General features: G+C 31.5%; 54 protein-coding genes and 1 pseudogene (1 of these 55 cut by a window edge). 29 read left to right on the top strand and 26 right to left on the bottom strand.

The features are described 5' to 3' along the window. Positions 1 to 196 precede the first annotated feature (196 nt). The 4 genes from IUY40_RS02050 (at position 197) to IUY40_RS02035 (ending at position 2,898) form a co-directional block, all read left to right on the top strand. Positions 197 to 1,147 (top strand): D-2-hydroxyacid dehydrogenase, encoded by a 951-nt coding sequence (locus IUY40_RS02050; protein WP_195735223.1) that lies wholly within the window; start codon positions 197 to 199, stop codon positions 1,145 to 1,147. Positions 1,148 to 1,248: 101 nt separating this feature from the next. Beyond that, positions 1,249 to 1,809 (top strand): hypothetical protein, encoded by a 561-nt coding sequence (locus tag IUY40_RS02045; RefSeq protein ID WP_195735222.1) that lies wholly within the window; start codon positions 1,249 to 1,251, stop codon positions 1,807 to 1,809. A 322-nt stretch (positions 1,810 to 2,131) separates the two neighbouring features. Further along, positions 2,132 to 2,563: a DUF6146 family protein gene (locus tag IUY40_RS02040; RefSeq protein WP_195735221.1), complete on the top strand. Its 432-nt coding sequence runs from the start codon at positions 2,132 to 2,134 to the stop codon at positions 2,561 to 2,563. A gap of 32 nt (positions 2,564 to 2,595) precedes the next feature. Beyond that, a complete protein-coding gene (locus IUY40_RS02035) occupies positions 2,596 to 2,898 on the top strand; it encodes a DUF6787 family protein (RefSeq protein ID WP_195735220.1) in 303 nt (100 codons plus the stop codon). Here the strand turns inward: IUY40_RS02035 and IUY40_RS02030 are convergent. Further along, the gene (locus tag IUY40_RS02030; RefSeq protein WP_195735219.1) at positions 2,888 to 3,202 is read right to left on the bottom strand and encodes a hypothetical protein; all 315 of its coding nucleotides are present in this window, start codon (positions 3,200 to 3,202) and stop codon (positions 2,888 to 2,890) included. The genes IUY40_RS02035 and IUY40_RS02030 overlap by 11 nt on opposite strands. 278 nt (positions 3,203 to 3,480) lie before the next feature. Here IUY40_RS02030 and IUY40_RS02025 point away from each other — a divergent pair, with 278 nt between their 5' ends. Both IUY40_RS02025 and IUY40_RS02020 read left to right on the top strand, forming a co-directional pair. Continuing rightward, complete coding sequence (locus IUY40_RS02025; protein WP_195735218.1) at positions 3,481 to 4,143, top strand: ABC transporter ATP-binding protein; 663 nt, start codon at positions 3,481 to 3,483, stop codon at positions 4,141 to 4,143. A gap of 83 nt (positions 4,144 to 4,226) precedes the next feature. Then, positions 4,227 to 4,991, top strand: a pseudogene (locus tag IUY40_RS02020) (TIGR02757 family protein). 70 nt (positions 4,992 to 5,061) lie between these two features. On the opposite strand, the gene IUY40_RS02015 reads toward IUY40_RS02020, so the two are convergent. Together IUY40_RS02015 and IUY40_RS02010 are read right to left on the bottom strand one after the other, a co-directional pair. Beyond that, positions 5,062 to 6,531: a serine hydrolase domain-containing protein gene (locus tag IUY40_RS02015; protein ID WP_195735217.1), complete on the bottom strand. Its 1,470-nt coding sequence runs from the start codon at positions 6,529 to 6,531 to the stop codon at positions 5,062 to 5,064. A gap of 134 nt (positions 6,532 to 6,665) precedes the next feature. Next, a complete protein-coding gene (locus tag IUY40_RS02010; RefSeq protein WP_195735216.1) occupies positions 6,666 to 7,805 on the bottom strand; it encodes a helix-turn-helix domain-containing protein in 1,140 nt (379 codons plus the stop codon). Positions 7,806 to 8,651: 846 nt separating this feature from the next. Here IUY40_RS02010 and IUY40_RS02005 point away from each other — a divergent pair. Continuing rightward, positions 8,652 to 10,004 carry a DEAD/DEAH box helicase gene (locus IUY40_RS02005; protein ID WP_195735215.1) on the top strand — a complete coding sequence of 451 codons (1,353 nt, stop codon included), beginning with the start codon at positions 8,652 to 8,654 and terminating at the stop codon, positions 10,002 to 10,004. 160 nt (positions 10,005 to 10,164) lie between these two features. Here IUY40_RS02005 and IUY40_RS02000 read toward each other — a convergent pair whose 3' ends face one another. Next, a complete protein-coding gene (locus tag IUY40_RS02000; protein WP_195735214.1) occupies positions 10,165 to 11,268 on the bottom strand; it encodes a lactonase family protein in 1,104 nt (367 codons plus the stop codon). Between the two features lie 183 nt (positions 11,269 to 11,451). On the opposite strand from IUY40_RS02000, the gene IUY40_RS01995 reads away from it, so the two are divergent. The 9 genes from IUY40_RS01995 (at position 11,452) to IUY40_RS01955 (ending at position 19,918) form a co-directional block, all read left to right on the top strand. Next, positions 11,452 to 13,380, top strand: coding sequence for a BatA and WFA domain-containing protein (locus IUY40_RS01995; RefSeq protein ID WP_195735213.1), 1,929 nt, complete (start codon positions 11,452 to 11,454; stop codon positions 13,378 to 13,380). Between the two features lie 86 nt (positions 13,381 to 13,466). Further along, positions 13,467 to 14,723 carry a dihydroorotase gene (locus tag IUY40_RS01990; RefSeq protein WP_195735212.1) on the top strand — a complete coding sequence of 419 codons (1,257 nt, stop codon included), beginning with the start codon at positions 13,467 to 13,469 and terminating at the stop codon, positions 14,721 to 14,723. Positions 14,724 to 14,738: 15 nt separating this feature from the next. Beyond that, on the top strand, positions 14,739 to 15,065 hold the full coding sequence (locus IUY40_RS01985) for a hypothetical protein (protein WP_195735211.1): 327 nt from the start codon (positions 14,739 to 14,741) through the stop codon (positions 15,063 to 15,065). Between the two features lie 75 nt (positions 15,066 to 15,140). After that, positions 15,141 to 15,785 (top strand): alpha/beta fold hydrolase, encoded by a 645-nt coding sequence (locus tag IUY40_RS01980; RefSeq protein WP_195735210.1) that lies wholly within the window; start codon positions 15,141 to 15,143, stop codon positions 15,783 to 15,785. A gap of 27 nt (positions 15,786 to 15,812) precedes the next feature. Continuing rightward, entirely contained in the window at positions 15,813 to 16,427 is a 615-nt protein-coding gene (locus IUY40_RS01975) for a hypothetical protein (protein WP_195735209.1), read from the top strand. 508 nt (positions 16,428 to 16,935) lie between these two features. Next, positions 16,936 to 17,325 carry a DUF5071 domain-containing protein gene (locus IUY40_RS01970; protein WP_195735208.1) on the top strand — a complete coding sequence of 130 codons (390 nt, stop codon included), beginning with the start codon at positions 16,936 to 16,938 and terminating at the stop codon, positions 17,323 to 17,325. Positions 17,326 to 17,439: 114 nt separating this feature from the next. Continuing rightward, a complete protein-coding gene (locus tag IUY40_RS01965) occupies positions 17,440 to 18,681 on the top strand; it encodes an alpha/beta hydrolase-fold protein (RefSeq protein ID WP_195735207.1) in 1,242 nt (413 codons plus the stop codon). A 64-nt stretch (positions 18,682 to 18,745) separates the two neighbouring features. Next, entirely contained in the window at positions 18,746 to 19,336 is a 591-nt protein-coding gene (locus tag IUY40_RS01960; protein WP_195735206.1) for a hypothetical protein, read from the top strand. 12 nt (positions 19,337 to 19,348) lie between these two features. Continuing rightward, positions 19,349 to 19,918 (top strand): cysteine hydrolase family protein, encoded by a 570-nt coding sequence (locus IUY40_RS01955; RefSeq protein WP_195735205.1) that lies wholly within the window; start codon positions 19,349 to 19,351, stop codon positions 19,916 to 19,918. 221 nt (positions 19,919 to 20,139) lie between these two features. Here the strand turns inward: IUY40_RS01955 and IUY40_RS01950 are convergent, their stop codons facing one another. The 3 genes from IUY40_RS01950 to IUY40_RS01940 are packed head-to-tail and all read right to left on the bottom strand — an operon-like array spanning position 20,140 to position 21,900. Then, complete coding sequence (locus tag IUY40_RS01950; RefSeq protein ID WP_195735204.1) at positions 20,140 to 20,574, bottom strand: hypothetical protein; 435 nt, start codon at positions 20,572 to 20,574, stop codon at positions 20,140 to 20,142. Between the two features lie 47 nt (positions 20,575 to 20,621). After that, the gene (locus tag IUY40_RS01945) at positions 20,622 to 21,122 is read right to left on the bottom strand and encodes a hypothetical protein (protein WP_195735203.1); all 501 of its coding nucleotides are present in this window, start codon (positions 21,120 to 21,122) and stop codon (positions 20,622 to 20,624) included. A 13-nt stretch (positions 21,123 to 21,135) separates the two neighbouring features. After that, complete coding sequence (locus IUY40_RS01940; RefSeq protein ID WP_195735202.1) at positions 21,136 to 21,900, bottom strand: MBL fold metallo-hydrolase; 765 nt, start codon at positions 21,898 to 21,900, stop codon at positions 21,136 to 21,138. 95 nt (positions 21,901 to 21,995) lie between these two features. On the opposite strand from IUY40_RS01940, the gene IUY40_RS01935 reads away from it, so the two are divergent. Beyond that, positions 21,996 to 23,456: a TonB-dependent receptor gene (locus IUY40_RS01935; protein ID WP_195735201.1), complete on the top strand. Its 1,461-nt coding sequence runs from the start codon at positions 21,996 to 21,998 to the stop codon at positions 23,454 to 23,456. Between the two features lie 248 nt (positions 23,457 to 23,704). Here the strand turns inward: IUY40_RS01935 and bcp are convergent, their stop codons facing one another. Next, complete coding sequence (gene bcp / locus IUY40_RS01930; protein WP_195735200.1) at positions 23,705 to 24,157, bottom strand: thioredoxin-dependent thiol peroxidase; 453 nt, start codon at positions 24,155 to 24,157, stop codon at positions 23,705 to 23,707. A gap of 104 nt (positions 24,158 to 24,261) precedes the next feature. Between bcp and nth the strand changes: the two genes are divergently transcribed. Next, complete coding sequence (gene nth / locus IUY40_RS01925; RefSeq protein WP_195735199.1) at positions 24,262 to 24,939, top strand: endonuclease III; 678 nt, start codon at positions 24,262 to 24,264, stop codon at positions 24,937 to 24,939. Positions 24,940 to 25,029: 90 nt separating this feature from the next. Here nth and IUY40_RS01920 read toward each other — a convergent pair whose 3' ends face one another. Next, entirely contained in the window at positions 25,030 to 25,173 is a 144-nt protein-coding gene (locus IUY40_RS01920; protein ID WP_195735198.1) for a hypothetical protein, read from the bottom strand. A 51-nt stretch (positions 25,174 to 25,224) separates the two neighbouring features. Next, positions 25,225 to 25,809: a sigma-70 family RNA polymerase sigma factor gene (locus tag IUY40_RS01915; RefSeq protein WP_195735197.1), complete on the bottom strand. Its 585-nt coding sequence runs from the start codon at positions 25,807 to 25,809 to the stop codon at positions 25,225 to 25,227. Positions 25,810 to 26,273: 464 nt separating this feature from the next. On the opposite strand from IUY40_RS01915, the gene uvrA reads away from it, so the two are divergent. Further along, positions 26,274 to 29,066, top strand: a complete 2,793-nt coding sequence (gene uvrA / locus IUY40_RS01910; RefSeq protein WP_195735196.1) for an excinuclease ABC subunit UvrA — start codon at positions 26,274 to 26,276, stop codon at positions 29,064 to 29,066. Between the two features lie 7 nt (positions 29,067 to 29,073). Here the strand turns inward: uvrA and IUY40_RS01905 are convergent, their stop codons facing one another. The 7 genes from IUY40_RS01905 to IUY40_RS01880 form a co-directional block, all read right to left on the bottom strand. Next, positions 29,074 to 29,373 (bottom strand): hypothetical protein, encoded by a 300-nt coding sequence (locus IUY40_RS01905; protein ID WP_195735195.1) that lies wholly within the window; start codon positions 29,371 to 29,373, stop codon positions 29,074 to 29,076. Positions 29,374 to 29,589: 216 nt separating this feature from the next. Beyond that, a complete protein-coding gene (locus IUY40_RS19590) occupies positions 29,590 to 29,721 on the bottom strand; it encodes a hypothetical protein (protein WP_255520462.1) in 132 nt (43 codons plus the stop codon). A 156-nt stretch (positions 29,722 to 29,877) separates the two neighbouring features. Further along, positions 29,878 to 31,350: an oligosaccharide flippase family protein gene (locus IUY40_RS01900; RefSeq protein ID WP_195735194.1), complete on the bottom strand. Its 1,473-nt coding sequence runs from the start codon at positions 31,348 to 31,350 to the stop codon at positions 29,878 to 29,880. A 42-nt stretch (positions 31,351 to 31,392) separates the two neighbouring features. After that, complete coding sequence (locus tag IUY40_RS01895; RefSeq protein ID WP_195735193.1) at positions 31,393 to 32,676, bottom strand: glycosyltransferase family 4 protein; 1,284 nt, start codon at positions 32,674 to 32,676, stop codon at positions 31,393 to 31,395. Positions 32,677 to 32,740: 64 nt separating this feature from the next. Beyond that, positions 32,741 to 33,208: a nucleotidyltransferase gene (locus tag IUY40_RS01890; RefSeq protein WP_195735192.1), complete on the bottom strand. Its 468-nt coding sequence runs from the start codon at positions 33,206 to 33,208 to the stop codon at positions 32,741 to 32,743. Positions 33,209 to 33,672: 464 nt separating this feature from the next. Continuing rightward, positions 33,673 to 36,114, bottom strand: a complete 2,442-nt coding sequence (locus IUY40_RS01885) for a YfhO family protein (protein WP_195735191.1) — start codon at positions 36,112 to 36,114, stop codon at positions 33,673 to 33,675. A gap of 50 nt (positions 36,115 to 36,164) precedes the next feature. After that, complete coding sequence (locus IUY40_RS01880) at positions 36,165 to 36,458, bottom strand: DUF4834 family protein (RefSeq protein WP_195735190.1); 294 nt, start codon at positions 36,456 to 36,458, stop codon at positions 36,165 to 36,167. Positions 36,459 to 36,581: 123 nt separating this feature from the next. Here IUY40_RS01880 and IUY40_RS01875 point away from each other — a divergent pair, with 123 nt between their 5' ends. Together IUY40_RS01875 and IUY40_RS01870 are read left to right on the top strand one after the other, a co-directional pair. Beyond that, a complete protein-coding gene (locus IUY40_RS01875) occupies positions 36,582 to 37,568 on the top strand; it encodes a transporter (RefSeq protein WP_195735189.1) in 987 nt (328 codons plus the stop codon). Between the two features lie 62 nt (positions 37,569 to 37,630). Beyond that, positions 37,631 to 38,749, top strand: a complete 1,119-nt coding sequence (locus tag IUY40_RS01870; RefSeq protein ID WP_195735188.1) for a GTP cyclohydrolase — start codon at positions 37,631 to 37,633, stop codon at positions 38,747 to 38,749. A gap of 65 nt (positions 38,750 to 38,814) precedes the next feature. On the opposite strand, the gene IUY40_RS01865 is transcribed toward IUY40_RS01870, so the two are convergent. Together IUY40_RS01865 and IUY40_RS01860 are read right to left on the bottom strand one after the other, a co-directional pair. Next, entirely contained in the window at positions 38,815 to 39,282 is a 468-nt protein-coding gene (locus IUY40_RS01865; RefSeq protein ID WP_195735187.1) for a hypothetical protein, read from the bottom strand. Between the two features lie 132 nt (positions 39,283 to 39,414). Continuing rightward, entirely contained in the window at positions 39,415 to 40,677 is a 1,263-nt protein-coding gene (locus IUY40_RS01860; protein WP_195735186.1) for an aminotransferase class I/II-fold pyridoxal phosphate-dependent enzyme, read from the bottom strand. Between the two features lie 285 nt (positions 40,678 to 40,962). On the opposite strand from IUY40_RS01860, the gene nirK reads away from it, so the two are divergent. The 3 genes from nirK to IUY40_RS01845 are packed head-to-tail and all read left to right on the top strand — an operon-like array spanning position 40,963 to position 43,814. Further along, entirely contained in the window at positions 40,963 to 42,411 is a 1,449-nt protein-coding gene (gene nirK, locus IUY40_RS01855; RefSeq protein WP_195735185.1) for a copper-containing nitrite reductase, read from the top strand. Between the two features lie 13 nt (positions 42,412 to 42,424). Further along, positions 42,425 to 43,195: a formylglycine-generating enzyme family protein gene (locus IUY40_RS01850; RefSeq protein ID WP_195735184.1), complete on the top strand. Its 771-nt coding sequence runs from the start codon at positions 42,425 to 42,427 to the stop codon at positions 43,193 to 43,195. A gap of 16 nt (positions 43,196 to 43,211) precedes the next feature. Then, the gene (locus IUY40_RS01845) at positions 43,212 to 43,814 is read left to right on the top strand and encodes an SCO family protein (RefSeq protein WP_195735183.1); all 603 of its coding nucleotides are present in this window, start codon (positions 43,212 to 43,214) and stop codon (positions 43,812 to 43,814) included. 222 nt (positions 43,815 to 44,036) lie between these two features. Here the strand turns inward: IUY40_RS01845 and IUY40_RS01840 are convergent, their stop codons facing one another. From IUY40_RS01840 to IUY40_RS01820, 5 genes are all read right to left on the bottom strand, one after another. Further along, positions 44,037 to 45,245 (bottom strand): hypothetical protein, encoded by a 1,209-nt coding sequence (locus IUY40_RS01840; RefSeq protein ID WP_195735182.1) that lies wholly within the window; start codon positions 45,243 to 45,245, stop codon positions 44,037 to 44,039. 136 nt (positions 45,246 to 45,381) lie between these two features. Continuing rightward, positions 45,382 to 46,104 carry an iron-sulfur cluster repair di-iron protein gene (gene ric / locus IUY40_RS01835; RefSeq protein WP_195735181.1) on the bottom strand — a complete coding sequence of 241 codons (723 nt, stop codon included), beginning with the start codon at positions 46,102 to 46,104 and terminating at the stop codon, positions 45,382 to 45,384. An 18-nt stretch (positions 46,105 to 46,122) separates the two neighbouring features. After that, entirely contained in the window at positions 46,123 to 48,357 is a 2,235-nt protein-coding gene (locus IUY40_RS01830) for a nitric-oxide reductase large subunit (protein WP_195735180.1), read from the bottom strand. Positions 48,358 to 48,445: 88 nt separating this feature from the next. Continuing rightward, positions 48,446 to 48,967: an azurin gene (gene azu / locus IUY40_RS01825; protein WP_195735179.1), complete on the bottom strand. Its 522-nt coding sequence runs from the start codon at positions 48,965 to 48,967 to the stop codon at positions 48,446 to 48,448. Between the two features lie 25 nt (positions 48,968 to 48,992). Continuing rightward, positions 48,993 to 49,442 (bottom strand): Rrf2 family transcriptional regulator, encoded by a 450-nt coding sequence (locus tag IUY40_RS01820; protein WP_195735178.1) that lies wholly within the window; start codon positions 49,440 to 49,442, stop codon positions 48,993 to 48,995. A gap of 207 nt (positions 49,443 to 49,649) precedes the next feature. Between IUY40_RS01820 and IUY40_RS01815 the strand changes: the two genes are divergently transcribed. Continuing rightward, the gene (locus IUY40_RS01815) at positions 49,650 to 50,453 is read left to right on the top strand and encodes an NYN domain-containing protein (RefSeq protein ID WP_195735177.1); all 804 of its coding nucleotides are present in this window, start codon (positions 49,650 to 49,652) and stop codon (positions 50,451 to 50,453) included. 52 nt (positions 50,454 to 50,505) lie between these two features. Further along, positions 50,506 to 52,017, top strand: coding sequence for an FMN-binding glutamate synthase family protein (locus IUY40_RS01810; protein WP_195735176.1), 1,512 nt, complete (start codon positions 50,506 to 50,508; stop codon positions 52,015 to 52,017). Between the two features lie 60 nt (positions 52,018 to 52,077). Here the strand turns inward: IUY40_RS01810 and IUY40_RS01805 are convergent, their stop codons facing one another. Then, entirely contained in the window at positions 52,078 to 52,485 is a 408-nt protein-coding gene (locus IUY40_RS01805) for a hypothetical protein (protein ID WP_195735175.1), read from the bottom strand. Between the two features lie 277 nt (positions 52,486 to 52,762). On the opposite strand from IUY40_RS01805, the gene IUY40_RS01800 reads away from it, so the two are divergent. From IUY40_RS01800 to IUY40_RS01790, 3 genes are all read left to right on the top strand, one after another. Next, positions 52,763 to 53,338: a non-canonical purine NTP diphosphatase gene (locus tag IUY40_RS01800; protein WP_195735174.1), complete on the top strand. Its 576-nt coding sequence runs from the start codon at positions 52,763 to 52,765 to the stop codon at positions 53,336 to 53,338. Between the two features lie 208 nt (positions 53,339 to 53,546). Continuing rightward, positions 53,547 to 55,442, top strand: a complete 1,896-nt coding sequence (locus IUY40_RS01795) for a DEAD/DEAH box helicase (RefSeq protein WP_195735173.1) — start codon at positions 53,547 to 53,549, stop codon at positions 55,440 to 55,442. Between the two features lie 87 nt (positions 55,443 to 55,529). Beyond that, positions 55,530 to 56,297 carry a carboxypeptidase-like regulatory domain-containing protein gene (locus IUY40_RS01790; protein WP_195735172.1) on the top strand — a complete coding sequence of 256 codons (768 nt, stop codon included), beginning with the start codon at positions 55,530 to 55,532 and terminating at the stop codon, positions 56,295 to 56,297. Positions 56,298 to 56,979: 682 nt separating this feature from the next. Here the strand turns inward: IUY40_RS01790 and IUY40_RS01785 are convergent. Next, on the bottom strand, positions 56,980 to 57,671 hold the 3' end of the coding sequence (locus IUY40_RS01785; protein ID WP_195735171.1) for an aminoacyl-histidine dipeptidase. 769 nt of this gene lie beyond the right edge of the window; 692 of the gene's 1,461 nt are visible here — the last part of the coding sequence; the start codon falls outside the window, past its right edge; it ends in the stop codon at positions 56,980 to 56,982.

Raw genomic sequence — 57,671 nt, 5'->3', positions numbered from 1 at the left:
GCCGAAAACGTGAATTGACTACTAGAATACTAGCCCCGATAGAAGTGAAAATCTTTTTTGTTTTTTCTTTAAAAACAAAAAAGATTTGGAACGAATAGCGGGATTAGCTCCTAAACAAAAAAAGAAAAAAAATCATAATAATTGGTTCATCGATTAAAGAGTTAAACGATTAATCAATAAAAAATATAAAGACACAATGAAAGTATTAGCAAATGACGGAATTTCTAAAAGTGGAATTCTAGCTTTAGAAAAAGGTGGATTTGAAGTTATAACTACAAAAGTAGCACAAGAACAAGTTGCTAATTTTGTAAACGAAAACAATGTAGATGTTGTTTTGGTGCGTAGTGCAACCAAAGTACGCAAAGACATTATCGATGCTTGTCCAGGATTAAAAATAATTGGTCGCGGTGGTGTTGGTATGGACAACATTGATGTTGACTATGCAAAAAGCAAAGGGATTCATGTAATTAACACTCCTGCTTCATCATCTGAATCTGTGGCTGAATTAGTTTTTGGACATTTATTTAATGGAGTTCGTTTTTTACACGATTCAAACAGAAATATGCCTCTTGAAGGAGATACAAACTTTGACGGTTTGAAAAAAGCATATGCAAATGGTACCGAATTAAGAGGTAAAACCCTAGGTATTGTTGGTATTGGCCGTATTGGTCAAGCTACAGCAAAAATGGCATTAGGATTAGGAATGAAAGTTATCGCTGCAGATAGCTTTATCCCTAAAGTAGATGTTAAAGTAGAATTCTTTGACGGTCAATCAATAACTACAACTATCATTTCACAATCATTAGAGTCTTTATTTAAAGAAGCTGACTTCATTACTTTGCACGTTCCTGCTCAAGATGGTTACATCATCGGAGAGAAAGAATTAGCAATCATGAAAGATGGTGTGGGTATTGTTAACTGCGCTCGTGGTGGTGTTATTGATGAAGTTGCTTTGGTAAAAGCATTAGATAGCGGAAAAGTATCTTTTGCAGGATTAGATGTTTTTGAAAGCGAACCAAAACCAGAAATGGCTATTTTAATGCATACAAAAATCTCATTGACTCCACATATTGGTGCAGCAACTGGAGAAGCACAAGACAGAATTGGTACAGAATTAGCACAACAAATTATTACTTTGTTAAGCTAATCAATTATAATTAAATCACTTAAAATGGATTTATTAACATCGTTTAATAAATCCATTTATTTTTTTTATTAAATTTGAGTTCTAATCTAAATCCTAAATTCATGTTTGAGCAATTAACACAATTAGTACAACAGTACGGAGGTAGCTCTGTTGTAAACAATGCTGCTATACCAAATGAACAAAACGAAGCAGTACTGAAAGAAACAAGTAGTTCTATATTTTCTGGATTACAGAAAATAGCATCTGAAGGTGGTGTCGAACAACTTGCTGGTTTATTTCAAGGAAATTCTCCTATTGATAGTTCAAATCCTGTTGTTCAACAATTAACACAACAACTTACAGGAAATCTTGGTGAAAAGTTTGGATTAAGTACAGAAGCATCAAACGGTGTTGCTAGCAGTATGATTCCGCAAATTTTAGGCTCTCTTGTAGGGAAAGCGAAAGACTCTGGTGATAGCAGTTTTCAAATTTCTGATATTATTAATGCAATCTCAGGCAATGGCGGACAAGCTTCTGGAATTATGGATGCAATTTCTAAATACGGAACTCAATTTGGCTTAGATCAAAATGGAGATGGAAAAGTTGATGTTAGTGATGCTATGGCATTAGGAAACAAAAGCGGTGGCATAGGAGGTTTATTAGGAAAACTGTTCGGAAAATAGGTTTTTTATTTAAGATTCCGAGGTACTAAGTTTAAAAAATAACAATCAAAAGCTGTTTACATAAATGTAAATAGCTTTTTTTTGTAACTCTATTTCTCAAAAAAAAAAACACTTTTTTCAAAGTATCTTACATAGACGCACTGCGGCGCATCTTATCTACAGAAAATCTTTTGACCTCTTAAAAAGACCTTCTATTGTACATCACTTAAGGAAACCTTAGAACATTTGTAACTCTGAACCTCAGGGCCTCATTTCAAAAAACTGTTAAATAAGGAAAGGCTTCATTGATTTTTTTGTAAATTTATATATAAAATATTAGGTCATGAAAAATAGCATTTACATATTCCTACTTTTATTTGTTATTGTTGCGTGCTCCACTCAAAAAACAAGTATGACAGTTGCCAAGAAACCAGCTACTTCAGTAAATGATACTGTTCGAATTGCAAACGATGAACTAGAATACGAAGTAATAATAATCGACAGTGGTTTTAGTACCTGGCTAGCTTCAATGGCGTTACCCCGAAATCATTATTCACAATCATATCTGGAAAATAAAAACCGTCAATATGTACAAGAATGGAATAGCAGAGTTTTACAACCGCAACGTTACAATCCTAATCTATACGAAATGAGAATCGATTATGACCCAACTATTAATTATGGATATGAGGTAAATTACTTAATCTATAATTACATGATCTATTTTCAAAATACTTACAAACAAAAACTAGCAGGATATGTTCCTTCAAGATAATGTTGCTATATTTGTGATCATTATAAATAAGAATGAATAAATTAAAACAACGTTGGGGAATTACTTCTAATTTTCAACTCACCATCATATTTATTGTGTTTGCTATAACTGGTTCTACTTCGGCTTGGTTGTCTCATCCCTTTTGCATTTGGCTAGGAATCACAAAAGAAGATTTCGGGTTTTGGTTTACACTTATCCGATTAATAATCATTTTCCCTATTTATCAGGTACTACTTGTCGCAATTGGAGCCGTTTTTGGTCAATTCCGCTTCTTTTGGAACTTTGAAAAAAAAATGCTCAAAAATATGGGATTGGGATTTTTATTTAAAGAATAACATCTTTATCTATAGTCTTATCTTTCCTTTGAATAAAATAAGTATAAATCCAAGTCAAAGTAAACGATGGAATTACATCTGTAAACGGAAGAATCTCTTCAACAAAAGTTAAGATACCAGCTACTTTCCCTACACGGCCTTTATACATATAGGTCATTAAGAAACCTGCCAAGGGAGCCCAAACAACATCGGAAAACTCTCCTAAAAAAGGGATTGTAAAAGAAAGCATTCCTATACCATCAAAAAGTAACCCTAACAAAAGTTTCTTTATCTTCTCGTCTTTTACAAGTGTTTTTTCATTCATTTTAATACATATTAAAAGCTGAGTTACTATCAAATATAATTCATTTTAATTTTATACCTCTAAGTAAACTCATTAATTCTATAAGCATTAATCAAATTTCGTTCCTAAAATATTTTTAAATATAAAAACGAGTTTATCATATATCTCCCTTTTCAAATTTCAAATTTTCCATCTCTCTTTGAACATTTCACTTTTTACGAATAAATGTTCCTAAAATTCTGTTACAACACATTTTTATATCGGTAGAATCTTTGTTTCTTTGTAAAAACAGTTTCATAATGATACAGGCAAAAAATATACATAAATTCTATGATCAACTCGAGGTTCTAAAAGGAGTTGATTTGCATATAAAAAAAGGAGAAATTGTTTCGATTGTAGGTGCTTCTGGAGCAGGAAAAACAACATTGCTTCAAATCCTAGGCACACTTGATAAGCCTTCAGTTGACAAAACAACTTCATTGATTATAAACAATGAAAACGTTCTGAATTTAAGTGATAAAACGCTATCTAAATTCAGAAACTTAAACTTAGGATTCATTTTTCAATTTCACCAGTTGTTGCCTGAGTTTACTGCACTCGAAAATGTTTGTATTCCTGCTTATATTGCTGGCAAAAAACCTTCTGAAACTGAAGCTGAAGCTAAAAAATTATTAAAATACTTAGGGCTATCACACCGAATCAATCATAAACCCAATGAACTTTCAGGTGGGGAACAGCAGCGTGTTGCCGTTGCAAGAGCATTAATTAATAAACCAGATGTCATTTTTGCCGATGAGCCTTCTGGAAATCTAGATACTCTTTCAGCAGAAAACTTACATCAATTATTTTTTCAGCTTCGTGATGAATTTGGACAAACCTTTGTTATCGTAACTCATAATGAAGAACTAGCTAATATGGCCGACAGAAAACTCGTAATGGTAGATGGCTTAATTAGTAATTAGGAGCTATTTGCTTTATTGCTTGGCTCGGGTAGTTATCCCGACTGGGTAAAACTTTACGTATTTTACGAACTTTTATTTAAATCATGACCCAAACAGAACTCAAAGACTTTCTAAACGAAAAAGTCATTCAATACAACAATCAAGATTTTATCGAAAGTGATCCTGTACAGATTCCACATTTATTTTCACAAAAAGAAGATATCGAAATTGCTGGATTCCTTAGCGCCACAATTGCTTGGGGAAATCGCAAAATGATCATTAAAAACTCACACCAAATGATGGAATTAATGGGAAACACACCTTACGATTTTATCATGAGCCATACTGATGATGATATAGCAAGACTAGAGAACTTTGTCCATCGTACCTTTAACGGAAAAGACTTTGGCAGTTTTATTAAAGGATTGCAACACATTTATAAAAATCACGGTGGTCTTGAAGCTGTCTTCTCCAAAAATCAAGAGATAGATAGTTTGCAAAAAAGTATCCATGAATTTAAAAAAATTTTCTTTGAAATCGAGCATTTACAAAGAACTCAAAAACACATTTCGGACCCATTAAACAATTCTGCAGCCAAACGCATTAACATGTACCTGCGTTGGATGGTTCGACAAGACACGAAAGGCGTTGATTTAGGAATATGGAAAAATATCTCGCCTGCTAAACTTTCTTGTCCGCTTGATGTACACTCTGGAAACGTAGCTCGTAAATTAGCACTCCTTTCGCGAAAGTAAAATGATGGTAAAGCATTAGCTGAACTTGATTTAAATCTTCGTAAAATGGACCCTAAAGATCCTGTAAAATACGATTTTGCATTATTTGGATTAGGCGTTTTCGAAGGTTTTTAATATCATTTTCACTTTAAACAATAATCCCTTAAACAATTGATTTTTTTAAGGGATTATTAGTTCACAGAAGTTATTTTACTTTGTCGGTTAGTTCAACTTTAACACTCAACTTATCCCTAGTTAAGATTACAGAACTTATTTTTCCATCGCTAAAATTAAACTTTAACAAGTTTGGATAATCTACAATTTTAAATAATCCATTTTTAAGATATACCAACTCATTATCATTTTTTCCTTTAAAATGATCTAATAATGGAGATTCAACGTAAAGACGGTTATTCTTTTCTACAATTTTAGTTTTCACTCCTTGCGCATAAAGGAAATCGTCATAAGTCCCGATTAGTTTTTCTTTTAGATTTGAAGGCATTTCCTGAATTTCCTCATTAGCTGTTTTTCCATTCCAGTTCATCAAAGTCAGAAGCTTTCTTTGAGTCTGTCCCATCACAGGAAAACGATTCGGTTTTTCTCCATTGGTTAGAAACACAAAACCGTTTCCATCTGTCATAGTAGCAAAAACACTGCCTCCTACTCCAGTATTTGAACCATTACATATAAACCAATCATAATTATTATAACCAAAGGACTTTTGCCATCCATAACTCCATCCGCCAACAGCATCTTTTAAAGCGGTTACTTCAGTTACTTTTTTTGCAACATTATGTGAAATCACTTTATTGTTTTTATTACGCAAGGCATTTTGCATCTCGATAACAATTTTAGCTAAATCTGTAGGCGTAGACCACATTCCTGATGCTCCAACTTGCGGTGTAATTGGCAAACCTGTTCTAATAACCTTCCCATTTTCATCGTGAACGAATGCTACATTTGTTGGAAATCCTTTTTCATCAGGTTGTATCATTGTAGTGTTTTTTAGCCCAAGAGGAGAGAAAATATATGCTGCAGCAAGTTCTGCAATAGATTTATTAAAAGTATCTTCTAATGCCATCTGAACAATTACATAACCGCCACCACTATATGCCCAACCTGTTCCTGGAGTAAACAAGAAATCAATTTCTTTATCATATCTCGGAATCTTTCCTAAAAGACTTTCTTTTATTGTCGGGATTGTATCTCCTTCATAGTAATCTGCAAATCCACTTTGGGTTGTACCAGCCGTATGATTAAGAAATTGTCTCCAAGTTGGACTATTATTCTCCGTAAACTTACTCTTTGGCAAATGCCAGCGTTTTAGAAAACCATCTATCGGATCATCTAAATTAATTAACCCTTTCTCTTCGAGCATAAAACAAAGAAGTGCCGTGATTGGTTTTGAAATCGATGCGGTAGAAAAAGCAGTATTTTGATCCATTTTCTCTTTTGAATCTATTGATTTTACACCAAATTGATTTGAGTAGACTATCTTGTAATTTTCGAAAACAACAACACTAAATCCTGCCAGTTTATTTTTTTCTAGTTGTTTATCGATATTTAAACTGTCTGTAAGAAAGCTATAATCTCTTTCTTTTGATACTGCTTTTTTACTTGTTTGAGCACTTGCGACTGTTACTATAAGAAGTAATAAATAGATAATGTTTTTCATTGTATCGTAATTTTTAAGGTTAAGAATTTATTTCGATACAAAGATGCGGGAGAAGATAAACCTACACGACCGAATAAAAATATTCGAACGCATTTGTTTAAAAAAACTAGTACAAGTAATTACAAAACACTAAACTACAATGTTTTACGATAATCAGTAGGAGTAAACCCTGTGTGCTTTTTAAAAGCAGTATTAAAAGAAGATTTTGAATTAAAACCTACATCATAAAGAATTTCAAGAACTGTTACCTTACTTTTTGTAACATCTTTTAAAATATCCATGGCGCTTTCTATACGATAAGTATTAATGAAATCGTAAAAATGCTGATCTAACTTATGATTAATTAAAAGTGAGAGATCTCTAACAGGAATTGCAATCCCCTTAGAAATATCCTGAATTGTTAAAGAAGGATCAAGAAATGGCTTTTCTTCGTCCATATATTGTTGTAATTTTAATAGATCTTCATTGTATTCTTTTTCACTTACAACTAATTGCTTCTTATTTTTTTCTTCTAAAACAATATCCGAAACCAGTTTTAATCTTGAATCAATATTTCTAAATAAACTAGGATTGTTTAATGCTTTTAATAAATACCAACAAATAATAAATAACTGAAATACTAAGAGTCCAATTTTTATCCATTCAGAGATATAAGGATAATCAGAAAACTTGAAGATATTTTTTAAAAGAGCCACCGAATACAAAATAGTTAATACAACCGTAAACTGAAACAACCAATTATAAGAACTAATACTGGTACCTGCATAATTTTCGAGGTATAGTTTTTTTGCTTTTCTTAATACCATAAAAACAGCAATGATATATACAATTAGCTGAACATGTATAAGAATATGATTGAACTGTATTTCAACCATATTTTGATAGTTTTTTATAAAATTAATTTTAGATGCATCATCTACCGCATAAAAACGAGGTATCAAAATTGCATTTGCAATTAAAAATGGAAGCAGATGTAGTATATATTTAGGTTTGAGCTTAAAATCAGAATAACAAACAGACAATACATATAGGTAAAAAACAGGAATTTGCAAGAAAGCAAATAAACCTCTTAACATTCCGAAATTTGAAGGTCCATCAACCATTAAGTTAAATAAAGTTTGACTAGTATCTATAGCTGTTAATAATAAAAAAGTAGCAAAAAGATAATTACTTATCTTATGGTTTGTTTTAACTGTTACCAGAAAAAAGGCAAGAAATAATGAAATGAACAAAGAGATTACAGTCACAATTATTAATAAATTAATCTTTTCCATTTAGCTATTTTCTTTTGTTATTATTACAGTTCATGTTTATCATTTTTTTTCTAAATATATAAAATTGAAATATTATAAATACTAAGTAAATCAAAGGGAAACTAATCCACCAAACTACAGTAAAAGAATTATAGGGATACAAATCAATTAGTATATAAATCATAGCAGCAAATGGTATTCCTATAAAAGTTAGTAATGATAAGAAATAATTAGTTCGAATTATCCTTTGTAAATTTAGGAAGAAAGCTGTAGAAAAAATAATCATTACAATAGAATATACCAATGTATAATATAAATTAAAATGGGTAAATAAGAAATCCAAAATGGTTTCAAATAAATTTCCATTGCTTGATTTTAGTTATGTAAAAGCTAATACAAAGTAAATTAAAAATAATATAGCGGTTAACAAAAAATTTAGTAACCAAAATTTAAAAATGTATTTTCTCATATTTTTTTTAAGTTGCAGTGGTGTTTCACAAAATTGTCACTAACCTTCTTACGCTTAGCGAGATTGAGAATTTTGAAACTGAGTATTTTTAGCTAAGATAAAATTTATTACGAAATACAACCATTAATGTACTGGAATTAAATCTTTTTATCGAGTTATAACCAACAAGTATATAACCTTTCTTTCTTTGACAATAGCGACAAAACTTGATTTAAATCTTCATAAAATGAGTTCTTTAGTTCTTGTAAAACACTTTTTTACTTTATTAGATTCAGTTATTTTTTTAACAGCTTCAATATTGAATATTAGATCGTTACCTATTTAAATTATCATATGATTCCAAGAATTTAGCAAACTAACCGCTATTTTAATGTACCTTTGCACAAAATTTAATGCAAATGAGCACTTTCGAGACATTTAATCTTCCTAAATCCGTACAAAAAGCAATTGATGAATTAGGCTTCGTTACGCCTACTCCAATTCAAGAAAAATCTTTTTCTGTAATTATGTCCGGTCGTGATATGATGGGAATTGCACAAACCGGTACAGGTAAAACATTTGCCTATTTATTACCTTTATTAAAACTATATAAATTTACCCCAACCAATACTCCTAAAATTGTAATCCTAGTTCCAACACGTGAATTAGTTGTTCAGGTTGTTGAAGAAGTAGAAAAATTAACCAAATACATGTCGGTTAAAACATTGGGTATTTTTGGTGGTGTAAATATTAATACACAAAAAAAAGCCGTTTACGAAGGAATCGATATCTTGGTGGGAACACCTGGAAGAACGATGGACTTAGCACTAGATGCGGTAGTACGTTTTGATGAAACTCAAAAACTAGTTATTGATGAGTTTGACGAAATGCTTAATTTAGGTTTCCGTACGCAATTAACAGCGCTTTTGGCGATGATGAAAACCAAACGTCAAAATATTTTATTCTCTGCAACAATGACCGATGAGGTTGATGCCGTTTTGAATGACTTTTTTGATTTCCCAGAAGAAGTTACTCTTGCAGCATCTGGAACGCCACTAGAAAATATTGAGCAAATTACCTATAATGTTCCTAATTTTAATACCAAAGTAAACTTACTGAAACACTTATTACAGAATAACGAGGACATGAGTCGTGTTTTAGTTTTTGTAAATAATAAGAAGATTTCGGATATGCTTCACGATCGTATCGAAGAAGATTTCGAAGGACAGTTTGGTGTAATTCATTCTAATAAATCACAAAATTACCGTTTGAGTACGATGGCTGCTTTCCAAGAAGGAACGCTACGCGGACTTATAACTACCGATATTATGGCGAGAGGTTTGGATATTTCCAATATTACTCACGTTATCAACTTTGAACTTCCTGAATTTCCTGAATTGTACATGCACAGAATAGGTAGAACTGGTCGTGCCGATGCAACTGGAACAGCAATAAGCTTTATTACTCCTCGTGAAGAAGAATTTAAAGTAGAAGTAGAAGTTTTAATGAATAGAGAACTTGAAATAGCTGAATTTCCTGAAGAAGTAGAAGTTTCTATAAAATTAATCGAGCCTGAAAAAGACAGACAACCAGTGAAGTTTTTAATGAAAAAACAAAAACTTTCAGGAGACGGGGCTTTTCATGAAAAAGATAAAAAGAATAAGAAAGTCAACTTAGGGGGACCTTCTAAAACAAAGAAAAAAACGCACGGATCTGTTAACAGAAACATGCTAAAAACAAGAGATAAGAAAAGAAAAGATAAGAATAAATAGTTTTTTATTTAAGATTCAAAGGCTCAAAGGTGCTGAGGTTCTAAGTTTTTTTTAAACTTATACTTTTCACCTTTGAGCCTTTTTTTAGCTTTTGTAACTATGAACCTTTCTCAATCAAAAATCCAACTTTGAATACTGAAACTGGTACTGTCACTAAAAACTAGTTAAACACCAAACATACTGGCGCGCACAGCTCAATTCTCTTTCCTGTATCTGTAAGTTTACCAGTAGCTTTATCTCTTTTAAAAACAACAATATTATTTGTGTATTGATGTCCTACTAAAAGGAAATTCCCTGTAGGATCGATAGAAAAATCTCTTGGCCCTTTTCCTAAAGTACTTACTTGCTCTTGCAATTCTAAACCACCATTTTTAAGAATTTTATACACTGAAATATTATTAGCATCTACACGATCCGATATATATAAAAATTTACCATCTAGAGACATTTTTATAGCTGCAGCCCCAGTTCCACCTTTAAAATCTTTAGGAAGAATACTTGTTTCGGCAATTAACTTTAAACTTCCGTTTTTATCATAGCTAAAAGTAGTTAGAGTAGCATCTAATTCCTGAATTAAATACACAAACTTCCCGTCTTTACTAAACGTTAAATGTCTTGGTCCACTTCCTGATTTTACATCAATACTCCCTTTTAAGGTAAGAATTTTATCCTGTGAAGTTGGATTGTAATTGTAGATAAACACTTTATCAAGACCTAAATCATTCGATAAAACATATTTCTTATCTGGCGAAAAATAAACCATATGCACGTGAGCACCTTCTTGTCTTTGAGCATTAACCCCTTTTCCTGTGTGCTGAATCACTTGTTTCGCTTCCGAAATTCCTTCGGCAGTCTTTTTGAATACAGAGATGTTTCCTCCAGAATAATTGGCAGTTATTACATTTTCACCATCATTAATTAAGTAGCAAGGATCTGCTCCCATCGCTTTTTGCTTATTCAAAAAAGTAACCTTTCCTGATTTTGGCTCATATCCAAAAGCACTTACTGTACTTTCTGCCCCATTTTCGTTAACTGCATAAATAAATTTATTATCTGCAGAAACTGATAAATAACTTGGGCTCACAGTGCTTTCTGAAGTGTTTTTTAATTTAGATTCACCCGAATCAGTATCAAATTCATATACATAAATTCCTTTGCTTTCACAACTATTAGTATATGTTCCTACCAACAGATTAACTTTGTTTTGCGCTTGAATTCCTGTAAAGAATAGAGTTAAAAGCAAAACGGCATACGATTTTCTCATTTATAAAAATTTTATTGAAACGCTAAAATACATAATATCCTCATAATCGTTAAGATTAATTTGGTTGTTCGAAAAAATATAACAACATCAGTAAAAACTGATTGTAAATTTGTATTTTTGACAAGCGAAAAACTCAATGAGTTCCATTGAAAATAAAATCAGTGAAGTAAACTAAACTTTAGAATGCATTTTAAACATCCCGAAATTTTATACTTTCTATTCTTATTGATTGTTCCAATTTTGGTTCATTTATTTCAATTAAGACGTTTCAAAAAGTCATATTTCACAAATGTTCGACTTTTAGCAAAGCTCTCTATCCAAACTCGAAAAAGTTCCAAAATCAAGAAATGGCTATTATTAGCGACACGATTATTGTTGCTTACTTGTCTTATTCTTGCTTTTGCTCAACCCTTTTTTACTGCCAAAGACAGTAAAAATGCCAATAATGAAATGTATATCATTCTTGATAACTCCTTTAGTATGCAGGCAAAAGGTAAAAAAGGGGAATTACTAAAGCGTGCCGTTCAGGAATTACTAGAAAATACTCCCGAAAACGCTTCGTTTTCTTTACTTACTAACACTGAAAATTATTGGAATACCGACATAAAATCGGTGCGCAACTCATTACAGAACCTAAAATATAGCGCCACTCCTTTTGAACTGGATAATATAATAGCAAAGGTAAAAGCTCGTAAATCGACGTTTAAAAAAGACATTATAATTATTACAGATGCTGTTGGACTAGATGAAAAACAGTTAAAAAACATTCGCTCTGAAGACGCTCCATATTTTATAATTCCGAAAGCGGAACAAAAAAACAATGTGGCAATTGATAGCGTCTTCATCAGTCAAACCTCAGATAATTTCTATGATATCAGTATTAATTTATCTGGTTATGGTGATAATTTCAAACCAATTTCGATGTCTTTATTCAACAATGATAAACTAATCGCTAAAACCATTGTAAATTTTGATACTAAAAAGAAGAAAATCAATTTTACCATTCCAAAACAAGCTTTTCATGGCTACGTAGCTATTGAAGATAATGGTTTGGAATATGATAACCGATTGTTTTTTAGCATTTCCGACTCTAAAAAAACGAATGTTATTAGTATTGGAGAATCTGCCAAAAGCAATTTCTTATCTCGAATTTATACTTCAGAAGAATTCAATTATCTTAATTTTGATATTCGCTCTCTTGATTACAATAGCTTAGACAAGCAAGATGCAATTATCCTGAATGAACTGGACGAAATTCCTCAAGCATTACAAACTACTTTAAAATCATTTGTATCCAAAGGTGGAAATGTTGTTATTATTCCATCCGAAAAGATCGCTGTTACTAATATGAATTCTTTTTTATCCAATTTTGGTAAAGTACAAATGGGTTCTCTTGAAAACAAAGAAAAACTGATCACCAAAATTAACTTTGATCACCCTATATTCTCTGGTGTTTTCGAAAATAAAATCAAGAACTTCCAATATCCAAAAACAAAGACTTCATTCCCTATTACAAGTTCGTATTCATCGGCTTTGTCATATGAAGACCAAAGTGCTTTTCTAACCTCAATACAGAATCAGGTTTCGGCAGTTTCTGTTTTTTCAGCACCTATAAATAGCGTTAATTCTAACTTTCAGCAATCGCCATTAATTGTTCCTGTTTTTTATAAAATGGCACAAAACAATCAAAAATCTGGTATAAATGCAATAACCATTGGTAATAATCAACCTTATTTTGTTGAAACATTATTATCTAAAGATGCCATTTTAGAAGTAAGAGGAACTGAGGAACAATTTATTCCAATCCAACAGATTTTAAATAATAAAGTAAAAATCGTTTTCAATGATTATCCTGAACAAGCTGGTAATTATACCATTTATAATAAAAAAGAAGCATTAGAAAACGTAAGCTTTAATTACAAACGAAGTGAAAGTGATTTGAATCAGATTAATACTAATCTAATCTCTGATTACAAAACTGCCGATACGATTTCGACTATTTTTAACACCCTGCAAACAGAGCGAACAGATAATGAGATTTGGAAATGGTTTATTATCTTTGCATTGTTATTTATAGTCGCAGAAATGGCTGTTATTCGATTCGTAAAGTAAACCTTAAGTTTTGTTTTACGCTCAATAATAAATAACACTTTACCATTAAAAAGGATTTTGTGTTTGAATAAAATAAATACCTATATATGAAAATAATCATCCGAGAAGCAAAAATTATAGATTCAAAAAGTCCATTTCATAACAAGACTACAGATATCTTAATTAAAGATGGTTTAATCGAAAAGATAGGAACTTCACTTCCTAATACTGAAAATGCCGACGAGATAAAACTCGATAATTTACATATTTCGCAAGGATGGTTTGATAGCAGTGTTTCGTTTGGAGAGCCAGGTTACGAAGACCGTGAAACAATCATAAACGGATTGAACGTAGCTGCAAAAAGCGGATTTACTGCAATTGCATTACAACCTAACTCCTATCCAATTATCGATAACCAATCGCAAGTAAATTTTGTAAAAAACAAAGCCAATGGTTTTGCTACTGAACTTTTCCCTATCGGAGCTTTAACAAAAGCCAGCGAAGGAAAAGATATGGCTGAATTATTCGACATGAAGAAAACTGGAGCTGTAGCTTTTGGTGATTATAACAAAAGTCTTGACAATGCCAATTTACTTAAAATCGCATTACAATATGTACAGGATTTTGATGGTTTGGTAATTGCTTATTCGCAAGATCAAAACATTAAAGGTAATGGTGTTGCTAATGAAGGAATTGTTTCGACTAAATTAGGCTTAAAAGGAATTCCTGATCTTGCTGAAGAATTACAAATTGTACGCAACTTATTTTTATTAGAATACACAGGCGGAAAACTCCATATTCCGACTATTTCTACTGCTAAATCGGTTCAATTAATTAAAGATGCTAAAGCAAAAGGTCTAAACGTAACAACTAGCGTTACTGTACATCATTTGGTTTTAACCGATGAAAAATTAGAAGGTTTTGATACTCGATTTAAAGTTACGCCACCATTACGAACAGAAACTGACAGACAAGCCTTGCTAAATGGTGTTCTAGACGGAACTATCGATATGATTACATCTGATCATAATCCGATAGATATTGAATTTAAAAAAATGGAGTTTGATATGGCCAAAAATGGTACTATTGGTCTAGAAAGTGCTTTTGGTGCATTAACAACTGTACTGCCATTAGCAACTGTAATCGAAAAACTAACATTAGGAAAATCTGTTTTCGGTATCGAAAACGAAACAATTACTGAGGGTTCTAAAGCAAATATAACGTTGTTTAATCCTAATGGCGAAAGCGTTTTTACCAAAGGAAATATCTTATCTAAATCTAAAAATTCTGCTTTTTTGGGAACTCAACTACAAGGTTCTGTTTACGGAATCATGAATCAGAATCAATTGGTATTAAAAAAATAAATATAAAACACAAGAATGAACAACTCAATCGAAGAAGGAAAAACTCCCGCTATTACCAGTTACATATTAATTATAGGTGTTTTAATCGCAATGTCGATGAACTCTGAAAACAAAAATAGTTTTGCCTCTTTTCATATACGTCAAGCACTAGGATTATCGCTAACATTTATCTCATTTGGACTTATAATCAGTAATTTTGATAGTTTCATGATTACTTTCCCAATGTGGATTTGTATCTCTATTTTATGGACATACGGCATTTTTAGTGCTATTAAAGGCGAAACAAAACCTGTACCTTTAGTAGGTGCACTTTTTCAAAAATGGTTTAAAAGCATCGGTTAATTTTTGATTTCAAATATTATCTAAAACCGACAACTGCATTTTACCATTTACAACTCACAATTTACCTTAAAAAAAATGAACTTATCTTTAGAATATCAAATAAGAGAACCAAAAGTTATCTTAGACAAAAACCCTCTATTACTATTACTTCACGGATATGGCAGCAACGAAGAAGATTTATTCTCTTTTGCCAGCGAGCTTCCTGATAATTATTATATCATTTCTGCAAGAGCTCCTTATGACTTACAATACAATAGTTATGCTTGGTACGCCATTAATTTTGATGCCGATCAAAACAAATTCTCTGATAACGAACAAGCTAAGACATCACGTGATTTAATTGCTAAGTTCATTGATGAATTAACTGCAAATTACCCAATTGATGCAAACAATGTAACTTTAATTGGCTTTAGCCAAGGATCAATTTTAAGTTATGCAACAGCACTTTCTTATCCTGAAAAAATTCAGAGAGTGGTTGCAATGAGCGGTTATTTTAATGATGAAATAATCAAAGAGGGTTACGAGAAAAACAATTTCAAAGATTTAAAAATATTTGCTTCTCACGGAACTGTAGATCAGGTAATCCCTATTGATTGGGCTAGAAAAACACCTGCAATTTTAGAAAATCTAAACATTCCTGTTTCTTATAAAGAATATCCTGTTGGACATGGAGTTGCACCTCAAAATTTCTTCGATTTTAAAAATTGGCTAGCGCAATAGTTTATAGTATTCAGTCACTTTTTTAAGTTGAAAAAAACAATCAAATATAAATCAAAGAGTAATTATAAAATTCTTAATTCCAAGAACATCTTTATAATTACTCTTATTGTCATAAGCTTAACAATCCTATCTGTTTGGCTTTTTGGACTTGGAAATCATAATTCTGTTTTTGAAAATTCATTACTATCAACAACAATTTTATCCTTAGCATTTTTCTTTTTTATTACAATCGGATTGTATAGAGGAGTAAAAATAAAAGATAATTTAGGCAAAATAACTGATCGTTTTGAATCAAAAAAATTAGATTTTTTAAGAAACTTAACTGCAAAAGGAAGTTTATCTTCTGCTCCTGATGTTGGCGAAGGCATTTTAGGAGCTCTTATCGGTCTGATTTTATGGTTTTTTATGGCAATTATAATCAGTTATTTATTTTGGGCTTTTGGAGCAATAATATGGATTTCTATTCTAACTTTTATTGCAATGCTTTATTGGATTTTTTTTAGAGCTTTAAGGCTTATCTTTAAAAAATCATCCATATGTAAAGATTCATATTCAAAAAGTTTTTTTTATGGTTTTAGTTTTACAATACTATATAACTTTTGGATTTATATAATCATTTTTATGACTGTATCTCTTTTCTGAAAATATTTCAGTTGTAATTCTTAAATTGCAATCGAATATTCTAAGACCATCAAAATCTTCATAATTTTAAAAATTGGCTAGCGCAATAGTTCATCGAATTCAGTTTAAAAATAGTAACAAAAAGAACAATTATGGGAATAGAAAGTTTAATTGGTTTTATTTTACCAATAGTATTAATTACTAGTGGTCTTTTTATAAAAAATACTAAAAATCCGAACTTCCAAACTTCAAAAAAATATTGGAAAATATTATTTATTTTAGGGATTTTGAATTTAATAATGAAGTTATACCTAATGTTCTTTCTTTAATAAGTGATTTTATAATATTCAAGTAAGTTTTTATTTTACAACTTCAACTACTATCAACAATACTAAATTATCATATCTTTAAGTTTCAAATAGTAAACTTAAAATCAAACTCAAAGGTTTTAAATATTATATTTAAAACCTTTTTTCATTAAATAATTTCTTAATCAACAATAATAGTAATTAGGATTAATTAATAAAACATGAAGATAAATACAAAGGATTTAATTCCAAAAGACAAACATGATATAGAAAGAGCAGAAAATTTAAAAAACTATTCTTATTCAGAACTAAAACCAATAATTCCTGAATTACTAGAGTGGCTTCAAGATTTGAATTGGCCAGTTGCAAAACTAGTTTCGGAATATTTAGAAAGCATCACTGAAAATATCTCTCTCGAAATTTTAGATGTTTTAAAAACTAATGATGCCGTTTGGAAATATTGGACAATATCAATTTTTGGAAGAGTTACAAATGATGAGCTTATTCGCAACGAAATTATACGAATTGCAATGAATCCTACTAAAGGTGAAATCATTGAAGAAGTTGATAAAATAGCAAATGAAATAATTCTAGAACGCGGTTGGAAGTAAACTATTCACTTTTGACATTTTTCATTTTTATAATAAATCACCTTATCTTTAAACTGTACATCTTGTAACAAATAACAAAGAGTAAGACTAACCTGTAAACTGATCTAACTAACTATGAAACAACTATTATTCTCCCTACTTTTTATTGGATTTACATTTTTCGCAAAAGCACAATCCGATAACAAGATTACTATTGGCACGATTGAAACCGTACATTCTAAGATATTAAATGAAGACCGAAAAGTCTGGATATATGTGCCTGGTGGTTATACCAAAGGCGCACCCAAAACTGAGAATTATCCTGTTCTTTATTTATTAGATGGTGATGCACATTTTACTTCAGTTGTTGGTATGACAGAACAATTAAGTACAATGAACGGTAATACAATTTGCCCAAAAATGATTGTAGTAGGAATACTCAATACCGACAGAGCTCGTGATTTAACTCCTACTCATATTGAATCTGATTTGCCTATGATGACTAGTGAAGCGAGTAAAACTACTGGTGGAAATGAAAACTTCATTACATTTATTGAAAAAGAATTAATGCCATACGTTGAAAAAAATTATCCTACAGCTCCATACAAAATGCTAATCGGGCATTCTTTTGGTGGTTTAACGGTTATAAATGCACTTGCAAATCATACTAATTTATTTAATTCTTATGTTTCTATCGATCCAAGTATGTGGTGGGACAAACAGAAATTTTTAGAGTTAAGTAAAAAAATATTTGCTCAGAAAAAATTCAAAAACACCAGTTTATTTTTAGGCATTGCCAATACGATGGAAGCTGGAATGGATACTATTAGAGTAAAAAAAGATACTACTCAAGGTACAAGGCATATTCGTTCGATATTGGAATTAGCCAATGATTTAAAAAAGAACAAACAAAACCAACTAAATTTTGAATACAAATATTACGACAAAGACAGTCATGGTTCTGTTCCTTTTATTGCTGAGTATGATGCACTTCGTTTTATTTTTAGTTTCTATAATTTAAACTTGACTTTTACAGATTTTATGGATGCTGGAATGAGTTTGCCAACTAAGATTGAAAAACATTATCAAAATGTTTCCGAAAAAATGGGCTATAAAATACCACCTCCCGAAACTCCTATCAATCAATGTGGATATATGGCACTAGGCAAAAATAACTTAACCCAAGCTGAGTATTTTTTTAAACTAAATGTAAAAAACTATCCCGAAAGCGCTAATGTATATGATTCTCTAGGAGATTATTATAAACAAGTGAATGATAAAACTAATGCAATAAGCAATTACAAAAAGGCGTTATCCATCAACAAGGAAAGCGCCGAAACAAAACAAAAACTAGAGGAACTTAAAAAAGGGAAATAGAAAAAATATCAATAATTTTATAATCATATAAACTAATTATTTAAAAACTACTTCAATCAAAATCATGAAACACCTACTTATCCTTTTTCTTATAATTAACAGTACCATTTCATTTTCTCAAACTTACGATGCCCAAATAGTTAACAACAATAATGATACAATAAATACTAAAATATTAATTAAGGGTGGCATGATTTTTAAAAATAATAAAATCTTATCTATTCAAGAAAAAATAACAGTTTTATCTGGCAATTCTCAAAAAGATTATTACCCAAAAGATATTAAATCATTTAGAATTAGATTAGACGGAAAAAAATCCCAAACATATGATAATGTTGATAATCTTCTTTTTGCAGAAAGATTATATTCTAATAAAATTAAACTCTATTACAAATTAGTTCGAAAAGAAACAAACAGAAGCCCTTATTTTGTAATTTACAGGGTCTTTTTAGTAAAAAAACCAAATGATGAAAAAATAGTAGATTTATATCCAAATGGATTTAGCAGATTAATTACACAAGATGAAATGCTTAAAAAATTCACAGATTGTAAAATTTCTTTTGATAAGATTAAGAACGATGAAATCAAAATAAGAAATGAGGACATACTAGTTGAATTTATTACCGATTATGAAAAAAATTGTTTTAACAATTAGAATTTTATAAAAATGAAAATATCTAAACTCGACAATCCAGCATTAATCCTAATCGATATTCAGAAAGGTTTTGATAATATCGAATATTGGGGTGGAGAACGCAATAATTTAAATGCTGAACAAAATGCTAGTGAACTTCTTGAAATATGGAGAAATAATAAGTTACCGATATTTCATATCCAACATTGTTCTTCTAATCCAAATTCATTGCTGCACGAAACAAATCCCGGAAATACATTTAAAGATATCGTTAAACCCCTAGCTGGAGAAACAATAATTCAGAAAAATGTAAACAGTGCTTTTATTGGTACCGATTTAAAAGAACAACTTGATCATGATAAAATTGATACTCTTGTTATTATAGGTTTAACAACCGATCATTGCGTGTCTACAACTACAAGAATGGCCGGGAATTTTGGTTATAATACCTTTCTAATCTCAGATGCAACTGCCTCTTTTAACAAAAAAGGATTAAGTGGTCAAGAATTCAGTGCCGAGACAATTCATGAAACAGCACTTGCCAGCTTAAACGAAGAATTTGCTCAAGTAGTAACAACTGATTTTATCAAACAGAATATTTAAACTGTGAAAATTTAACCGCAAAGCACACAGTCCCGATAGCTATCGAGATACGCAAAGGTCGAAAGGTTTTAAAATCATTCTAATCTTTTTTATCCCGATAGTTATCGGGAGTGACAGAAAAAACAACATATTTATATAAACAAGAAAGGCGAGAATTATTTCTCGCCTTTCTTGTTTTGTCTTTTTTATAATCTGTAAACTGCAACTAGATACTGCAAACTTTACTCTCCTGTATAAATAATTTCACCTGCTTTTTTCAGCACGTATCCTTTCCAAGGTATTAATTCTAAATCTCCATTAATCCAAGGCTCTCCTTCTCCTTTGCGTTCCAAGATAATTGATTCATCTTGTGTATCAAGAAAAAGTTCAGCTTTATTTCCTGCTTTTTCAAAAATAACATAAGCAACTGTGGTATACGTTTTTCCATCTTTGGCGTGCTCTAACTTTGTACCTTCAAAAATTCGTATACATTCTTTCCTAACGGATGACCAAGTATAACCTGCAGAGCCTTTACACCCATGAGCATCTGAATCTCCTCCTACAATATGCTCAGGTTTTACTTCTTCCTTGACAGGTTTTGTTTCTTCTTGAGAAACTTTTTTGGCACAAGAAAATGAAAGTCCAATAATAATCGAAAATAAAAATACTTTTTTCATAGGTTCTATTTATTAATTGTTACAATTATTATACAGTTCGTGAATTCTTATTTTTGATATAATAATGACTGATTTACTTCAAAAGTTACACTCCCATCATTGTTGACAAAGTATTTTAATAAAACTTCACCCCATGTTTCTCCATCGCTAAAATCAGCAATAATCCATCTGTGGTTAAGCACCTTAACTTTATTTATTATAAATTTATTTACTCCTATTTGGTCTTGTCCTGTATATGGATTCCCCTTTTTGGTAGCATTAAGATCCATTAATTTCTCAGTAACCATCGGAATTAGTTGCTCGTACTTTATTGTTTTTGAAGCATCATCCGAATCAAAGTAATTTTGTGCATTTTGATTGTTCTCTAATGAAAAATAGTTTGCTTCATTTAGCTTATTCTCTACTAAATCTAAACTATCTCTAAGTTTTTTGGTCGTTTTAACATAACGTTCCTGTTCAAACTTTACTTCTTTACTATAAAACATATAGGTAAAAATATTCATAAGTATAGCAATGATAAATAGGTAAAGCAATAAGGATTTTTTCATTTTTAAGATATAATTAAATTGTGATTTCTAAATTATCATATGCCAGATAAACATTTTTAGGAAGCCTTTTTTGTACTTCCTCATGAAATCCTAATACATGACTAATATGTGTTAAATAAGCCACTTCTGGCTGAACCAAAGTTATAAAATCTAAGGCTTCTTGCAAGTTAAAATGTGTATCGTGTGGCTCAACACGTAATGCGTTTATCACTAATACTTTCAAGTTTTTTAGTTTATCGATTTCTACTTGTTCAATAGTTTTTACATCTGTTAAGTAAGCAAAATCATCTATTCGATACCCAAAAACCTGTAAATCGCCATGCATAACATTTACCGGAATTGCCTTTTTATTTCCCACAGCAAACGGCTCATCATTAATTACCTCAATTGTTTTTACTGATGGTGCTCCTGGATATTTATTGACCGTTTCAAAAACATAATCAAAGCGTCTTTTTAAATTACCAATAACACGTTCATGTGCATAAATTGGCATTTCGCCTTGTCTAAAATTATACGGGCGTATATCATCTAATCCTGCAGTGTGATCGGCATGCTCATGTGTAAATAAAATTGCATCTAATTTCTTACAGTTGCAAGCCAACATTTGTTGTCTAAAATCAGGACCGCAATCAATAACATATGAATGGTTATCCCAACTAATCCATACAGACACTCGAAGTCTTTTATCCTTAGTGTCAGTACTTTTACATACAGGATGATCAACCCCTATTATCGGAATACCTTGAGATGTACCTGTGCCTAAAAAATATACCTTCAATTGTGCTTTATTTTTTTACAAAAATAGGATTAATTATCTTTCATTAGAAGCCTAATTTACTAACTTTGTAACAAATAAGCCATATTTAAAATAAAATGGGTATAGAAATAAAACTTAAGGGTGATAAAGTCATCGCTCAAATACCATCCATAAAAGACAAAGCGCTACGAATTAATCTAAATGAAAATATTTACGGAACCTTTGCAGAGATTGGTGCGGGGCAAGAAACTGTAAGGCATTTTTTTAGATCTGGTGGCTCGTCTGGAACAATTGCAAAGGCAATGTCTGCTTACGACAAAGATTTTAGTGATGCCATTTACGGAATTGAAAGTGATGGCCGTTACGTTACTGAAGAACGGTTAAAGAAAATGCTAACCCTTGAAGGTCAAATAATTGAAGAACGATTAAGCAGAAAAAAACACCCAACAAAACTTTTCTTTAGTTATGCCAATACTGTTGCAACAATAGATTTTGCAAAACAATTTAAAGGTCATGGCTGGGTTGGAATTAGATACCAAATTGAACCTGATGAAGCATATAACGAAATTATACTTCATATTCGTTTTAAAGAAACTGACGCTCGATTGCAACAAGAAACATTAGGAATTCTTGGTGTTAACTTAATTTACGGAGCATTTTATAAATACAATGATCCTAAAAGATTACTTCGTTATTTATATGATCACCTAGACAAAGATCAGCTTGAAATTGATACTATCAACTTTTCTGGTCCTCGATTTGCTGATGTAGACAATCGATTGATTAGCTTACAACTGGTTAAAAATGGAATGACTGATGCCGTTATGTTCAATCCTGAAGGTAAAAACATTCTTCCTGCTGCCATTTTATACAAAAAGAACATTCTTGCCTTACGCGGGAGTTTTCGCCCTGTAACTAAGGTTAATATGGATATGTACGAGAAATCATTAAAGATGTTTCTCGAAGAAAATAAGGTTGAAAAAGATAATACACTGGTAATTTTCGAAATCACGCTATCTAACCTCCGTTCTGATGGAGAAATCGATGAACGAGATTTTATGGATAGAGCCGAATTACTTTGTTCATTAGGCCAAACAGTAATGATTTCGAACTTCCAAGAATACTATAAAGTGGTTGAGTATTTTGCTAATTACACCAAAGCCCGAATGGGATTGGCAATGGGTGTTAACAATTTAGTCGACATCTTTGATGAGAAATACTACCGCCATTTAAGTGGTGGAATTCTTGAAGCTTTCGGAAAATTATTCTACCGTGACATGAAAGTATTCTTGTATCCAATGATCGATGAAGATGGTACAATCATGAATTCGACTAACTTAAAAGTTCATCCTAGAATGAAAGAATTGTATAAGTTCTTTAAATTTAACGGTAAAGTTATTGATGTTGCTGATTTCGATCCTCATACTCTGGAAGTATTTTCTAGAGAGGTACTAAAAATGATTAGTCAAGGAAAACCAGGATGGGAACCTATGCTTCCAAAAGGTATTGCTGAGATTATTAAGGAGCATCACTTATTTGGATACGAACCTAATAAAGTTTTAAAAGAGTCTAATTAAAGTTTTGTAAACTACGTTTTGAGAGGCAAAATTTAAAAGTTTTAAATACAAAAGCATCAGTTCTCCAACTGGTGCTTTTTTTGGCTCTAAGCTATTTTTTATTTTATTTCTATTTGTTTATTTCCTGAAGTAAAATATCTAGTCTGTAAAAACTACTAAACCTTAACAAATAAAAAAAGGAGTAATCTTTGTAAAAGTTTAAAACTTTTACAAAGATCTTCCGAAAACTAAAACTACAAGAAAAAATGCTACTTCAGTATCTGATCTGCATGTTCTTTAGTTTTTACTTTTGAAATTATGTCTGCTATAATTCCTTCTTCATTAATTACAAATGTCGTTCTGTGGATTCCGTCGTATTCTTTTCCCATGAATTTTTTAGGTCCCCAAACTCCAAATGCGTTGATTACAGATTTATCTTCATCAGCTAATAACGGAAACGGAAAATCATATTTTTCTTTAAATTTAGCTTGTGCTTTTTGCGCATCGGCACTTACTCCCAATAATGCATAATTATTAGCTTGAAAACGCTCGTAGTTATCTCTTAAATCGCAAGCTTCGGCTGTACATCCTGGCGTATTTGCTTTTGGATAAAAGAAAACTACTAATTTTTTTCCTGCATAATCAGCTAATTTATGTGTGTTCCCATCTTGATCTGTTCCTGAAAAATTTGGTGCCTTATCTCCTATTTGTAATGTTGTCATTTTTTTATTTTTTTAGACTACTTAGATTCTTAAAATTAACAATTGATAATTAACAATTTATAATTCTAAAATTGTACTATTTTTACGGGATTAAATTTACGGAAATGAATAAACAAGAACGGGTAACTTTTGTTATAAATACGTTAAAAGAATTATACCCAACTATCCCTGTGCCTCTCGACCATAAAGACCCATATACTTTATTAATTGCTGTATTGTTATCTGCTCAATGTACCGACGTTCGTGTGAACCAAATTACGCCTTTATTATTTGCAAAGGCTGATAATCCATATGATATGGTAAAAATGTCTGTTGAAGAAATTCGTGATATTATCCGTCCCTGTGGTTTATCACCTATGAAATCAAAAGGCATTCACGGTTTATCACAAATCCTTATTGATAAACATGGCGGTAAAGTTCCTCAGAGTTATGAATATCTGGAGGAATTACCTGCAGTTGGGCATAAAACAGCAAGTGTTGTTATGTCTCAGGCTTTTGGTATTCCTGCATTTCCTGTAGATACTCACATTCATAGGTTGATGTATAGATGGAATTTATCTAACGGAAAAAATGTAACTCAAACCGAAAAAGATGCTAAGCGTCTTTTCCCCGAAGAAATCTGGAATGATTTACATCTTGAAATTATTTGGTATGGCAGAGAATATTCGCCTGCCCGTGGCTGGGATCTTGACAAAGATATCATCACAAAAACTATTGGAAGAAAATCTGTGATAGATGATTATTATAAAAATCAAGCTTCTAAAAAACAAAAAAATCACTAATCGCATACTGCTCTTAGTGATTTTTTAACCAAACGACCAATTTGATTAATTCATTTACCTCCAAAACATCCGACAACTGTTGTGGGCTGTTTAATTAGCCATAATCTCAAAACTCTTATCGTCAATTTTTACTATTGTTAATGCTTCTGAGTAGCTTAATATAAAAGAAACGACTTCTTTTTTAGGTTTCAAGTCTTTAGTAACTGTTGCTTTTTTTGAGTAAATTTTTGCCATGCTAATAATTGTTTATTTAAATATTAACGGCCTATTCCTCTATTTAGTATATTAATTAGTTAAAATAATTTGATGTTTTTCTATAATCTTTCTTATATTCATTAACGCATATCTCATTCTTCCTAAGGCTGTATTGATACTAACACCTGTTACTTCGGATATTTCTTTAAAGCTCATATCCTGATACATACGCATTACCAGTACTTCTTTTTGATCATTTGGAAGTTCTTCTATTAACTTTTTTAAATCAACCTCAACTTGATCCACAATCATTTTATTTTCAATTGTTAGTGTATCATCTGACATAATAGAGAATATCGAAAACTCTTCGGTTTCTCTATACATTGGCATTTTCTTTGTTCTTCGATAATGATCTACTATTAAATTGTGAGATATACGCATTACCCAAGGCAAAAACTTACCTTCTTCATTATATGAGTTGCTTTTTAAAGTCTTGATTACTTTTATAAATGTATCCTGAAAAATATCATTTGATATGTCTTTGTCTGCTGTTTTTGAATATATAAAGCCATAAATCTTTGATTCATGTCTTTTTATCAATGTTGACAAGGCACTTTCGTTCCCTTCAACATAATTCTTCACCAATAGAGCGTCAGGAATTTGCAGATTAGCCATAATACTACCTTTTAGTTTTAATTTGAAATTTGGGTAATTTTCTAAAAAAGTAATTTTACTGTATAGGCTAATAGTTTTTAAAGTGTTAATTAAGTGTTCAAATTTAACAAATATTTTTTAAAAAAAGCAAATTAAATTAAGAATAATAATTATCTAAATCTAAAAAACATGAAGACCAAGCCAACGATTTCCATAAAAAAGATAAAAACCAATAAATTTCCTCTTTGTTCTTAACCGCTAAAAAAGAAGTCTAAATCGCACAAAACAAATTGATTGCAATTTAACAAATATTTTTTTTTACATTCTTTATCATTGCTATATCTAGAATCTAATCAACACTATTTTTCGGAGATGACCTTATCTTAAAACAATAATTATTGTGTTGTTTTTTACATAAATTGAACCTCTATCCTTAACATAACTCAAATCAAAAATGCTTACTTTTGTGGAAATTGATTTTTTGTATGCAAATTGACCTTTCTACACTCGACCCAAAGAAAAACATCATCATTAAAGGTGCTCAGGTACATAATTTAAAAAATGTAGATGTTGCCATTCCAAGAAACAAACTTGTTGTTATCACGGGACTTTCGGGTTCTGGAAAATCAAGTTTGGCATTCGATACTTTGTATGCTGAAGGACAACGCCGTTATGTAGAGAGTTTATCATCATATGCACGTCAGTTTTTAGGTCGTTTAGATAAACCAAAGGTCGAATACATAAAAGGAATTGCTCCTGCAATTGCTATTGAGCAAAAAGTAAATACTACCAATGCGCGTTCGACAGTAGGAACATCTACAGAGATTTACGATTATGTAAAGTTACTTTTTGCAAGAATTGGTCGTACCTACTCACCTGTTTCTGGTCATGAAGTCAAAAAAAATACCGTTACCGATGTTGTTACCGATGTAAAAAATCTAGAATTAGATAGTAAGTGGTTGCTTCTAGCTCCTATTCATCTTGAAAAAGGAAGAAAACTAGAAGATAAACTTAATGTTTTATTACAACAAGGATTTGCTCGTATTTTAATTGATAACGAAATGGTTCGTTTAGATGAATTTGAAACTTCACTTGACACAAAAAAGAACCAAGAGATCTTATTGATTATTGATAGAATCGTTGTAAAAGACGAGGAAGAATTTTACAATCGTCTTTCAGATGCTGTTCAAACTGCATTTTTTGAAGGAAAGGGTATTTGTTTTTTACAAGAATTAAAAACTAATAAAAGATTCAGTTATTCTAATAATTTTGAGTTAGACGGAATCACTTTCTTAGAACCAAATCCGCATTTATTTAGTTTCAATAATCCGTATGGTGCTTGCCCTGCTTGCGAAGGATATGGAAATATTATTGGTATCGATGCCGATTTAGTAGTTCCTAATACTTCTTTATCTATTTACGAAAATGCCATTTTTCCTTGGCGTGGCGAAAGCATGAGTTGGTTTCGTGATCAATTGGTAAATAATTCTCATAAATTCGATTTCCCAATACACAAACCATACTTTCAATTAAGCGAGGAACAAAAAGAACTAATATGGAAAGGAAATCAATATTTTGAAGGCTTAAATGATTTCTTCAAAGAACTTGAAGAAAAAAATTATAAAATACAAAATAGAGTAATGCTTTCTCGCTACCGCGGAAAAACAAAATGCCATGTTTGTAAAGGAAAACGTTTACGAATAGAAGCTTCTTATGTAAAAATAAACGGTAAAACAGTTTCAGATTTAGTCGATTTACCAATTCAGCATTTAGCTAGTTTCTTCAATGGAATAGAGCTTAATGTTTATGAAAAACAAATTGCAAAACGATTACTAGTTGAAATTAATAATAGACTATCCTTTTTAACAGAAGTAGGACTTTCTTACCTTACCTTAAATCGAAATTCTTCGACTCTTTCTGGAGGAGAATCGCAACGTATTAATCTGGCCACTTCTCTAGGAAGTAGTTTGGTTGGATCTATGTATATTCTAGATGAACCAAGTATTGGTTTACATCCAAAAGATTCTGAACGATTGATAAAAGTATTGCTTTCTCTTCGTGATTTAGGCAATACTGTAATTGTTGTAGAACATGACGAAGACATCATGAAAGCTGCCGATATGATTATAGATATTGGTCCTGAAGCAGGAACTTTTGGAGGAGAATTAGTAGCCCAGGGAACGTATGAGGAAATATTAAAATCATCTTCGTTAACGGCTAAATATTTAAATGGTGATTTAGAAATAGCTATTCCTAAACACCGAAGAAAATCTAAAAATTTCATACAGATTATTGGCGCTCGCGAAAACAATCTTAAAAATATAGATGTTACTTTCCCATTAGATGTTTTAACTGTAATTACAGGAGTTTCGGGTAGTGGAAAAAGCACACTTATTAAAAAAATTCTATTTCCTGCTATTCAGAAAAAATTAGATAATGCTGCTGAAAAAGCAGGTCAGTTTACTGAAATAAAAGGATCTTTTTCGCAAATAAAACATATCGAATATGTTGATCAAAATCCTATCGGAAGAAGTTCTCGTTCTAATCCCGTAACTTATATAAAAGCTTACGATGATATTAGAGAACTTTATGCCAAAGAAAAACTATCAAAAATAAGAGGTTACCAAGCCAAACATTTTTCTTTTAATGTAGATGGTGGAAGATGCGAAACCTGTAAAGGTGAAGGCTCTATTAACGTCGAGATGGTTTTTATGGCAGATGTACAGTTACCATGCGAAACTTGTAGTGGTAAACGCTTTAAAAAAGAAGTTTTAGAAATTACTTTTGACGATAAAAACATCAATGACATCTTAACCATGACAATTGATGATGCTATTAGTTTCTTCTCAAAAAACAATCAAACTAAGATTACGCAAAAATTACAGCCACTACAAGATGTTGGTTTAGGATATGTACAATTAGGACAATCTTCTTCGACTCTTTCTGGTGGTGAAGCACAACGTATTAAACTGGCTTCATTCTTGGTTAAAGGCGCTACAAAAGATAAAGCTTTATTTGTTTTTGATGAGCCTACAACTGGACTTCATTTTCATGATATCAAGAAATTATTAGCTTCATTTGATGCATTGATTGATAAAGGGCATTCTATAATTGTAATCGAACACAATCTTGATCTTATAAAATGTGCCGATTGGATAATCGATTTAGGCCCAGAAGGTGGGGAAAATGGCGGAGAATTGTTAGCTGAGGGAATACCTGAGGATATAGTAAAAATAAAAAAATCTATAACAGGTATCTACTTAAAAGAAAAATTGTAATTTTAACTTATTCGTGGTAACATTTATCTTCAAAAGGAATTCCATCTTCATCGATGGCAACTAATATCTTTTTGTTCTTGGATGACTCTATGGTTAAATACAACCAAGCAATAGACCATAACCCAAATGTTAGGCAACAAATAAGGAAATTAAAACTATGATCGACCACTCTTTCTCCTTTTGATAAAACTGCAAAAAGCATTTCATCATTCCTTTCTTCTAAGATAAAACCGTTATGTATTTTATTTGAAATTATATTCGAAAATACTTGTAGACTTTCTTCTTGCGTAAACTGTGGGCTTTTCATAATCGTTAATTAAAATTATTTTAGCTATTGACTTTAATAATTTATTTGGGGGATACAGGAAGCAAAATTAGTTTATAATCATAAACTATGCAATACCCACTTTTAGTGATATTACAATTAGTTTTTCATCATAAAACACTAAATTTATTAATTCCATAAGTAGAGTCCTCAATTAAAAGTTTCATTATACATAGGCAATTCTCTTTTTTTAGCTACCTAAACTCCCTTTAAATAAATTACAACTTGCCTATTTATATTAAACGCAGGAGTTTCGTAATTATTACTTAGATAATCCTCTGGAACATTTGTTTTGTTACCATCACGAAGCCCCTTATAATGTAGTGACATTGTTACGATACCAGCTTTATTAAAACCATCCTGAATATTTTGATGTAAAGATTAATAAATTAATGGCTGTTTTTTTGAGGCTCTTGGGTATATGCATTAATTTCATAACAAATATAAAAACAGAATGAATCCCTTTTTTGTTCTCGAACTTATTTCTTACTGAATCTTAATCCCAAGCTTCTTTGCAAAGTTATTTATTACTTGGTTTATCTCTTTAGAGATTTCAAATTTATAGTTTAAATACACATAAAAAACCGTCACAATAGCTGATTTTAAAGCAATTCCTATTAACGGATAAACTGAAAATTCCCAAAAGTAAAACAATAGAAATAACACTGCTGTAACCAGTAATGAATACAAATTTTGTTTTGTAAAAGGATATAAATGAAGTTTCTTAACTACAAAAAGTAATTTTGCCAAACTGTATGCTGTAATAGATAACAACGTTGCAAATGCTGAACCCTTAATACCATAAATCGGTATAAAAATTATATTTAAAATAAAGGTCAAAACAACTAAACCTAACCCTAAGAACAATACCGTTCGATAATATTTTGTATTAAAAATAATAGCATTATTATTTCCTAAAATAAGATCAAAATATTTAGACAACCCAATCATAAAAACAACCGGAACTCCTCCTCTATATTCCTCAGGAACTATTTCATATAACTGATTAATATTTACGAAAATACACAACATCACAAATCCACCAACAATCTGTAAATTAATAGATGTCTTTTTGTACAAATCATTCAATTCGTCATGTTTGTTTTCATGCATTAATTTAGCTGTAATAGGATACACGATTTGATGCATTGCACGGCTCGGAACTGAGATTACCAAGGCAATATATGTTGCTACCGAATAATAGGCTATATTCTCAATTTTCATATACTGATTAAGCATCAACTTATCTCCATCCAAAAGCAAATTGGCTACACTTCCTGAAAGAATAATGTAAAACGTATATTCCATTACACTTTTTACGTTCTCTGGTATGGTGATCTGAAATTTTGGCTTCTTGATACTAAAAGCATAAAACATCGTTACGATAAAAGCTAAAAAATAAATCCCTGCCGTTATATATACAAATTGAATTAAGGTTATCCAATGAAAATACAACCCTACTAATACAACTGTAGAAAACAATCTTAAACCTACTTCTTTTATGAAATTCCCAAAAACAGAATGCATATGAACCCTTGCCCATGCATAAAAAATCTCGAAGTAAGCCATACAAATTCCAACAAAAGGAATCAATAAAATAAACTCTTTTACAACTGGATTTTTCTTTGATACGAAGGCTGTAATGTCATCAAAAAAAAAGATTCCGATAATTCCTAACGGAATACACATTAGTATTGGAAACAAAGCCGTAAACGATAAAAACTGCTCCCTTTCTTCTTCTGTTTTATATTGAGAATAAAATTTGACTAGCGTATTTTGCATCCCGATAGCAAACAAAGGCATGATTACATTTGCTGCAGAAAGAATATAATTAGTTAAGCCATAATAAGTTTCGCCTAAATAAATCGGATATAAATAAAGCGTGTTTATTGCACCAATACCAAAACCAATATATGTTATAATAGTATTTTTAAAAGACTGATTTAAGACTATGCCCATTGAAGGTATTTATGTTTTTTTATTGAAAGTTTAAAAAGTATTCTATTTAATCAATTGTGCTAACTGTTTTGTTAGGTTTTTTCTAGAATATTGTTGTAATCCTACTCCGTTTGATTGTAGTTTCCCTTCTAAAAATTGATTGTAAAAATCCAAAATTACACTTTTTAATTTCATTTTTTCAGAATAGTCAAAAAACACACCTGTATTTGTCTGAGTTATAATATCTGAGAAGTCAGAACCCTTTGGTCCTATTGCAATTATTGGTCTATTAGAAACCATATATTCAAACAACTTACCAGGAATAATACTCTTTGTGTCTTCTGAATTGATCTCGATTAACAATAAAACCTGAGATTTTTTTTGATGCGCGATAGCTTCTTTATGCGAAACATATCCTAAATTATTCAGATAATCATTAAGATTGAACTTAGTAATTGTTTCTAATACTTCCTGACTAACTGCACCAATTAGTTTTATTTCTAAATGCTGCTTGAATTCAGGAATTTCCTGTAATAACTCAACCAAACATTCCCATAGAAAAAGCGGATTTCTTTCGGATAAGAAAGAACCTATATGTGCCAATGTAAACTTAGTATCTAATGTTTGCTTTTCGACATTTTCAACATCATATCCATTGGTAATAACTTCAATAGGTTTTGTTGTTATTTCCTGAAATTCTGTTTTGGTTGTTTTACTTGTAACAAGAATCGTATCGGCAATATTTAAAACCAGATGTTCTAGTTTCTTATGTTTTCTGGCAGCATAACTAGATAAACGTAATGATTTATGATAACCAATCGTAGTCCATGGATCACGAAAATCAGCAAACCATTTTATATTTAATTTCTGTTTTAGCTCTAATCCGATAAGATGCAAACTATGTGGCGGACCGGAAGTTACAATTGTATCAATATTATTCTCGACAATATATTTCTCTAAAAAAGAAACCGATGGTTTTACCCATAAAATGCGGGCATCGGGAATAAATAAATTCCCACGAACCCAAAGAAATGCTTTATCAAGTAATGATTGCTTTTTTTTATTCGGAAAAATTCCAGAAGCTATTTTCTTTGTTTTATTTTTCGAAAAAAATGAAGCTAATTGATAAGGCTCAATAATTTTATTCTTGATAACAATTACCTGATCCGAAACTTCATTTACCAACCCTTCATCAACAATAGGATAAGTTGGATTTTCTGGTACATATACAATTGGCTGAACACCAAATTCGGGCAAATATTTTACAAATTTCAACCAGCGTTGCACGCCAGGTCCTCCAGCAGGTGGAAAGTAATAGGTTATAATAAGGAGTTTTTTTTGTTCCAAGAAAAAAATGGTTTAAAGTTTAAAGTTGCAAATTTAGCAGTTATAAGAATGATTACAACCTTTTTTAAGAATCCTTTTTATCATTTAATTTATCAAGCTCTTCTATATCCAAAAGATCTTTTGGTCTATTAGCAGCTTTCTTAGAAATAATTAAATTATCATAATCTATAAAGTTAACTGGAATTTTATCTATGGAAACAATAGTAGCAACTTCTAAAAGAGAATCAAAAGATTGGTCTTCTAATCCTTTTACTGTAGTCATAATATCAAGTCTTAATCCGTAATTTAATGTAAAATCTGTCCATCCAGGCACAAATTGCATTGTCTCAATAGATTCAAAATTTCCTATGCCAATAGCTATAAAAGCTTTCTTAAGATTTTGTCTATTCTCTAAAGTATCCTCAAGATAAACATCTAAATCTCCTGTATTTCGATTATATCCATAAACATTGACCGCAAAACCTCCAATAATAATGTATCTTACATTAAATTCATGAAAATACTTCCAAATTGAAATAATTTGCTCATTCATGATCTTTTATATTGAATTTTCGTAGCAGTGCGTAACATATAAGAAACTTCAATAATCGCCATCATTCTCTCTAATCTTTCCAAATAAGAAAGTGATTTTATTTCGGCTATCCTTTTTTTTTCCATAGCCTTAATATTTGCTTCAATAGTTTTATCCGTTTCCACTTTTAATCAAATTGTTTAAAAAGATTATTTCGAAATTGTTTTCTTAAAAATTCTAAATAAAATATATAACAAAAGTACACAATTTAAAAAGATCCAAAAATTATAAAAAATCCAAACAATCTTGTATTTAGTTTCCATGCTTGAAAGACTTAAATATTCTCCTTGGCTCTCTTCATAAAAATCATCATATCCCATCATATAAATACCACAAAAAATGAGTATTGCTACATCCAGAAATACAAGAAAAAACACTTTAAGAATCTTTAAAATCACGATTGTTAAGCTAAGATCGAAATCTGATTACTTAACACTAATCGATTTCTTTCTTTCAAAATAGATTCCTCCGATTAAAAGAACTAGCATACCTATTGAACTAGCAAGTGTAATCATGCTACCAGTTTTAACAACTTCTGGTTCAAATTTAAATTCTATTGTATGTTTTCCTCCAGGAACTTCAAGCGCTCTTAAGACATAATTTACAGGAAAATGTTCCGTTAATTTACCATCTATATAAGTGTTCCATCCTTTTTCATAATATATTTCAGAGAATACTGCTAAACCATCATTTAAGTTATCTGATGTATATTTAAGATAATTTGGTTTATAAACGTCTAATTTTATAGTTCCGCTTGCATCCCATTTTTTCTTTAATCGAGCACTTTTAAATTTAGATCCATGGTCATGAACATTGAAAATAGCTACTATTTTAGTATCCAAATGACCTAAAAGTTTCATTTCGGCATCGGCTGTATTAACCAATTTTACATCTTTTACAAACCAAGCATTACCATTAGTATTCGGGTTTATTGTTGGGAATTCTTGTCCTTCTTTATTCGTTTGGATAATGTATTTGATATTTAACATATCCAATACTTCCATATTGTTTTTGGCTATTTGATAGTCAAATAACTGTTGCATTCTTCTTGGTTTTGCTGCATGATATCCTCCAATTGATTTATGGAAATAAGATGCTCGTGCACTAGACAAATTACCATTAACTTCAAAAACTCTATAATGCGTAGTATCTTTCAAAATTTGAACATCCGAAGGTGTTTCCTGAAAAGGAATTGCAACTTCTCTACCACTTACAAAATCTTTCGCTGAAACATATTTTTTATCTACAAAAAACAAATCGAAAATCATTAAAACTCCAACTATTATAAGTGCTGTATTTTGAGAAAGTTTGTTTTTGATAAAGAACCATAAAACTCCAAATGCTACTACAATAAAAAAACCTGAACGCAATAAATCTGCTGAATACAACGTTTTTCTATCTTCTTTTAGTGCATCAACAAAATCAGGACCGTAATTCTCTAAAAAATAACCATCACTACCTCCTGAGAAATTAAACATGCTTTTACAAAAAACTAGTATCAATATAATACCAATACTAAATACACCTGTTTGAACTAATCCTTTTTGCTGTAATTTTGGGTCACTGTCTTTTAGCTTAAAGAAAGATTGTAATCCCATAATTGCAAGAACTGGAAAACACAACTCAAGAATTACTTGTATTGAAGACACCGCTCTAAATTTATCGTACATAGGTACATGATCGATAAAGAAATCTGTTAACAACGGAAAGTTTTTACCCCAAGAAAGCACTAAAGCAACCATTGCTCCTGAAAAGAATACATATTTAATTTTTCTGTCATCAATAAACAAAGCCAAAACTGCTAAAAAGAAAACGATAGCACCAATATATGCTGGAGCTGCCACGATAGGCTGATCTCCCCAATAAGTTGGCATTGCCGAAACAAAATTTTTTGCTTGCCCTTCTGAAACTCCTTGTCCAATCATAAATTCGTACATATGACTATCTATGCCTAAAGGTTCACTATTAGAACCACCAAATAATCTTGGTGCAATTAGGTTGAAACTTTCTGCAATTCCATAGCTATATTCTGTAATGTAATCACGAGTTAAAGCACTTCCGCTGGTATTATTTTTTGAACCATCAGGATTGAATGTCAATTCACTTTTTCCTCTGGTACTAAAACTAGCATATTCGCTAGTTGCCATTAAATTAGTAGCATTTGCGCCTAAAGCGAAAATTCCAGCTACTGCCAAAACTCCAAATGAGATTAAAAGTGGCTTATATTCTTTATCTTTTATAAAATTAAATGCGAAGTATCCTGAAAGAATCAACAATAAAATCAATAAGTAATATGTCATTTGGAAGTGGTTTGCATTGATTTCCAAGGCAACCGCAAACATGGTGAGTAATCCACCTACAATATATTTTTTCTGAAATACGAGTATAAATCCTGCAATAACCAGTGGCATATATGCAATAGCATGTGCCTTAGCATTATGTCCTACTCCTAATATAATAATTAAATAAGTAGAGAAACCAAAAGCCAATGCTCCAATGAAAGCTTTAAGTGGGTCAATTTTTAAAACCAATAACAATCCATAAAATCCTAAGAAATACAAGAAAAGGTAATCGGCAGGACGAGGTAAGAATCGCAAAGCATCATCTAATTGCCCTACATAATCATGTGGATAATTAGCACCTAATTGGTAAGTTGGCATTCCGCCAAAAGCCGAGTTTGTCCAATAGGGTTCAGCATGTTCAGTTGCTCTGAAATCATTTTGTTCCTTGGCCATTCCGGTATATTGTGCAATATCCGATTGAAAAATCTGTTTTCCTTGTAATACAGGATAAAAATAAATTAAAGAAACGAGTACAAATCCCAATATAACTAGGGCATGCGGATAAAGCTTATTTATTACTTTCAATTTTGGTAGGTTTGGTTTATGGATGAAAAATCTTTTATTAGATTACAAATTTAATCTATTTCTTCATAATCAACGTAATCACCAACTTTTTTGGTTTCACGTGGGTTTTTCGCATTAGCAGTATCAATTATCACTTCATCATTTGTTCTAGTTTTTTGCCAAGAATTATTCTGCTGTTGCTGTGTATATTGCTGCTGTTGTCTCTGAAAATTCTCTCCTGCTTTATCTACCACTTTTTTCACTAAAACTGGTAAAAATAATTTTGCCAAGAATCTAAAAATGTAATAAAAAGCAATCATATAAAAAATCGCTTTTATAAGACCTGAAAAAGAAGCTGTTTGCATAATCATATAATTTTTTTCAAAAATAGCAAATCCATTCTTCAAAATTAAAATATCAATCTTAAATAAATAATAAAATATAGTACATTTGAAATGCGTTATTACTTTTCAACTAAAAAAAATAATATGTTCAAAATCAGAAACTTGATTATTTCCAGCGTTTTTTTAGCGCCTTATCTTTTTTTCGGTCAACATACCGATGTTATCAATTCTAACCGACCTGGCGAAACTATGTCAGCTTTTTCTGTCGGGAAATCAGTAATTCAAGCTGAAGTTGGTGTTTATGGGATTAACGAAAAGCACAATTTATTAAATTATAATGCAAGTGGTTTCGGAACTGATTTAGTCCTTCGCTGGGGGCTTTTTCGCGAGCAACTTGAACTTATTGCCGATATTCAATACCAAATGGAAGACTTTAGCACTCCATTTAACAGTTATAAAAAAAATAATTTTAAACAGACTATATTAGGAGCAAAATATCTAATCTATGATCCATTTAAAAACTACGAAAAAAAGGCAAACATTTATAGTTGGAAAGCCAATCAGAGATTTGACTGGCATCAATTAATTCCAGCAGTTTCTATTTTTGCAGGAGCCAATTTTACTTTTAAGGATAACCCCTATGCTTTTACAAACGAGTCGAGCATTTCTCCAAAAATCATGTTGATTACTCAAAATCATTTAGGAGATGGAAAATGGGTATTTGTAACCAATATTATCGCCGATTATATTAGTACTGATTTTCCTAGCTATGGATACGTAGTAACACTTACACGAGGTTTTAATGACAAATGGTCTGGTTTTGTAGAAAACCAAGGCTATAAAAGTGATTTTTACAGTGATTGTATCATTAGAGGTGGTGCTGCCTATTTACTAAATAAAAACATGCAAATCGACGCATCTGTAAGTACTAATTTTAAGGATACGCCTTCTATATTTTATGGCGGTGTTGGGTTTTCTTGGCGTTATGACACAAACTATAAAGAAGTTCAAATGAACTTTAAAGATAACAAGAAAGACAAAAAAGGTAAAAAAGATAAAAAAAGCAAAAAGAAAGAACTTAAAGAAGATGCTATCAAAATTGAGCAAAAACGTAAATCTACTTTTGAATAATAACTACAAATCAGACAGCCTCTCAAAAAAGAGACTTTTAAAAAATATATAATACAATCTTAATGATTACAATACAAAAAGCCAAGACTAAGAAGGAGTTAACTGAATTTATAAAATTTCCCTTTTCATTATACAAAGACAATAAATATTGGGTTCCACCTATTATTGCCGATGAGTTGGAAACTTTTGATAAAACCAAAAATCCTGCTTTCGAAAATGCCGAAGCTACTTTTTATGTAGCCTCTAGAAACAATGAAATTGTAGGCCGAATTGCTGCCATAATTAATTGGGATGAAGTTAATGGACAACAAAAAAAGAAAGTCCGTTTTGGCTGGTTTGATAGTATTGATGATATCGAGGTAACCAAGGCTTTACTTCAAAAAGTATATGAATTAGGTCGAAAAAACAATCTCGAATATGTTGAAGGTCCAATGGGATTCTCTAATCTCGATAAAGTTGGTGTTTTAACTGAAGGTTTTGAAGAAATGGGGACTATGATTACATGGTATAATCATCCTTATTACGCTACGCATTTTGAGCAACTGGGGTATGTAGTCGAAAAAAAATATGATGAGAGTAAATTCCCATTTGCTAATGTAAAACCTGAATTTTTCGAAAAGGCAAATGAATTGGTTAAAAGGAGATATCAATTAAAGCCGCTTAATTTCAAGACGACCAAAGAAGTTATGCCTCATGTAGATAAAATGTTTGATTTATTCAATGAATCTTACGCTTCTTTATCTTCGTTTGTAGCAATATCGGATATACAAAAAGAGTACTTCAAGAAAAAATACATTAGTTTTATCAATCCAGAGTTTATAAAATTTGTAGAAGATAAAGACCACAACATTGTTGCTTTTAGCATTGTTATGCCTTCCTTTTCGGAAGCTTTACAGAAAACAAAAGGAAAATTATTTCCGTTCGGGTTCCTGCATTTACTTAAAGCTAAAAAACATAGTAAGGATATGATTTTTTATCTAATTGGTGTTCATCCTGACTATCAAAATAAAGCTGTAACTGCAATTATATTTAATGAATATTATCATACTTTTAAAGAAAAAGGTATCATTAATTGCTATAGAACTCCAGAATTATCAGATAATGTAGCTATACACAATTTATGGAAACATTTTGATCCTGTAATACACAAACGAAGAGCTACTTTTCGTAAAGAATTATAATAAAAATCCATTCACAGTTTGTGAATGGATTTCTTTTTTGGCATCAATCTTATTTGGCATCAATCTTATTTGCAATCCACCTTTGACAAGGTCATTTTAGTGTCGAATTTCAAAAGTTTTTTATCTTTAAAGACCATTTTACCATTTGTTTCTATTAGATCTCCATACCCTTCTATAAAAGCTCCTGATTTTTTCAAGAAAGCAACTTCTCTTATAGAAGAAACTCCTTCGGATTTAAAAGTATAATCAGCAATAAGTGTATCTCCTTTTATGCTCCCAATTATCGTTCCTTCATTTTTATCTTTCTGATAAATTTTATACGTCAATTGCCCATCTACTTCATTCTGAGAATTTGTATTTAAAGTCAGTATAACCGTATCATTATTCGTTATTGATTGAAAACATTGTTTTCCCACAGATTCTTCGATTTTTGCAGATTCAACCGTACTAGGGATTAATTCTTCTTGTTTATTCTTTTTACAAGAAACCAATACTAATACAAAAATGCCTATTATTAAAATTATTTTTTTCATAATTATCCTGATTAAAAGTTTGAATGTTAAATATACTATTTATAAAAATGAAATAAAAAAAAATCCATCTACCGAAGCAGATGGATTTCTTTATACAATTCCCACGTATTCAAAAATGAATATTGGTTTTAACTATGCATCTACATCAACTGTAGTTCTACTAGCTATTTCTTTATAAGTACCGTTGATTAATTTCTCACGAATAGCTTCAAAAGCTGTAAGTGTTTCATCAATATCAGCCAAAGTATGAGAAGCTGTTGGTATCATTCTCAATAAAATAATTCCTTTTGGAATTACTGGATATACTACGATAGAAAGAAAAATACCATAATTTTCTCTTAAATCATTTACCATAACCATTGCTTCCGGAATACTTCCTTCCAGATAAACTGGTGTAATACAAGTATTTGTATCTCCAATATTAAATCCTTTTTCTCTTAAACCACTTTGCAATGCATTTACATTAACCCATAACTTATCTTTAATTTCAGATGAATTACGTAACAACTCTAAACGTTTTAACGAACCAAGTGTTTGAATCATTGGCAATGCTTTTGCAAACATTTGAGAACGCAAGTTGTATTTTAAATAATCAATAACAGATTTATCAGCAGCTACAAAAGCCCCAATATTTGCCATAGATTTTGCAAAAGTAGAGAAGTAAACATCTATATCATCTTGAACTCCTTGCTCCTCACCTGCTCCTGCTCCTGTTTTACCAAGAGTACCAAAACCGTGTGCATCATCTACCAATAATCTGAAATTGTATTTTTGTTTCATCGCAACAATTTCTTTCAATTTTCCTTGTTGACCACGCATTCCAAATACACCTTCGGTAATAAATAAAATACCTCCACCAGTTTCTTTTGCCATTTTTGTAGCACGTTGCAGGTTTTTCTCCATACTTTCCAAATCATTGTGTTTGTATGTGAAACGTTTACCCATATGCAAACGAACACCATCAATGATACAGGCGTGAGAATCTACATCATATACAATAATATCATTTTTTGTTACTAAAGCATCAATGATAGACACCATACCTTGGTAACCAAAATTTAATAAATAAGCAGACTCTTTCATTACGAAATCAGCCAATTCATTTTCTAATTGTTCGTGATATTTAGTATGTCCTGACATCATACGAGCTCCCATTGGGTAAGCTGCACCAAACTGAATTGCTGCATCTGTATCTGCCTGACGTACTTCTGGATGATTTGCTAAACCTAAATAGTCATTCAAACTCCAGTTTAGGATATCTTTTCCGTGAAATTTCATTCTAGGACCTAACTCACCTTCTAACTTTGGAAAAACGTAATATCCTTCTGCTTGAGAAGCCCATTTTCCTAATGGTCCCTTATTGTTCTGAATTCTTTCGAATAAATCTTTTACCATAAATATATTTTGAAGTAATAATTTTAATTTAAACAGCGTGCAAAAATAATGATTATTATTCTAAAATAGAGTCTCCATCTATTTTTATTGGAAAATATTCTAAATATCAATACTAAAAAAATAAATTTCTCAAAAAAATATTTTTTAAAGAACCTAACTATTGAAATTAAAACAAGATAAATTTCTAGAATAATTAATGGTTTTTTCATGATTTTTATCATGATAAAGGATAAACCTGTCTTTTATATTTGTCCAAATATTTTAAAATAAAACCCTAAATTAATTATGAAAAAAAATTATAAAATGCCACAAAAATTTAAAGTGTTTTTTTGTGCAATTTTTGCAATTGCCCTCTTAGCATCATGTAAAAAAAAGGAATCTTCAACGAATTACATTAACATAAAAACTGATGGAGAAATGGAAGCCGAACTTACAGCTCCCCCAATGGTTCCAAAACCTGTTGGTAACAGACCAGCCATGAAACTAAAGATAAACATGGAAATTAAAGAACAGGAAGGAACTATGACCGATGGTGTAAAATACACTTATTGGACATTTGGTGGTTCTGTCCCTGGTAGCTTTATTAGAACACGCGTAGGTGATGAAGTCGAGTTTCATCTAAAAAATCACCCAGACAATATGCTGCCACACAACATCGACTTACATGCAGTTACAGGGCCTGGTGGCGGAGCAACGTCATCATTAGTAGCTCCTGGCCATGAAAAAGTATTTAACTTCAAGGTAATCAATCCTGGTTTATACGTTTATCATTGCGCTACAGCTCCTGTTGGAATGCACATCGCAAATGGAATGTACGGTTTGATTCTTGTTGAACCAGAAGGAGGACTTCCTCCTGTAGATAAAGAATACTACGTTATGCAAGGAGATTTTTATACTCAAGGTGAATATGGAGCCAAAGGACTTCAACCTTTTGATATGAATAAAGCCGTAAAAGAAACACCTGATTATGTCGTATTTAACGGGAAGGTTGGTTCACTAACAAATGGAGGGGAACTTACTGCGAAAGTTGGTGAAACGGTTCGTTTATTTGTTGGTAATGGCGGTCCAAATTTAGTATCTTCTTTTCATGTTATAGGTGAGATATTTGATAAAGTACATGTAGAAGGCGGAAGTCTGATTAACGAAAATGTTCAAACAACACTTATCCCTGCTGGAGGAGCAGCGATAATCGATTTTAAGGTCGAAACTCCAGGAGATTTTATATTAGTTGACCACTCTATTTTTAGAGCATTCAATAAAGGAGCATTAGGAATATTAAAAGTTGAAGGAGCAGAACATAAAAACATTTATTCAGGAACGATTCAAGAGGGTATTTATTTACCAGAAGGAGGAACAATTCAAAAAATGCCAGATAACGGAGCCGCTAAAACAGTAATACCAAAAAGAACTGTAGCCGAGAAAATAAAAATTGGTAAACAAATTTTTGGAACAACATGTTTTGCTTGTCACCAATCAGAAGGACAAGGAATACCAGGCACATTCCCTCCTCTGGCAAAAGCAGATTACCTTAATGCTGACCCAAAACGAGCAATTAAAACAATTTTGCATGGTTTAAGTGGGGAAATAACAGTGAATGGTAGAAAATACAACAATGTTATGCCTAGTCAGAATTTATCTGATGATGAAATAGCCAATGTTATGACTTACATATATAATAGTTGGGGAAATAATAAAACAGATGTTACTCCCGAAATGGTAAAATCACAAAGATAACAACAGCAATATCATGCAAAAAAACATTTTAGTTATTCTTCTTTTCTTGGCTTATATGGGAATGGTAAGCGCACAAGAATCGAAAATGGCACCTATAAAAGAGGGCTCTTTTATCCCTCTTTATGGGGCTACAGAAAAAACACCTGTCGCTGTAAAATCATTTTATATAGATATTTATCCTGTTACCAATAGTGAGTTTTTGACTTTTATCAAAAAGAACTCAAACTATAGAAAATCTAAAATAAAAGAAATTTTTGCAGACAAAAGTTATCTATCCTATTGGAAAGGTGATTTAGATTTTGGAAATTCAAATCCTAAAGCTCCCGTAACAAATGTTTCCTGGTTTGCTGCCAAGAAATACTGCGAATGTCAAGGCAAACGATTACCTACAATGGATGAATGGGAATATGTTGCTATGGCAGATAAAAAAAAGATTGATGCCAGAACCAAAGCTGAATTTAACAAATACATATTGTCTTGGTATGAGAAATCAAAAACATACAAAAACCCCATTGGACAAACATTCAAAAATTATTGGGGCGTTTATGATATGCATGGATTAATATGGGAATGGACCTCAGATTTTAATAGCATTTTTTTGTCTGGAGAATCAAGAAAAGACAAGAATAATGATAAAAATCTTTTTTGCGGTGGAGCCTCAGTAAATGCTAGTGACTTAATGGATTATGCCGCTTTTATGCGTTATGCATTTAGAGGAAGTCTCAAGGCACAATATTCAACTAGAAATCTAGGGTTTCGATGTGCTAGCTCTACAAAACTATAATTCTAATTCTTTTAAGATGAAAAAAACAATAATCACAATCTTCATTCTTCTTTTTACTTTACAAAGCTGTAAAGATTCAAAAAAGGAAAATGATTCATTAGCCTCAAAAGAAAAACCAATTAGCGATTTATCTATTTATAATTTACCCTCTCAATGGGCAACTCAGGATGGTAAAGACATTGAACTAAAAAGCTTAAAAGGGAACGTTCTTGTTATGGTAATGATATACACAACTTGTAAAGCTGCTTGTCCAAGACTAGTTGCCGACATGAGAAACATAGAATCTCGATTAAATGTAAAAACTAAGAAAAATGTAAAACTTATATTAGTAAGCATTGACCCAGAAACTGATACTCCCGAAAAACTAAAAGCATTTGCTATTGCCAATAAAATGAATAATGATCCATGGATTTTCTTACGTTCTACTGAAGAAAACACCCGAGAATTTGCAGCAGTTCTTGCTGTTAACTATAAAAAAATCTCTCCTATAGATTTTTCACACTCTAATATTATAAGTGTCTTTAATCTAGATGGAGAGTTAATTTACCAACAAGAAGGCTTAGGGATAAACAATGACAAAACGATTGACAGAATAAATCTGGAAGCCGAAAAAATTTAATTAGATTAATTAATTCGTGAAAAACAAGGGAAGGTTTTAATTAATCGACTCTTGTTTTTTGTTTTTAATATGCATGAGGATAACCGCAAGGCTTTAAAACCCTCTTAATCTGTATTGGAAAAACTAACCGCAAAGTCAGCAAAGATTTACGCAAAGTTGTGAGATCCTTTTATCCCGATAGCTATCCGTAGTGGCAAAAAAAAGAAATAAGTAGTATTACAATCAAGCACTTTTTGCCTTAATAATTGAAGCTGTAATCAAGCTTAAACCTACAACAATAAGAATACTCGTTCCAAAAACCCACTCATAATACCCAAAAAGTGCTCCTTGACCAAAATAAAGAAATCCTCCTTGAAGAAATAGTAACACTTCTGTTGCTATATATCCCAAAATAAAACATTTTATTCCTGAGCGAAGTAGATAAGATTGATGTGAAAGCAGCTTATTCTGAATTAATACTCCTAATAAAAATCCTGTAATAACACCTAGAGTCGTTAAATGAATAAAACCAATTATAAAGCTTCGTATTTGATGCGAAACTTCAGCCAGCTTTGGTATCAAAACCAATAATTGTATGATTATTTTTAAGAATAAGGAACATAAAGCTAAACCATAGACTAGTTTAGTAGTTGAATCTAGATTGTCTTTAAACCAACTTATTTGTGGCTTGAGCATTTTATAAAAATGGATAAATGCAACCAATTGCAATATAACACCTGTAGTGTTTATCCAGCTTAATACATTGTTCTCGACATACCAACTTACAGGAAATGCAACGGTTAAAAATGTTGCTATAATAAGTAAAGTGAAAAATATTTTAAATGATTTCTTTTCTATTTTATCTTCAAATTGTTTTAAGAACAAAGCCAAAACTGCAAATAAAAACCAACCGTTAAACTGAAAGTGCAGGAAAAACTGAATTGCAATTTGATAAAAAGCACTTTGTTTCCCCAACATACTTACCGCTGGTCCTAAACACCAAACTCCAAAAGTGGATAAAACCATAAATAAAATTGCTGCTAATAAGAGCTTATGATCATTTATTTTTTCCTTAAAACCATCTTTCCAAACCAACCAACAAAAAACATAACTCAATAAAATATGTATTGTAGAAAATACTATCGAAAACAAGGCATATCCCTGAATGGGGAAACTTACCATCATACCTACAACAGCAAATTCGGTAACCCAAAATAACCGATTATAAATCGGCTTCTCCCCTTTTTCTTTTGGAAGATAAAAACAAACAATCAAAACATAAATCATCAAATACGCCCAGCCTAGCATTGCCACATGAGAATGCGCATGAAGCAAAAAACTGTAATTTATATTTAATGGAAATAGATAGAGATAACGCATTAACAACCCCATAAGTGAGGCTATCAAGAAATTAAAGAAGCAACATATAATCCAACTTTTTTTCGAACTCATTTTAGATAACAATTTCATTTTTAATTAAATTAAAAGTAGTTTAAAACATCACTATTATTATCAATATATAATAATAAAAATGCACCGATGTTAATTAATTTATCGGTGCATTCTCTTAATCAATATACATTTACTTTTAAGAAAACTCTTTCTCTAGAACCATTGCTTTAGGAAACAAAATATTATTCTCTAAATGAATGTGTGTATGTAAATTCTCTTCAAATTCTTTTAGCATGGCATAGGTTACTTTGTAGGTAGTACATCCGTCGCTTGGCGCCTCATAATCATTGGTTATGCTGGCAATTTCGCGAAAGCGTTCTCCTTCGGCATCATGTTCATGCATCATCATCGCTATTGGATTCGACACAGTTCCAAATGGAGGTTGTACCAAGGCTTCATCTGTATCCTTAGCTTTTACCATTTTTTTAATAAAAGGAAACAGCATTAATTCTTCTTTTTTCATGTGCTGTGCCAATTCGCTTGCGCACTCCGTAAACAATTCGTTAATCCTGAACAATTCTGGATGATTCCCACCGTGAACACTGCAAAGTTTATTTAGAAATTGCATAATAATGATTGATTTATCTTCTACATAACGGTGATGCGTTTTTTCGATATAATCAGCCAATAAATCCAATGGCCATGAATTAAAATCTATTTTATTAGTATCCTCCGCCGATAAAGTTTCTTGAATTTTTTTCAGCAAAACTTTAGGTTCAATTTCTTGTTTTACACAAACCTCAGCGATGGTTCTGCCTCCTTTGCAGCAAAAATCGATTTTATATTTTGAAAATACTGCTGCAGTTCTAAAATCTTCGGCTACAAATGCCCCTACTGTTTTATTTTGTAAATTTTCCATGGTATTTTATTATTATTATTATTTTCTTCTATTTTTTAATGTCAAATCAAAGACAAACCAAGCCGTAGTAATAATTCCTATTCCGAAGATAGAATCTCCTATAGCACGCATCCATTTTAAAGTAATCATTGTAGGTTGTTGCATTAACTCCGATGAACGTGCATACCACATTCCATGATCAATACTTTCGATCGCCTGCCAAATTCCTATCGGCAGCAAACTCAACACAGCCATTAAAAACAACCCTATATTTAATGACCAAAAAGTAATCTTAAGTAATTTCTCGTTCCAGGTAATGTTTCGGTATAAACTTCTTAACACGAAAAGCATTAACCCAATTCCTAACATTCCGTAAACTCCAAACAATGCTGTATGCGCGTGAAGAGGTGTAGTATTTAAACCTTGCACATAATAAAGTGCTATTGGTGGGTTTATTATGAATCCAAAAACTCCAGCTCCAAGAAAATTCCAAAATGCAACAGCTATCATAAAATAAATAGGCCATTTGTAATCAATAATCCATTGTGTTGATTTTGACAATTTATAATTTTGATACGCTTCAAAACCAATTAATGTAAGAGGTACAACTTCTAACGCACTAAATGAGGCTCCTAATGCCATAATAGCTGTGGGAGTTCCTGAGAAGTACAAGTGATGGAAAGTTCCAAGAATACCTCCAGACATGAAGATAATAGTTGCAAACAATACATTTAAAGTAGCTGTTTTGGTTTTTAATAATCCTAATCGAACAAATAAAAATGCGATAACAACTGTTGCAAATACTTCAAAGAATCCTTCAACCCATAGGTGCACAACCCACCATCTCCAATATTCGGCAATAGCTAAATTCGTCTGTCTACCCCACATTAATCCTGCTCCATAAAACATGGCAATAGCAGTACAAGAGATTAAGAATAAAACGATTAGATTTTTTTCTTCAGTTTTTTTCTTTAAAACTGGAATCAATGGTCGTATCATTAATGCTAACCATAAGAACAATCCAACTAAAAGGAATATCTGCCAGAAACGCCCTAAATCTACATATTCATAACCTTGATGTCCAAACCAAAAATTTTGCACTAGGTTTAGTTTTTGCATTACTCCAAACCATTGTCCAACCATTGAACCCAAAACAATGATTAATAAAGCTATAAACAAGAAGTTAACACCAAAACATTGAAATTTAGGGTCTTTACCCGAAACTGCCGGAGCAATATATAATCCTGTTGCCAACCAAGCTGTTGCAATCCAAAAAATAGCCAACTGGGTATGCCAGGTTCGTGTAACTGCGTATGGTAAAATTTGATCTATCGGAATACCATATAACGCATTTCCTTCAACACCATAATGAGCTGTAATTATTCCTAAAGCCATTTGAATAATCATCAGTAAACTCACCACCCAAAAATATTTTTTGATCAGATGCATTGATGGAGTCATTCCTTGATTGATTATTGGATCTTTGGATGGTAGAGGAAACACTTCTTCACCCGATTTAGCATGATAAAACACTAGAATTCCAATACTAAAAATCAATAAAATAATACTTACACCTGACCAAGCAAGTAACTCTTTTGTAGCAATGTTACCAACCAGTTCATCTGATGGCCAGTTATGTGTATAAGAAATATTAGAATTGGGACGTTCTGTTACTGTAGCCCAAGTAGCCCAAAAGAAAAATGCATTCATTTTATGCATTCTTGCTTCGTCTTTTATTGAGTTTTTAGGAATTGCATAGTCTCCTCTTAATTTATTAAATTTAGGATCATTGGTAAAAAGCCCATGATAATATTCGCTTAGATATTGAATCGCTGCAACTCTATTTTCGGATATCGTAAGTGTTTGTGATTTTTCATCATAGCGATTTGTCCTCACATCTTTTTGCAAACGTATCTTCAATGCTGCTTGTTTTTCTTTATCCAAATCATTAAATACTTTCCCGAAATCCTCTTGTGCGTATTTATCAAGAATAAACATTGCTTCTCGATGCAACCAATCGGCTGTCCAATCGGGAGCTACATATGCTCCATGCCCCCATATAGATCCAACTTCCTGTCCTCCTATACTTTGCCAAACATTTTGCCCATCTTTAATTTCGTCTTCAGAAAAAACAAGTTTTCCACTATCTGAAACTATTTGTTTGGGAATTGGAGGTGCTTGTTGGTAAATTTCATATCCATAGTATCCCAAAACGGCAAAGGAAATGCTTATTACCAAAAAAAATGCAATCCATAATTTTTTTTCTCTTTTCATATATTCTTTTTTTGTAAAAGACAAAATAGTCTTTTATTGGTTTAATAAAAAACTCTAACTCAATAAATTAGGATTAGAGCTCTTTTAATTATTCAACTATTAAAACACCTTTCATCATAGAAACGTGCCTTGGGAAAGTACATAAAAAATTGTATGTTCCTTTTTTATCTACAGTAAATTCAATAGTGTCTTCTTCTCCACCACCAATTAATTTGGTATGTGCAATGATAGAAGCTTTTTCAGAAGCAGGAATATAGTCTGTGTCTTTGGCTGCAATCGCTTTGGTTGCAAAAGCTGCTTCGTCTGTACCTTCTTGTAGAATAACCAAATTATGTCCCATAGCTTCTTTTGGAATTTTACCTACATGTTTTAATGTTAACGTGATAGGTTTTCCTGCTACTGCTCTTAGTTCTTTGGTATTAAACTGCATTTGATCATTTCCTTCAATGACTAAAACATTACTTACTGCTTCCGTTTGTCCTTCAGAATCTGATGTTTGTTCATTTATCTCTCTTGATTCACCAGTTGGAGTTGCTTCTTTTTTTCCACAAGAAGTTATTGCTAAACATCCCATTAGTATTAGAATCGAAATTTTGACTTTTTTATTCATTTTTAAGTATTTAAATTATATAATATTAATTGTTTATGTTTAACGTTTTAAGAAAAGAATCACCTGATTTTACACCTAATGCAAGTTCCTCTAACGTTGTGTTTGTAAGCATATCTAAAAGTAGTTCCCGTATTTGCTTAAATTGATTATGTACTGGACAAGGATGCACTTCTGAACATTCTTTTAAACCAATACCACATCCTTTGTATATATTGTCACCATCAATAGCATCTACAATTTGGATTAATTTAATCGATTTAATAGCTCTAGTAGAAACTTCAAATCCTCCACCCACACCTTTTGCTGAATCTATAATACCATTTTTAGTAAGAATCTGCATTATTTTGGCAGTAAACGGTTCAGGCGAATCAATTTCTTTTGCTACATCTTTTATCCCAACACGAATTCCTTGCGAAGATTTGGTTGCAATAAATATTGAGGCTCGAATACCATACTCGCACGCTTTTGAAAACATAAATAGATTGATTTAATTTTATACAAATATATCTAAAAACATATTAAAAGATAGATTTATCTTTAATATATTATCAAATAAAAAAGAATACTTATTTATAATAAGAATAATTTAATTATCAGAAAAGACATATTCTAAAGCAAGTTCTTAATAAAAACCAATTTTAGTTTTACCTTTGAAAAATTATAATTTTGTAAAACCCAGAAAATGTCTTTAAACAGCACAAAAGAACTAAAACTTGCTGTACTTATCGATGCCGATAATGTACCGTATAGTAATGTAAAAGGTATGATGGAGGAAATTACTAAATTTGGTACTCCAACAACCAAACGTATTTATGCCGACTGGACAAAACCCAATGCAAACGGCTGGAAAAGTGTTTTACTAGAGCATGCAATTACTCCAATTCAACAATATAGTTATACTGTAGGTAAAAACTCTTCGGATTCTGCTTTGATTATCGATGCCATGGATTTATTATATTCTGATAAATTAGATGGTTTTTGTATAGTTTCTAGCGATAGTGATTTTACAAGACTAGCAATTCGATTGCGTGAATCAGGTATGAAAGTAATTGGAATTGGAGAAAAGAAAACACCAAGTGCCTTTATTGTAGCTTGTGACCGTTTTATATATATTGAAGTACTAGATGGTGCTATTAAAAAGAAAGACCCAAAACCTACAGCTTCTGACTCTAAAAAACCTGTTGAAAAACCGAATGGAAAACAAAGCGAAAAACAGACCGAAAAACCATTAAATAAAATTGACGTACAAACCATTGAACTCATCGAAGATACAATTGATGCCATTGGAGATGACGATGGATGGGCATTCTTAGGTGATATAGGTAATCTTTTAGTTAAGAAAAAACCCGAATTTGACCCACGAAATTATGGTTTCTCAAAATTAACTCCAATGCTAAAATCGTTAACTGATATTCTCGAAATCGATGAAAGAGATTCAGATAAAAAAGGAATCAAACATAATTATGTTCGCTTGAGATACAGCTAACCATTTTTACAATTACACACTTTACACATTTCAAATTAAATATTAAAAAAACATGAGAAAAAAATTCTTTATTTACGGAATCTTATTGTTTCTAGTCGTTGCTGCAATTTACCTTTATTCCGGTCGTGGTTTTTTACTTGTTATCATTCTACCAATATTATTAGTCATTGGAATTTATAATACCAAACAAGAAAAACACGCAATTCTTCGAAACTTTCCAGTTCTTGGTTATTTCAGATATCTTTTTGAAATGATTGCTCCTGAAATTCAACAATACTTCATCGAAAGATCTACAGACGGCAAACCTTTCTCAAGAAATCAACGTTCATTAGTATATCAAAGAGCAAAAAATATAGATTCTAGTTCTCCTTTTGGAACGCAATTAAACCTTAATCATGATAGTTACGAAGGAATAAAACATTCTATTTTTCCAGCAAAAGTAAATGAAGAATTACCTCGTGTCCTTGTTGGTGGAAAAGATTGTAAACAACCTTACTCTGCTTCTTTACTAAACATTTCGGCAATGAGTTTTGGTTCCCTTAGCGAAAATGCTGTTCGCGCCTTAAATATTGGCGCTCAAAAAGGAAAATTCTATCAAAATACTGGTGAAGGTGGACTTACAGAATTTCACCTTGCTGGTGGCGGTGATATTACTTGGCAAATTGGTACAGGATATTTTGGATGCCGAGATGCAAATGGGAACTTTGATGGAGAAAAATTTAAAGAAAAAGCATTAGTACCAAATGTAAAAATGATAGAAATTAAACTATCACAAGGAGCAAAACCTGGACATGGTGGTGTACTTCCAGCTAGTAAAAACTCAGAGCAAATAGCTAAAATAAGAGGTGTTGAACCACATACTACAATTTTATCACCTCCTAATCATAGTGCATTCTCTGATGCAAAAGGATTGATTCATTTTGTAGCTCGCTTACGAGAATTATCAGATGGAAAACCAATTGGTTTTAAACTTTGTATTGGGAACACTAAAGAATTTGAAGAAATTTGTAATGAAATGATTGCCGAAGATTGTTATCCTGATTTTATTACTATAGATGGTGCAGAAGGTGGTACTGGTGCAGCTCCACTAGAATTTGCAGATGGTGTTGGTATGCCATTTGAACCTGCTTTAATTTTTGTAAACAAAACATTGATTGCCTTAAAGATTAGAGATAAAATGACAGTAATTGGTAGTGGAAAAATTATCTCAGGATACTCTATACTGCATGCTATAGCTCTTGGTGCTGATATGTGTAATAGTGCCAGAGGTTTTATGTTCTCACTAGGTTGTATACAAGCGTTACGTTGTCATAATAACGAATGCCCAACAGGAGTCGCTACACAAAACAAAATGCTAATGAAAGGTTTAGTTGTTACAGATAAATCTGACCGTGTATACCATTTCCATAAAAACACTTTGCATTCGGCAAATGAATTATTAGCCGCATCAGGAAAAACTAGCTTCGCCGATGTTGATATCAATATTTTTATGCGTGGTGATGAATTTACTAATTTATCTGAACTCTATTTCCCAGATAACCTAACAAGCGTTACCAAACGTTAGATAAAAAAGCCTTTTTGTTCAATCAAAAAGGCTTTTTTATTATCCAGAACAACCAGTAAATTATTCCTTCAATAAAACATCTAAAGTTTCTCTATTCAAGACTTCTTTATCCAGAACTGTATTATCACTAGCCAAGAAATAAGCATCAAACTGTACTCCTTCTTTAATTAATTCTTCAGGAATAATATTTTTGCTTATCATATCTTTCAATAATTTAGGAAATACAATACTAGCTACCGCTTTATTAGAATCGTTTTTAAGTAAATTAGTTTCAAAACGTAGTTCGACTTTATTATCATTTATATAACCTCTTGCAGTAGTAAGTGTTACATATTCTCCTTTAAAAACTGCAGCAGTACTATTATAAGTACTTACATATTCTTGAAGCTTTTGCTTGGTATTTTTACAACTTACTACTAATAATACAATAGCAATAGTAAATGAGATTTGGGTAATTTTCTTAATCATATTTATTTTGTTTTTAATTGAATTGGATCGATAAATCATTAATTCAAACATAATCCAATTATAATTCATATACAATACGATACACCTTTGTCAAATTTAAAACTTTGGTAAAGCTTACGTACATAACCATAATTAAGTTTTCCTCTATTTATGATGGAAATTGCAATAGCTATCGTAAAGTAATAGAAGTTTCATAAAAAAACATTCCAGAATCAAAATTCAATAAAAACATTGTAACTTTGTGTAAACACGTATTCTAATTACATAATCTATTATAATGAATCTAGTTTTCGCTTCTAATAATAAAAATAAAATTCTTGAAATACAAAGTATCCTTAATGGTAGCATCAAAATACTAAGCTTGGAAGATATCGGCTGTCATGAAGATATCCCAGAAACTGCAGATACTATTGAAGGAAATGCTATTCTTAAGGCCGATTATGTAACTAAAAAATATGGCTACGATTGTTTTGCTGATGACACAGGACTTGAAATAAGTGCTTTAAATGGGGAACCAGGGGTTTATTCGGCTAGATATGCTGGAGAGCAACGTAACTCTGATGATAATATAAATAAGGTTTTAGAAGGGTTAAAAGATATCACTAATCGTAATGCTCATTTTAAAACTGTAATTGCATTGAATCTTAATGGAAAGCAACATTTATTTACAGGAATTGCCAACGGACAAATTACTCAGAATAAAAAAGGGAGTCAAGGGTTTGGTTATGACCCAGTCTTTCAACCTGAAGGATACGAAGAAACCTTTGCTGAATTGCCTCTAAACATCAAAAATAAAATTAGTCATCGCGGAAAAGCAACTCAACAACTTATTAATTTTCTTAACATAATTTAATAATTCTTTAAAACGCAACATCTTACAGCATAAAATTTAAATTTCAAGACGTTTTTTTTACTACAATTTATATAAAAATCATTACAACACACGCAACACCAAATATAACTAATTGATAATCAAATCATAATAAATACACAATTCTTAAAATAGCATTAGTTTATCTGAATAATTAACAGTAATTTTGCACCCTATTTTAAAAATACATATGAATAAATTTGAACAATTAGGATTGAGTGAATCGTTACTGAAGGCGATTTTAGATCTAGGATTTGAAAATCCGACCGAAGTACAGGAGAAAGCGATTCCCCTATTATTGGAAAAAGACACAGATATGGTTGCGTTGGCTCAGACAGGGACAGGGAAAACGGCAGCTTTTGGTTTTCCGCTAATTCAGAAAATTGATGCCAACAATAGAAATACACAAGCATTAATTTTATCTCCAACCCGCGAGCTTTGTTTGCAAATTACTAACGAAATCAAAAACTACTCTAAATACGAAAAAGGTATTAATGTAGTAGCTGTTTACGGTGGTGCAAGTATTACAGAACAAGCTAGAGACATAAAAAGAGGAGCACAGATTATTGTGGCTACTCCAGGTAGAATGCAAGATATGATTAACAGAGGATTGGTAAACATTTCTCAAATTAACTATTGCGTTCTTGATGAGGCTGATGAAATGTTAAACATGGGTTTTTACGAAGATATCGTAAACATCTTATCTACATCTCCAGACGAAAAAAACACATGGTTGTTCTCTGCAACTATGCCACAAGAGGTTGCTAGAATTGCAAAACAATTCATGCATGAGCCATTAGAAATTACTGTTGGAGCTAAAAACTCAGGTTCTTCAACTGTATCTCACGAATTTTACTTAGTAAACGCACGTGATCGTTACGAGGCTTTGAAACGTTTAGCTGATTCTAATCCAGACATTTTCTCAGTAGTTTTCTGTCGTACTAAAAGAGACACTCAGGCAGTAGCAGAAAAATTAGTTGAAGATGGATATAGCGCTGCAGCGTTGCATGGAGATTTATCTCAAGCACAACGTGATGGTGTAATGAAATCTTTCCGTGGAAGACAAATTCAGATGCTTGTTGCAACTGATGTTGCTGCACGTGGTATTGATGTTGATAGTATTACTCACGTAGTAAACTACCAATTACCTGACGAAATTGAAACATACAATCACCGTTCTGGTCGTACTGGTAGAGCTGGGAAATTAGGAACTTCTATTGTAATTGTTACTAAAAGTGAATTACGTAAGATTTCTTCTATCGAAAGAATTATCAAACAAAAATTTGAAGAAAAAACAATTCCTTCTGGAATCGAAATTTGCGAAATTCAATTATTGCACTTAGCAAATAAGATTAAAGATACTGAGATTGATCACGAAATTGACAGCTACCTTCCTGCTATTAACAGTGTTTTAGAAGGATTATCTAAAGAAGAATTAATCAAAAAAATGGTTTCTGTTGAATTTAACCGTTTTATTGCTTATTACAAAAAGAACAGAGATATCTCTAATCAATCATCTGGTTCTGAAAGACGTGACGATAGAGATGGCGCTGCAAGACCAAACAACAATGGTGGAGCAACAAGATATTTCGTTAACATCGGATCAAGAGATAATTTTGATTGGATGTCATTAAAAGACTACTTGAAAGAAACATTAGACTTAGGTCGTGACGATGTTTTCAAAGTAGATGTAAAAGAAGGTTTCTCTTTCTTTAACACTGATCCTGAACACACTGACAAAGTAATGGAAGTATTAAACAACGTTCAATTAGAAGGTCGTCGTATTAATGTTGAAATTTCTAAAAATGACGGTGGCGGAAGACGTGACCATAACGGAAGATCTGGTGGCGGATTCGGTGGCGGAAGAAGTTCTGCTCCAAGAAGAGAAGGTTCTGGTGGCGGATTTAGAAGCGACAGAAATTCTGCTCCAAGAGAAGGTGGTTTTAGAAGCGATAGAAACGCTGCTCCAAGAGAAGGTGGTTTCAGAAGCTCAGCTCCAAGAAATGAAGGTAGTTCAGATAGAGCTCCTAGACGTTCTGAAAGCTTTGGTGATTCAACAAGACCAAGAAGACCAAGAAGAGATTAATTCTCTTTGTTAATTTTCTTATAATTATACTAGAAGACTACATAATATTCAATCCTGATTACTACTTTTAGAGTTTTAAATCAGTTTATGAAATACTTTGTAGTCTTCTTTTTTTTAGTACTATCCACAACCGCGTTTTCTCAAGACACAGAGCATCCTCAGCGCGTATCTGGCTATATTGTTAACGACAATACAAAACTTCCTATATCGAGCGTAAATATCATCAATCTTAACAAAGTAAGAGGTGCTACATCTGATACAAAAGGATATTTTGAAATTGATGTTCAACTAAATGACACTTTACACTTCTCTATTTTAGGATTTCAATCCTTAAGAATTCGTGTTACTAATGACTGGATAAAAAATAAAGTCACCAAAATTCAGCTTACCGAAAAGGCAATTGCACTTGAAGAAGTCGTAATAAGACCTTTTAACTTAACCGGATATCTAGAAGTTGATTCTAAACTGATTCCTGCAAAAGAAAACTACCGTTATAGTATTTCCGGATTAACCCAAGGATACGAAGCAGGAGAATACTCTCCTAATGCTTTTGGAAAAGTACTAGGATCTATTTTTAATCCAACTGATGTGCTTTATAATTTTTTTGGAAAAAACCCCAAGGAATTAAGAAAGCTAAAGGAAATGAAAAAAGACGATACTGTTCGTAATCTATTAGAATCAAAATTTGATAGAGAAACTGTAGCCGTATTACTCGGAATAAGCAAAGATGAAATCCCTGAGATTTTAAAGCGTTGCAACTATTCTGATTCTTTTATACAAACTGCAAATGATTTACAAATAATGGACGCCATAAGCGGTTGTTATGAACAATACAAAATACTTAAACGCAATTAATCAATTCAAAATAATAAAAAGGAATCCTCACTACCAAAAATAGCTGAGGATTTTTTTCTTCAACCGCTCTCTCATTCGCAAGCTTCCAAATATGTTTTTTGAACTTTAAATTAGACAAACTCCTTTTACAATGAAAAAACAAGAAGTAAACAAAGCCCTACACTTTATAGATAGTAGCCCATAATACTAATTGCACCTGTATTAGTCATTAGAAACTACTCCTATAAAAAGGCACAAAACACCAAAACAACATCTATTGTTTTTATTTCAAAGAAAGAATCAGATAAAGAAATCAATCATAAATTAAAATAACAGCTTAAAATTCGACTGGCAAAAGACTTCATAGAAGCATACAGACAGCCATTTAAATAATAAATTTTAATTGAGATGCTTTAATAGCTCATTAAGAGTAATCTTCTTAAAATAGTTACTATATTTACTTAATATAATAAGAAATTAACTAAACTAGAATATCATGGCAAAGAGTCAAGACGCTAAAAAAACAGCAAAAAAAGAACCTCTAAAAACTGCAAAAGAAAAGAAAGAGGAAAAGAGAGAAAAGAAAAATAGTCCTAAAAGAGACTAATTTTTAGTAATCTGTTTTTAGTCGCAGTATTCAGTGAAAGTCACAGTTTTCAATCTCAAAGAAGACTGAAAACCGTGACTGAATATTGAAACTTTATTACTTAACTGGAATGTTAGAAAGAATTTCTAAAACAAATTTCCAATATTTCTGAGCAGATGAAACACTTGCTCTTTCGTCTGGCGAATGTGCTCCGTGAATAGTCGGCCCAAAAGAAATCATATCCATATCTGGATAATTTGTCCCAAGAATTCCACACTCCAAACCAGCATGACAAGCCACAACTTTTGGTTTTTCGTTATTTTGTTTTTCGTAGATTCCAACTAAAACATCTAATATTTCAGAATTTACATTTGGAGTCCAACCTGGGTAACTTCCTGAAAGTTCTACCTCACAGCCTACAAGTTCAAATGCTGAACGCAATGAATTAGCTAAATCAAATTTAGATGTTTCAACAGAAGAACGAGTTAAACATCCAACTAATATTTCACCATCTTTTACTATAACACGAGCAATATTATTTGAAGTTTCAACCAAGTCTGCCATATCAGCACTCATTCTGTAAACTCCATTATGAGCTGCGTAAATCGCACGAATAATACCTTCCTGAACTCCTAAATCCATCACTTTTTTAGGTAAATCACATTTCATGATTTCTATCGTAAGATTTGGTTCTGTAGTTTTATACTCCGTTTTAATATCATTAATGATTTCCTGCATATCAAAAATGTATGCTTCGTCAAACATTTCTGAAATGATTACTTTCGCTACACTTTCTCTTGGAATTGCAT

It is taken from the genome of Flavobacterium sp. ALJ2 (assembly GCF_015594725.1).
In the GTDB taxonomy this organism is placed as follows: domain Bacteria; phylum Bacteroidota; class Bacteroidia; order Flavobacteriales; family Flavobacteriaceae; genus Flavobacterium.
The sequence above is the reverse complement of the archived record's forward strand: the minus strand, read 5'-3'. Positions and strand labels throughout refer to the sequence as shown.

Excerpts from the sequence above, each read along its gene's own strand:
- IUY40_RS02050 (WP_195735223.1), top strand. The coding sequence starts at position 197 with ATGAAAGTATTAGCAAATGACGGAATTTCTAAAAGTGGAATTCTAGCT.
- IUY40_RS02045 (WP_195735222.1), top strand. The coding sequence starts at position 1,249 with ATGTTTGAGCAATTAACACAATTAGTACAACAGTACGGAGGTAGCTCT.
- IUY40_RS02040 (WP_195735221.1), top strand. The coding sequence starts at position 2,132 with ATGAAAAATAGCATTTACATATTCCTACTTTTATTTGTTATTGTTGCG.
- IUY40_RS02035 (WP_195735220.1), top strand. The coding sequence starts at position 2,596 with ATGAATAAATTAAAACAACGTTGGGGAATTACTTCTAATTTTCAACTC.
- IUY40_RS02030 (WP_195735219.1), bottom strand. The coding sequence starts at position 3,202 with ATGAATGAAAAAACACTTGTAAAAGACGAGAAGATAAAGAAACTTTTG.
- IUY40_RS02025 (WP_195735218.1), top strand. The coding sequence starts at position 3,481 with ATGATACAGGCAAAAAATATACATAAATTCTATGATCAACTCGAGGTT.
- IUY40_RS02015 (WP_195735217.1), bottom strand. The coding sequence starts at position 6,531 with ATGAAAAACATTATCTATTTATTACTTCTTATAGTAACAGTCGCAAGT.
- IUY40_RS02010 (WP_195735216.1), bottom strand. The coding sequence starts at position 7,805 with ATGGAAAAGATTAATTTATTAATAATTGTGACTGTAATCTCTTTGTTC.
- IUY40_RS02005 (WP_195735215.1), top strand. The coding sequence starts at position 8,652 with ATGAGCACTTTCGAGACATTTAATCTTCCTAAATCCGTACAAAAAGCA.
- IUY40_RS02000 (WP_195735214.1), bottom strand. The coding sequence starts at position 11,268 with ATGAGAAAATCGTATGCCGTTTTGCTTTTAACTCTATTCTTTACAGGA.
- IUY40_RS01995 (WP_195735213.1), top strand. The coding sequence starts at position 11,452 with ATGCATTTTAAACATCCCGAAATTTTATACTTTCTATTCTTATTGATT.
- IUY40_RS01990 (WP_195735212.1), top strand. The coding sequence starts at position 13,467 with ATGAAAATAATCATCCGAGAAGCAAAAATTATAGATTCAAAAAGTCCA.
- IUY40_RS01985 (WP_195735211.1), top strand. The coding sequence starts at position 14,739 with ATGAACAACTCAATCGAAGAAGGAAAAACTCCCGCTATTACCAGTTAC.
- IUY40_RS01980 (WP_195735210.1), top strand. The coding sequence starts at position 15,141 with ATGAACTTATCTTTAGAATATCAAATAAGAGAACCAAAAGTTATCTTA.
- IUY40_RS01970 (WP_195735208.1), top strand. The coding sequence starts at position 16,936 with ATGAAGATAAATACAAAGGATTTAATTCCAAAAGACAAACATGATATA.
- IUY40_RS01965 (WP_195735207.1), top strand. The coding sequence starts at position 17,440 with ATGAAACAACTATTATTCTCCCTACTTTTTATTGGATTTACATTTTTC.
- IUY40_RS01960 (WP_195735206.1), top strand. The coding sequence starts at position 18,746 with ATGAAACACCTACTTATCCTTTTTCTTATAATTAACAGTACCATTTCA.
- IUY40_RS01955 (WP_195735205.1), top strand. The coding sequence starts at position 19,349 with ATGAAAATATCTAAACTCGACAATCCAGCATTAATCCTAATCGATATT.
- IUY40_RS01950 (WP_195735204.1), bottom strand. The coding sequence starts at position 20,574 with ATGAAAAAAGTATTTTTATTTTCGATTATTATTGGACTTTCATTTTCT.
- IUY40_RS01945 (WP_195735203.1), bottom strand. The coding sequence starts at position 21,122 with ATGAAAAAATCCTTATTGCTTTACCTATTTATCATTGCTATACTTATG.
- IUY40_RS01935 (WP_195735201.1), top strand. The coding sequence starts at position 21,996 with ATGGGTATAGAAATAAAACTTAAGGGTGATAAAGTCATCGCTCAAATA.
- bcp (WP_195735200.1), bottom strand. The coding sequence starts at position 24,157 with ATGACAACATTACAAATAGGAGATAAGGCACCAAATTTTTCAGGAACA.
- nth (WP_195735199.1), top strand. The coding sequence starts at position 24,262 with ATGAATAAACAAGAACGGGTAACTTTTGTTATAAATACGTTAAAAGAA.
- IUY40_RS01920 (WP_195735198.1), bottom strand. The coding sequence starts at position 25,173 with ATGGCAAAAATTTACTCAAAAAAAGCAACAGTTACTAAAGACTTGAAA.
- IUY40_RS01915 (WP_195735197.1), bottom strand. The coding sequence starts at position 25,809 with ATGGCTAATCTGCAAATTCCTGACGCTCTATTGGTGAAGAATTATGTT.
- uvrA (WP_195735196.1), top strand. The coding sequence starts at position 26,274 with ATGCAAATTGACCTTTCTACACTCGACCCAAAGAAAAACATCATCATT.
- IUY40_RS01905 (WP_195735195.1), bottom strand. The coding sequence starts at position 29,373 with ATGAAAAGCCCACAGTTTACGCAAGAAGAAAGTCTACAAGTATTTTCG.
- IUY40_RS19590 (WP_255520462.1), bottom strand. The coding sequence starts at position 29,721 with ATGTCACTACATTATAAGGGGCTTCGTGATGGTAACAAAACAAATGTT.
- IUY40_RS01900 (WP_195735194.1), bottom strand. The coding sequence starts at position 31,350 with ATGGGCATAGTCTTAAATCAGTCTTTTAAAAATACTATTATAACATAT.
- IUY40_RS01890 (WP_195735192.1), bottom strand. The coding sequence starts at position 33,208 with ATGAATGAGCAAATTATTTCAATTTGGAAGTATTTTCATGAATTTAAT.
- IUY40_RS01880 (WP_195735190.1), bottom strand. The coding sequence starts at position 36,458 with ATGCAAACAGCTTCTTTTTCAGGTCTTATAAAAGCGATTTTTTATATG.
- IUY40_RS01875 (WP_195735189.1), top strand. The coding sequence starts at position 36,582 with ATGTTCAAAATCAGAAACTTGATTATTTCCAGCGTTTTTTTAGCGCCT.
- IUY40_RS01870 (WP_195735188.1), top strand. The coding sequence starts at position 37,631 with ATGATTACAATACAAAAAGCCAAGACTAAGAAGGAGTTAACTGAATTT.
- IUY40_RS01865 (WP_195735187.1), bottom strand. The coding sequence starts at position 39,282 with ATGAAAAAAATAATTTTAATAATAGGCATTTTTGTATTAGTATTGGTT.
- IUY40_RS01860 (WP_195735186.1), bottom strand. The coding sequence starts at position 40,677 with ATGGTAAAAGATTTATTCGAAAGAATTCAGAACAATAAGGGACCATTA.
- nirK (WP_195735185.1), top strand. The coding sequence starts at position 40,963 with ATGAAAAAAAATTATAAAATGCCACAAAAATTTAAAGTGTTTTTTTGT.
- IUY40_RS01850 (WP_195735184.1), top strand. The coding sequence starts at position 42,425 with ATGCAAAAAAACATTTTAGTTATTCTTCTTTTCTTGGCTTATATGGGA.
- IUY40_RS01845 (WP_195735183.1), top strand. The coding sequence starts at position 43,212 with ATGAAAAAAACAATAATCACAATCTTCATTCTTCTTTTTACTTTACAA.
- IUY40_RS01840 (WP_195735182.1), bottom strand. The coding sequence starts at position 45,245 with ATGAGTTCGAAAAAAAGTTGGATTATATGTTGCTTCTTTAATTTCTTG.
- ric (WP_195735181.1), bottom strand. The coding sequence starts at position 46,104 with ATGGAAAATTTACAAAATAAAACAGTAGGGGCATTTGTAGCCGAAGAT.
- IUY40_RS01830 (WP_195735180.1), bottom strand. The coding sequence starts at position 48,357 with ATGAAAAGAGAAAAAAAATTATGGATTGCATTTTTTTTGGTAATAAGC.
- azu (WP_195735179.1), bottom strand. The coding sequence starts at position 48,967 with ATGAATAAAAAAGTCAAAATTTCGATTCTAATACTAATGGGATGTTTA.
- IUY40_RS01820 (WP_195735178.1), bottom strand. The coding sequence starts at position 49,442 with ATGTTTTCAAAAGCGTGCGAGTATGGTATTCGAGCCTCAATATTTATT.
- IUY40_RS01815 (WP_195735177.1), top strand. The coding sequence starts at position 49,650 with ATGTCTTTAAACAGCACAAAAGAACTAAAACTTGCTGTACTTATCGAT.
- IUY40_RS01810 (WP_195735176.1), top strand. The coding sequence starts at position 50,506 with ATGAGAAAAAAATTCTTTATTTACGGAATCTTATTGTTTCTAGTCGTT.
- IUY40_RS01805 (WP_195735175.1), bottom strand. The coding sequence starts at position 52,485 with ATGATTAAGAAAATTACCCAAATCTCATTTACTATTGCTATTGTATTA.
- IUY40_RS01800 (WP_195735174.1), top strand. The coding sequence starts at position 52,763 with ATGAATCTAGTTTTCGCTTCTAATAATAAAAATAAAATTCTTGAAATA.
- IUY40_RS01795 (WP_195735173.1), top strand. The coding sequence starts at position 53,547 with ATGAATAAATTTGAACAATTAGGATTGAGTGAATCGTTACTGAAGGCG.
- IUY40_RS01790 (WP_195735172.1), top strand. The coding sequence starts at position 55,530 with ATGAAATACTTTGTAGTCTTCTTTTTTTTAGTACTATCCACAACCGCG.